Below are 57671 nucleotides of genomic sequence, written 5' to 3'. Positions count from 1 at the left end.
ATTACAGGCGGATTGACAATTATGCTAGCAGCGATCGCAAGTATATCGCTGTTTGTCGGCGGCATTGGCATCATGAATATTATGCTTGTCTCCGTCACCGAGCGCACCCAAGAAATCGGATTGAGAAAAGCGATCGGTGCAACTGAACAAGATATTTTGCTACAGTTCATCATTGAGGCAGTAATAGTTTCAGCAGCTGGCGGTCTAGTTGGGACTGCGGTTGGCGTCAGTGGCATTCTATTAGTGGCAGCTTTGACTCCCTTAGAAGCGGCACTTTCTCCAACAGCGATTATGATGGCAGTTGGTGTTTCTGGTGGTATTGGTTTATTCTTTGGCGTTGTTCCTGCACGTCGCGCTGCTAAACTCGACCCGATTGTGGCGTTAAGAAGTGCTTAGTGATGGGGATTAGACATCTCCAGAAATTAAGGAATTAAGGAATGCGTTACCTGAAAGCCTTGTAGAAACGTTACATGTAACGTCTCTATAAAAGTTTTCCCTCCTATGTCTAAGGCGATCGCATTCCCCCATAACTAGCAACTTGGGTTACCAGTGTAAAACTAGTACATCGGAGCAAAAATTTTCCACCACAACTTCCTGTACTAGATTCCTAATCATGGAAACAAATTTGTCAAGGTCAAATGGTTTAAGTAAATATTCATCAAACTCTACATCGGGAATTTGGTCATGAGTACCTGTGGTAGATGTTGAAGTCACAATGATTTGGATACGGTTGCCATTGTCTGCTTTCATAGCATTTAATCTATTTAGCAATGTATAAATACTTTCACCTAAGAACCTAATTTCAGTGACAATGATGTTGGGCGTGAACCAATTCAGGATTTCTAAGGCTTCTTTTACTGAACCAACAGTAATCACATTTGCGCTCAGGTCTGTGAGTAAAAATGCGTATAAATCTCTACTATCGCGATCGTTGTCTACAACGAGTACTTGTACACCTTTGAGTATCCCAACTCTCAAGCAAAAGCCATTGATTAAATTCATAACAAGACCTGCAATTAGGGATTCAAGTGCAAAGTGGGCTGAAAAATCTTTAGTCTTAGGTGTCAGCAGTAGGGTAGGCTCAGAGAAAACTACCAAAAGAAGGATTTTTGCAAGAAATTAAATGAAAAGTTCTTTTCTTCTAATATCACAAAGCGTTGTTTGATTTTCTCATTTATTTGATTAGCTACGACATAAAACGTAATAATAGACCAATTTGGCAACCCAAAACCTAGTCTGAGTAAAATTTACTGAAATTGGTACTCCAATTCAGTCAGGGAGATGTCACAGACGACGGGTGGCGTCAAAATGCGATTTGGCTACTTTTACCGCAAGGGGCAGTGCGGGACGCAATCACCTTTTACCGATTATCTGTGTGTAACAAAGCTCAAATTTGATATCAAACACCCCTCAGTAAGGGACTGACAAAAAATAAATTATCCAAAATTATTTGTACATTTGTAGGGGCGTAAGCATTGGTGTCAACTTAAGGTGAAAGCCTCTCATGAACTTGCTTTTAGAGATTGTCTCGTTTGTCTCGTTAAGAGTCTCCGACTGGGAATGCCTACTCTTAGGCTCCGCCTTCCTTACTCGCGGCAGAGCCGCAATGAACAGCATTTCCAACCTCTGGCTGGAAACGAGGTTTGAAAAGGGTTTTGCGCTTAAGTTGACACCAATGCAAGGCCTTGCGCCCCTACGATAAGATGTTTTTTTTAACTTGAAGTCCCTAAGAAAATCCATTGCCTTAAAACTTAGTGACATCTGCGGTTGTGCTGTCTTGTGGGGATGTTTAAGAGCCAATACTGAGATCCGCTATTGCGAGGTTGTAGTCTAAATGCCTTTATTTGTACCAATATTTAGTGTATTTTTGCTCTTGTCCAACTGTTTATAAAGCGCCTCAATTTGCTTATAAGCTTTTTCAGGAGTAACTTTCCCACCTATTTGTAAGCTAGTGATGTAATCAATTTTTTGAGTAAATTCCTGGAGATTGGCGTTAAAAATTAAGTTCTCTATCCGGAATTCTCCGTAATATCTACTGTCAGGGGAAAGGAAGCTGTCTTCATCTTACTTATTAGACTCTACCATGAGTTTGTTCCCGTAATTTTATTTAGTGCTCAAATACTGCAACCTGATATCCAAAAATTTTTGACAGTCTAGTCTTGTCGAACTTCAAACCAAAAATCAAGTCTTTTCAGTCCTATTTCTATTTTCGTTCTGATCTCCGCTCAATCTCAATCTCGCTCAGAAACTTAAGCTGTATATTAACTTCTCTCCCGCATTTCATCCTTACCCTCACCTGCTCGAAGCTATAAGAATATATTTCGGTAATTAATAGCAAGCCCAAATCTCTGTGGAGTACTAGGGAGCCAGAAAGGTGGTGGTTGAGAGCGGCCAATATGTCCATATATACTACCTGAAATACAGGAGAGAAGTACCTGATTTCTGCACTATAAGTTGGTGTTGTTTGATTTCCCGAATGAGTTGATTAACTACGACACAAAACGTAGTCAAGACCATTTTGGCAACCCAACCCGATTTGAGGAATTAATCAACTAAATTATTGCCATTCCCTGTCCTCAAGTTCCTTGATCGGCAACAATAAGGTGGCTTCAATTTCCTGTCTGATAGCAGGCGTCACTTCACAATTGCTATGCAAGCAATCGAGTAGTAACTGATTGGCATCGTAGTAGTGTTGTAGCACTTGCTGTTGTTCAGGGCTAAACCGCCACTGGTGGTTAATGTTGCGATAATTAATGATCGTTATGTTTAACTGTTTAGCCCAGGCTGAATAGCTCGTGTGCCACCATAGCTCAAACCGTTTTTGATTTTGATGAGAATTTGGAAATTGGTCAGAGAGTTGTTGCAGGGATTTATAGAGTCCAATATCCAAAACAATGCCCAGAATGCTCGAGAAAGCATCTCCACAGGCGTGGATGTGGGCAAAGTCCTGGCTCCCATCAATTGCACACTCCACCAGTAGGTCATCTAATGCCGCATCCAGAAATATCCCTTGGTCGAGGCTGCTAGCTAGGGCAAAGTGAGGAGTTATGTGAGGAGTCCGACTCAAGGCAAGGTAAAATGCTCGAATTGTTGCATCTTTTGGTTGGGTGGGAATACTGCGGGATTTTTGGCTAGCCCACGTCAAAAACTCTTGTAAATAAGGGTCTTGGGAAACCAGTGTATCAATCTGTTGCTTCATCAACTGTACCAGAGAGTCTGCACTCCGGAGCATGGTAGCGGTTAACAAGAAGATTTCGCGCCAGTGCGGGTCGGTGATATGACTGACCAGACCTTCTAGAGCTTGCTCAAATGCCTGTAGGTTATGGCTGGCAACGATTTTTCTGGCTGTGAAATATTCTTGAAACGCCAGATAGGAGAAGGAAAAAATTCCCCGCGCCCGTTCTGCCAGTAGCCCATGTTGAGCCTCGATCGCTTTCAGTGCCGCTTCGCTTTCTATTTGCAGTTCCTCTGCATCCATTGGCACGTTGGTCAAATTCTGAATATAGTCACTAATATATTGCTCAACGATGCGTTGCTCAAAAAAGTACTGACCTTTCTCAAATGTCGCTGCCGCAATCTGACTCAATAACTTGAGCTTTTGTGGTAATAAAAACCCTCGGTAAACATCATCCCGTTCAATACCTCTAGCTTCATCCCATTTGCCCAACAGAAGATCCAGCCCTTGCTTATAAAAGTCAGTCCGCTTAGTCGGAAATTTTTCTTGACCGTGGAACACCCAGCAGGCAAGATGCAGAAATAGGGGTGTGATCACGAGTTGGCGAAATTGCCAGTTTTCAGGTAAGTCCAGTTTCTGCATAAACTCAACAGACTGCGCTTGACCATCTTGAGTATTCGTCTTGGGAAAGGCCACAAACCATTTTTCAGCGAAGGCTCGGATTTGTTGTGAGGTAAATGGCGCAATCTCAACATCAGTAAAGCCTCGGAGTCTAAGTCTTTGAGCTGCTGTTCGACAGGTTGCCACAAACTGATTTTTGTGATACTTATCTGTAAACCTGCGAATTTCGCTTAAGATAGAATTGCTCTGTTGGTTAAGAACTTCATCCATGCCATCAAGCAGCAGTAACACTCTGCCTGCATTAAGCAAGGTTTCTATGACTGACGGATCGGAAATTCCAGATGTGAGAAACTCCTGCTGGATGTATTTTAATAGGCTGAACTCGTTGGTGACTTTAAACTCTTCAGCAAAATTTCTCAGTGTGATGAAGATTGGAACTTGGTTCGCCGCAAATGCACCTTGGTTACACTGAATAGCGAGATGTTGCAAAAAGGTGGTTTTACCTACCCCAGGTTTGCCTAACACCCTGAGCTTGGGGTAGGTTTCCACTGCCTGTATACCAGGTATTTGTTTTTGGTCAACCTCACCTAAGCCAAAGCGGTCAAATTCTTCTGAATTAAACTTTTCTAGTTGCGAGATATCTAGCCACTGAAGGCTTTCAATTTCCTTCAAAATATTCACATCAATATATATGTCATCGATCGCAACGGGATGGCTAATATCCAATAACTGCAAAATACCACACTGGTCTTGAATTTTGTCAAAGCGTTGCGATCGCACTTTTTGCACCAATGTATCAATATCCAGGACAGAAAACTGTGTGTATTCTTCTCGTTCTAAGAATTCTGCCGGCGGATTAATAGCAATCTCCCGCCAATTCAGTTCCAATACCAAACAAATTTCAATAAAAGTATGACGCTCAATCGAACGACCACTAAAAAACCGCCAAATTGGTTGTCTAGTTTTGAGGTTAACTTCCGCTGCTAGATTGTCTTGCGTCCACCCCTTGCGAGCAAATGCTCTTTTAGCCTCTTGAATACCGGTGAGTGATGCTTGGAGCGAGCGCTTGACCATAGGACAACACCTTGATCATCAAATCATGAACTTCGACTTTTCTTAATATTTACAATTTTATAGATTTCTCTATACTCGCACAATTCTTTCGCTTAAACTTATACAAAATATCATAGTTTACTCTAACACTTTTTAACTTTTGTGACAAAACAAAACATTATGTACTTATTTTATACATTTCAATCTTTTGACAATACATCAACTCAAACACTTCTTTGTAATGCTTAAGTAGAGATTGGACAGTTACTTAATGCTTATTTGCTTGATTGTCGATCATAGTCCAATACTATTTAGTTAAGCCTGAAATCCTTGGTAGAGATGCGAAATTGTACTTCTCCCGCTACGCTAACGCGTCTTTACAGGTCTAAAATCACTACCCAAAATCCTTAACTGAACCGTATTGAATCATAGTTGCATTAAATAAGTATCATCAGATATTTTGTCTTCAGAAAGTTGAAAAACCTCTTTTAGCAAAATATCTGCGAGACGGGCTTCAAAAACTAAATATGTTTCTTTCGGCTTCTGCTTCATCCTGAAAAACTGTGAGGAGATCAGGCTGACATTGCTTGATTACTGCAACAATGCCTCTGGCTTCTTCCTGATATAAGTCTTCAACGTAGCCAGTTCTAGAAAGTTGTGCCTCTTTTTTACTATCAAAAGGGCCAAAGTAATAAGTACAGTGGGGAACGGTGGTGTTAATTTCTACCCACCAAAATAACTCTGATTGATTAGATGAAAATAAATTCATGGAGATACCTACACTTTCTTAAACTTGATTAAAGATAATCTTTGCTTCGAGGTTCTTGTAGTTTATTGTTGAGTGTTAGATGAGTAAATTTGCTAATATCCACGGATGCGATCGCAAGCAAGTTTAACTAACGCTCTCCTCAGAAATGTTTCTTTACATCTATCACGAATGATTTTTATTTGATGAGAATAATCCAAAAGGGCTAAAGTAGCTAGCATCATCAGATCAATCTCTAGCTGTTCCGGTTGCGTTTTCTAAACTGGCATTTCCTCATAACAGTGGCTACAACGCCAGTAAAGTCTTTTTAAACCCATATGACGGAGTAAAGTGTTAGAACAGCAAGGGCAAGTATGCCTCCTGAGCATAACTGGATTGATTTCTGTAGATATAAAACCTTGACTGTAATCCCTACTCAGATTAGTTAGATTCATTAATAAAGCTTCCATCTGAGAACCTTGAATTTTTAAAGCAATTTAACTGATGTTTTCTTGACTCCTCAGACCCATTTTCAGAATAATCATATCGCTGTCTAAAGTATTTACTAACATATATCTAGACAAACGTGAGGTAGTGACTAGACCTATTGCAAAAATCAAAAAATCAGGAATGTCATTCTGAGCAGAACGCAATCAAGAGAAGAATCTCACTACCCTGTTTCGCTCCGCTCAACATGACAATTTGAGCATTTATGCAAGAGGTCTACTATAAATAGTTTCAAGCCTACACACCTTATTAGCTATCTATACGTTTGTTGAGTGAGGAATCAATAATGATGTGGATGACACCGTTATCATCAACAGCATTGGGTTTTGAGGCTGGAGGTCATAATCTACATTGACACTATTGAAAGGGTCAATTTTGAAAATTGAACCTTCAATCGGCTTTATGGGCATCACCTTGCCGGAAACGATGTGATACGTCAGGAGTTGCTGGAGCTTATCAATATTCTTAAGCAATGTCTCTATAGTACCTGCTGGAAGCTTTGCAAAAGCTTGATCTGTGGATGCAGAGGCGATAAACGAGTCAACACCTTTGAGAGTATCTATCAGATTCGCAGCCTTGATTGCATCAACTAGGGTGCTAAAAGAACCAGCGGTAACGGCAGTATCGGTAGTATCAGCCATTTATTTCACTTGGTTTTATGATAATTTGGGAATTATTATTTAGCATCACATCCTAGTGTTATAAATCATGTTTGAGCAAGCGTTTGAGTAGCGTATAAGTTGTAAGATATGAGCTAAAAAATTGAAATAATTAAAATACAGCAGAATTTAGGAGTCAATCAATTTTGGACTTCGGCTTACTTCGACTCCCTTCGGCTACGCTCAGGGCGAGTCGCTCAGGGCGAGTCGCTCAGTACAAGTCGCTCAGTCGAACGATTTTGGACTTCGGCTCCTTTACCTCGGCAACTCTTAGAGACGCTGCGCGAACGCTCGGCACAAGTCGGCAACTCTTAGAGACGCTGCGCGTAGCTTGCTTCCCCGCAGGGGTACACTCAAGGCAAGTCGCTCAGTCGAAAGATTTTGGATTTTGGATTTTCTTCGTTCATACCCACACCCATATTGAGCTTGCGATCGCTGTTCTGCACACTATCGGGAAATGGTGTTAGTTATGGGATTGGGTTGAAAAATCGTCCTATTCCTTTCCCCTCAAGCTATTAATTCCTCTTGCCATCTCAAAATCAGCAAACGTACAGTCATTAGTTGCAACTGTTGGAGTGGTCAAATGATGTTGGAAATCTGGAAAGAATTAAATTCTGGTAAAGGGCCAGTCCAACTGAAAATGACCCACCTTGATGAAAATACCATGCGATCGCGCTTTTGCTGGCTCTTCTGTCCCTAGAAAAATCCTCGCTTCGGTAGTGGTGTACCATTGATCTCGTAGTCCCCAATGGCACGAGCCTTGAAGTGAGCGGGATTATGCGATGCCAGGGTGCGTGCATTTCGCCAATGACGATCAAAGTTAGAGCTTTTCTTAGTTGTAGAAGCCCCACCAACTTCAAATAACAGATTGGCCGAACGGAGAACCAAGTCATCAACAATCAATTTAGCCTTGGCTGCACTCAGAGAAGCTGTCAGCGCCGCCGCCGTCTCAGCTTCTTCACCCTGAGCTTGGGCAGCAGGAAGGCGATCAAGAGCATCGGCGGCAGCGAGAACGATCGCTTCAGCAGCGAAAGCATTGCTGGCAATCTGACCAACAGTCTGCTGTAATAGGGGGTCATCTACTGCTTGTTCAGATGCAGCATGGTAGAAAGTTCGGGGTCTGGTTTGGACGAGCGCCGTCGCGTCGCGCAGAACGCTACGAATAATACCAGCATTGATCGCAGTCAAGAACAATTGCGGGACAATGTTGTAGGGTAGATTATCTTTGTCTGTATCTGTATCAAGAATCACTTCATCAGCTTCTACACGGACATTCGTGAACGTAGTCGTTCCCGTGCCGGTCAGCCTTTGCCCGAAGCCGTCCCAGTCGTCCACCAGCTCAATCCCCTCGCGTTTGGTCGGGAAGAGTGCCGTAACTACGGTGTCATCAGGTGACAACAGACGCACGAAGATCAAGTCTGCATAAAGGCTGCCAGTGCTGTAATATTTCTTCCCGTTGAGACGATAACCGCCGTCATCCGGTATCAATTTTGTATTCACAACTTGACCGCCACCGGCTCGCTTGACCTCTAGTTCGGTGGAGGCGAGTCCGATGATTGCACCATCAACGACAGCTTTCAACCAGCGACGATTCCTTTCACTGCGCCCAGAACGCAAAATTCGTTCCGTCACGGAGAAATGATTCCGCACAATGTGAGCAACGTTAGGGTCAGCATCCCCCAGCCGAATCACGACCTCGAACAGTTCGCGGGCTGAACTACCACCGCCACCTTCAGCAATCGGGATTCGCAATGCACCCAGCCTTGATTGGCGGATTAGTTCGATGACATCATAAGGCAGGATGCGATCGCGATCAGTTGCCCCCAAAGCGATGAAATCGAAAAGCTGCTGGAGTTCTGGAGAATTAGCTGTGACAGGAGTTGAGAACTCAGTTGTAGAATCTAGAACTTTTTCTGCAATCTTGTTCATTGTTTTTCTCTGTGAATATTTTGGAAATGGGGAAGAATATCACACTATTGCGGGCTGGAAGAAGCGGTTAGCAGGGCGGGCAAGTCCCAGATTTTCGCGCAAAGTCTTGCCCTCATACTCCCGGCGAAAGATCCCACGCCGTTGGAGTTCTGGGATAACCTTGTCTACGAAATCGTTCAGCCCTTCAGGCAGGAAAGAGAACATGACATTGAAGCCGTCAGACCCTTGCTCAATCAGCCATTGCTCCATGTCATCGGCGATAGTTTGGGGTGTGCCGACAAACGCAAGGCCCCCGTAACTGCCGATGCGTTGAGCCAGCTGTCGAATGGTCAGGTGATCGCGTTGCGCCATCGCTATCACTTCTTCTCGCGAACTCTGTCCGGCTTTAGTCTGCGGGATTTCAGGCAATAGTCCATCCGGATCGAACCCCGAAACGTCGTAGCCAAGTGCGCTATTCAGGCTAGCGATCCCGCTTTCATAATGCACTAGGCTGTCCAAATGTTCACGCTTGGCGATCGCCTCTGCAACAGTTTCGCCCACGATCACCAAGACACCTGGAAGAATTTTGATGCTTTCTGGGTCACGTCCGATCGCCCGGGCGCGACCTTTAATGTCAGCAAACAGGATCTTGCCTGCCTCCAGATTACCAGCAGGTGCAAACACGACCTCGGCGGTTTCGGCGGCCAGTTGACGACCCGCTTCGGAAGCTCCCGCCTGAACGATCACCGGCCAACCCTGGACAGGTCTAGCGATATTCAATGGCCCCCGCACCGAGAGATGTTTTCCCTGATGACCCAGAACGTGAATTTTTGCGGGATCGAAATAAATCCCTGATTCCACGTCCCGGATGAACGCATCGTCAGCAAAGGAATCCCAAAGACCCGTTACAACATCATAGAATTCCCTAGCCCGCGCGTAGCGTTCGTCATGCTCTACCTCCTCTGACAAGCCAAAGTTGAGTGATGCGTCCGGATTGGATGTGGTGACGATGTTCCAGCCGGCGCGGCCGCCACTGATATGGTCGAGAGACGCGAAGCGGCGAGCGATGTGGTAAGGCTCGTCATAGGTTGTGGAAGCGGTGGCTACCAGCCCGATGTGTTCGGTGACGCTGGCGAGGGCAGAGAGTAGGGTGAAAGGCTCAAAGGAGGTGACAGTGTGGCTGCGCTTCAGCGCATTAAGCGGCATATTCAGCACCGCTAAGTGATCGGCCATGAAGAATGCGTCAAACTTGCCCTGCTCTAGTTTCTCGATGAATCGTTTCAGCGCCGGGAAGTTGAAATTGGCATCGGGTAAAGCCCCTGGATAGCGCCAAGCACCAGTATGTATACTTACAGGGCGCATGAAAGCACCCAATTTCAATTGCTTTGATCCGCTCATTAGTCCTCCGTAACAATCATAAAATTATTACCCGCCTCTTGGAATAAACCTAAATCAGTCTGGGGATGTCGCCACAGAGAGCCAGAGTGAACCACCTGGAAAGCAATCATGAACTCAGCTTCCCCAGAATAACGTGATCAACTCTGCGGTCGCCTGGGCTGATTCTGATTCACCTCCTAAATACACACAAGGATGAGGATGTGCTACAGGTCGCGGGTGAAAGCTCAAGTAACTGATCTGAAATTTAGATAATTTACGTGTTTTGTTTCAAATACGGCAAATCAATCGTATTAGTGTAGTATTGTCTTGATAAGATTTGCATAAATTGAGTTAAAAAACAAGTATTAATTCATAATATCTTCTCTAAAAGCCTATGCCCTATAAGGAGAAAGGGTTTTGCTAATTAGCAAAGATAGTGGTGTATATACATATTTATTTAAATAATCTAAAAACTTAGATGTCTTGGATGCAGAATTTCTCACACGAGAGCGCCTCCTCCAGCTTCAGGTAATCTTGATGCTGCCGACTGGTGTAAGTTCTTCTGTCGGTATCTTTGGCAATGAGCGATCGCTTTTTTTGAGAAGTGGTTTTATCGTTACAATTCATCTGTAGCAGCTTCAAAAGTTAGGCGATAGCTGCAAAAATAATTTCTAGTCAGGAAAGTGTCAATATTCAAGTTAATTAGATTCTAGATATGAGTGACTCAAAAACCTCAAACCATCAACCAGGATTAATTTTCATGCCAGGCTCTGAAGGTTGGTGGGATTCCGAACGAGTATCTTCGCCACAGGTTTTGTGTTGTGCCGATGGAACTTGGAGGATGTGGTATTACGGTCGGGATGCGTCCTTTGATCGGCAAATAAATTTGCCCACAGGTCGATGTGGTTTAGCGATTTCTGCTGATGGAATTGATTGGCAACGCGTCCAGGGATTATTAACTAGGGGGGCTGTCTTTGAGCCTCATCCAGATCCAAATCGGTTCGACTCAGCCCATGTTGGTGTGAGCAATGTATACGAACAGGATGGTCTTTATTGGATGTGGTATTTTGGTGGCGATAACACAGTTGTTGATCGGGGAGGATTTAAAGCCAAAGGGTTAAATATGCGCCCTGGTTGTGCTATATCGCGTGATGGGATAAATTGGGTACGGTTGGAAAGTACTTACCAAGGAGCCTTTCTAGATTTAGGCAAGGCAGGGGAGTTTGATGCCTTGTTTTGTGCCTGGCCACAAGTTTTACCTGATGATGGAATGTGGAAATTATACTACCATACCTTAAATCCTGAGAAAGGATTCTTAGTGGGTTTAGCTGTGTCTAAGGATGGTTTTCATTGGCAAAAAGTCGGTCAGATTTTAGAACCAGGTAAATCTGGAAGTTTTGATGAGAGAGGCATTGGTACTCGCCATGTTCTAAAAATAAACGGAGAGTACGTAATGTTCTACGAAGGTGTTAACAGCAGCGGTTATCACTCCATCGGTCTAGCTGTTTCTGAGGACGGGATTCATTGGCAAAAAGTTGAGGGAGAGCAACTTGGAGGTTCAGTATTTTCCCATGCTCAAAAGGGTTCTGGTCGTTGGGATGCACGAGCAGTAGGCACACCTTGTGTAGTCGCAATGGATGATGGCAGTTTCCGTATGTACTATGTTGGCGCAAACGAAGGTGGCTATGATGAACTATCCTCACAGCACCAAATTGGTTTAGCTGTGAGTGCCGGAACTAATTTTCGCCAGTGGGATCGCTGGGGTGAACATTGAACCAATATTTTGACGACAAGCTCAGGGGTCACGTCAATTTCGTAGCGACGAGACAATTTAGCCTTGCGCTGCTGTTGTCGTTCCGTTTTCGTTTTCGCACGCTTATCTTGCAGCTTTTTGAGTTTGATGAACCTCTCCCTGACTTGAACTAAAGTTCAAGTCTATCCCTCTTTGACGGGCGAGAGGGACAGTTTTGCGTAGTCAAACCTCTTAAAGGTCTTTTGATTAAGTTATTTCACTTTTTCAAAACTACATGGAAGGAATTTAAATATCCCGTAATGGTTTTAGCTAATGTCTTCTGCTGTTTTTTTGTAGTTATTGCCATTACTTGATATAGTCTTCCTTCGGCAACATACATTCTACTTTTAGTGATTTTCCCTCCAGAATTGATGTACTCAATTTCTTTGCCAGGATGATTATTGGAACTCCGAATGTTTCGTTGACTGATTAAATTACTTTTCGTAGTCTTTAAAGCCATATCCCGTGCATTATTAAGTACAGCTTGGGGGTCAGTCATTTGACCGTAACTATAAGGAAAATCATTATAAGCGACTACATATGCTACTTGCTGTTTTGGTGGTTGAGCGACAAATATTTTTAAGGTAATTTCCCCCATATAAGTTTTTTGGTATTCGGTATTTCTGTTAGGGCTTCCCGGCATCAAAATAGAAAAGCGCCCATCTGGAGCGGTGAATAACTTCCATTGTGGCTGTGTGGGTTGAGAAACGGTTGGTTTGACAACAGCCGCCGGAGGTTTGGGTTGACGTGCTTCCACCAGAACACATCCACCACAGACAAAGGTGGCAGCGATTAATGGCAACAGACTTTTAACTGTCATATTTTTTGCCTTTCGAGATGCTGATATCACTGATGATGCTAGCTGTTATAACCCAGCAGCACGTAAAGCAGCACCAATTAGTCCCACTTGCGGGTTGAGGATAATATACACGGGTATCTCTTCAAGGAGACGGCGCATCCTGCCTTTTTGGGTAAAATTTAATAAGAAACTGCTGTCTTGCATTAAGGGCAGGATTTTGGGTGCAATTCCACCAGCGACGTATAAGCCACCGTAAGGTAAGAGTTTAAGGGCAAGATTTCCGGCTTCTGCACCATAAGCCTCTATAAATAATTGCAAAGTTTGTTCACAGAGGCGATCGCGTTTTTCTAGTGCAGCTGTACCAATGACAGCACCAGCATCGATTTTCTCTTCCTGTCCGGCTTGTTGTTCCCAAGTTCTGACGGTTTGGGCGATGTCTGGTGATTCGTGGGCAAATTTGCGATCGCGCAAAAATTGGTAAATTGAGACAATTCCCATTCCAGAAACTACGCGTTCTACAGAAATGCGCTGGATATCATGTTTATTCAGCAGGTATTTTAACAATTGAAACTCGATCTCGTTTCGGGGAGCAAAATCAGTGTGTCCACCTTCTGAGGAAAAGACTTGATAGTAGTTTCCCTGTTTAATTAAAAATCCTTGCCCTAAGCCGGTACCAGCACCAATAATGGCAATGGGGGCTTCGGGTTGAGATTTGCCAACCTGCAACGTCAGCAAGTCTTGTTTTTGTAAACCTAAAATGCCATAGCCAACGGCGGCGAAGTCGTTAATCAAAGAAATTTGTGGGATACCCAATTCTTGTTCTAGACGCTCGGTATCCAAAAACCAGGCTAAATTGGTCAGCTTGGCAGTATTTTTGACAATCGGGCCTGCGATCGCAAAACAAGCCTTTTGTGGTATAGGTGTGTTAGCTTTAACCAAAAACTGTTGCACTATCGGTACTAAATCGGGAAAATCGCCACTGTGGAAACTTTCCTGATAAATAGGATCTGAACTTGGTGAGTCTGATGTTTCAACCAATCGCAGAATAGTTTTTGTCCCGCCGATGTCTCCTGCTAGTAACAAAGTCATAAAACTTATTCGTGAATTAATTACTTTTTTTGTAGGATATACCCAACCTCGCAGAAGCCATGAACGCAAATCCCGATCAGAGATTTAAGCAAATCGAATAACTTCTTCTATGTGGGTTAAATGGGAAGTATCTCCCTTTAGTTCTAATAACCATTCTGGATCTTCGCGTACCACTTTTACCAGGGAACATAAAGAAGCTTTAACTTCTGTTATGGCAATTTCCCCCACTAGCCCCATTGCTCCCCCCAACACAGATGCACCATGTGCTACAAGCAGGATATTGTCTGGGAGGAATTCAGTAGCTAAACATCTAGCAGTTTGCCCAGAACGTTCTCGCACTTTTTCGCGAGTTTCAGGATAATTGGCGGCGATGCGCGAAGTATAGCTAATGTCAATCCTGGGGAATAACTCTGCTAATGCTGGAGTTGAGAGTCTTTCGGGTTCTTCTGTCATCCAAACTGGATTTAGCCATTCACTCAAACCTGTTTCCAATTTGAGCGGTAAGTTAAGCACTTCTGCAACTGCGTTTGCCGTTTGTACGGTTCGCAGGAAAGGAGAAGCGAAAATATGGGCAATATTTTCTCCTTTAAATCGTTTAGCTAACTGCTGTGCCTGCACCATACCATCATCAGACAAAGGTGGATCGTAGCGTCGTTCGGCGGTGAGAAACCAATCAGGGTTTACGAAGTCGAGGCGGTTAGCGTGTCTTGCTATCCAGACTATTTGACTCATGGGTTTAATTATTCCGGTGAATAGAATTCGCCGCTAAACAAATATAGATATCTGCAAGGAGGGCTATAAATATTAATATATGATAAAAATCGTAATATTTTTTAATGATAATAATTATTAGAAAAACTTATCAGTGGTATCAATGTAGCTTTTATTAAAGCTTTTTTAGGCAACTATTTAAAGCAATATCGACTATACTAATCTACTGAAATATTTAAGATTGCAATAGTGATACTTTGGCTATAGCCTTTTTCGCCATTTTTCTAAAGCTACCTCAACTAATCCATTTAGAGAATCATAGTGGTCAAATTTATATGTATTAAGTTTTCCACCCCCGATAACAAGAGTAAATTCATTTGCATCAATTTCTAGTAATTGCCTTTCTTCATATGTTAAAGGTTCGGAGTTATTAAGTTTCCTAGTTATTCTGTTTCTATCCTTAGAATATTGGCTAAAATATTTATGTGTTCGATAAGTTGAATTTTTATCTGCTACTATTTCATTCATTATTTTTACTCTATTTGAAAGTGTCTTTTTGGATAAATTAATCTTTGCACCAATTCCACTTTGTACATATCCCTCTAACAAAGCATTGCCTTGCCAATCTGTCCAAATCCTTGCTCTACTTATACGATCGCTACTATTATTTTTTAAACCTAACCATAAAAATATAATTGGTATTCCTTTACTATCAAAGTAAAATTCAGCGCATAATTTACTTGTTTTACTATTACCATTTCCATATCGAAAACTAACAGCAGAAGACATTTATTCCATCCGTTTATCAAAGCTAAGAACCTTTTGACGAATTTTTAATATTCCTTCTTGTTGTTCAGAAGAACATTTAGCTAGACGGTTCATCAGCCCTCTAGAAGGTGGAGGTATATCTTTATTTCTCTCTCTGTCCTGATGAGGAATTTCTATTTTTGAAACTTTCTCATTATCTACATCTAAATTTTTTATCTGTAAATAATAGTTAAAATCATCTGCTAAAACGGCAAATTCAAAAAAATCAATAGATAAATTATGATATTTTTTATCTGTAAAATTGTCTCTATGAAAATTAGGCTTGATTGCTATTAAGCTAATAGGTTGCTGATAGTCTATTTCGTCTTGTAAAGGTTTTACTTCCTGTAAAGCGTCATAATATCGAGTTAGCTGCTGAACAATATATCTGTCTTCCCCGTTTTTCAATTCCAATACCACTAACTGTTTATTTTCCCTCAATGCTAAAATATCGCAAATTTGACCTTTAACATAATATTGTCGCTTTAGCGGAATTAACCCGAAAAGTTCCTTTAAATTCGCCCAGACAAAATCTTCTAAATCAGCTTCAGTCGCAAATTGCCAACTATTACCCGTTTTTCTTAAATTCACGAAATCCATTATCTCGCTCTGACTTCAGTAAATTACTACCTTTAGTATTCCCAAAGCCAGATATGAATTTATACAGATGCTTATAACTTCAGCCATCCAAATAGTTGCCCTACAGTTAACTGAAAGCTGCTAACTAAATCTGGAACTGGTAATATTTCCTGTTCTTCTTGTAAAAGTTCTGGTTGCTGCTTTGGTGGATAGACTAAAACAGAACGCTCATCTGGATCAATCAGCCAACCGAAGCGACTACCATGTTTTAGACAATGTAAAATATTTCCGGTTACTTTAGTCTGGCTTTGATCTGGCGAAAGAATCTCAATTGTCCAGTCTGGATACGTCTTGAAGACATTAGCGACATCTCCACGCTCATCTAAGGGAATCCGTTCCCAAGCAAACACCGCTACATCTGGCACAATTGAACGTCCGCCAAAAGTACACCGCAATTCTGGAAATGCAAGGGCAACTCTTTGAGGTTTAGCTACAGAATTGATATTACTGACTAGTTCACCCTGAAGAATACTATGTTTTCCCTGTGGCATTGGCTTTTGAATAAATTGACCGTTGATGTATTCTGAGCTAGGCTTTGTTTCTGGTAGTTTCAAAAATTCTTCTAAAGTTAGGGGTTTAGTTGGTGATTTTACCATGTGCTTGTACCTTCCTAGTTTTCATTTAATTAATCACCCTAAATAAGCTTTTTTAACTCGCTCATCACTAATTAATTCTGATGCTGCGCCTGTTAAAGTTATAGAACCAGCTTCTAGAACATAACCGCGATCGGCGATTTGCAGCGCCAGATTAGCGTTTTGTTCAACTAACAGAATAGTAACGCCTGTAGCCCGGAGATTTTCAATAATAGAGAAGATTTCCCGGACGATCGCAGGTGCTAAACCTAAGCTAGGCTCGTCTAAAAGTAAGAGTTGTGGTTTACTCATTACAGCGCGAGCGATCGCTAACATTTGTTGTTCACCACCGCTGAGGGTTCCTGCTAGTTGATCACGTCTTTGTGACAATCGCGGAAATAGCTCAAATTGGTGCTGAATATCTGCTTTTATCTCTGTTTGATTAGAGCGAATATAAGCACCCAAAAGTAAGTTATCAAACACTGTTTGCCGTGCTAATACTCTGCGTCCTTCTGGACAGTGAGCAATACCAAGTTGTACAACTTCGTGAGTTTGTCGGCGGGTAATATTATGTCCATTATAGATAATCACGCCACTCTTAGGATGAACTATTTTAGATATGGTGCGGAGTGTAGTAGTTTTACCAGCACCATTAGCACCAATTAGAGTCACTACCTCACCTTTTTTAATAATTAAATTAATCTTTTTTAGAGCTTGAATACCGCCATAATTAACATCAAGTTCTTGAACTTCTAGAATTGTATAATTAGGTCTAATATCGGCGTTCATTGGCGGTTTATATCCAGAAATGTTGATTCAAAACCTAACATACATCAATCATACATTTCCTAAAACAGTGCGACGCCGAGTAGCCCGTTGTAGTCGAGAGCATCTCACCTTTGCAAATATACCCGGCGATTAGAAATGGCGGCGACACAAACTTTCGTCCGCCTACGCAAACTCCAAGAATTTGAAACCCACAGAGGTGGGTTTTGTCTTGTATAGCCAAAGTCTTTTCTCTACAGCCCTTCTTGCGTTCGGGCATCCTACGGCAGGCGCTAGCCTCTGGCAATGATCAGAAGGGGGAGTCCGCGAACGCAAGAGCGTCTTGTAGAGAGCGTCTGAGGTCTCCCCAGAGAAGCCGGGCGGGTCTGGCGACTTGAGCGGACTGGCGTCAAGTAGCGCGCGAATTCCATTCGCCAGGACAGGCGTGTTTTTCCACTCATTGAGATGCTCCCCTTATAGTCATTGCTTCAACTTAAAAAATAACGCCAGAATACTGCAATCATTGTGATATACCATTAATTACTGATAAGCATATCAAGCGTCTTGTGACAAAAGCAGCAGATATTGGTAGCAAGCGACTAATTAATTTAGCTCCTGATGCATGGGTACAGTGGGTGACACAGCGTCCTGAAGTTGTGGCGAAAGAAATTCTCGGCTCTGAGTTTCAGTGGATTAGCCGCGAAACAGATGTGTTGGTGAAGGCATACAGCACTACCCACGGGGATTTTTTGGTACTTAACGAACTACAATTGCGTTACACAGCCCATATGCCTCTACGCATGAGAGCCAATGCTGCCTTAGCACAACAGCGCTACCAACTACCAACTTACCCAGTACTGATCAACATTTTACCGCCTCCATCCACCTTAACTATTGTCAATAGCTACGAGCAGGAATTTTTGGGATTACGTGCCATCCAAGATTATCACGTGATTAATTTGTGGGAAATCGATGCTGAGATAGTGTTTCAGCAACCACTACCATCGTTGTTACCCTTTGTGCCAATCCTGCGAGGAGGAGGAGAGATATCAGTTGTGCAACGCGCACTACAGGCGCTACGAGCAGATGCAGAGTTGAACCAGTTAGAATCCCTGCTGGCATTTTTTGCTAGCTTTGTGTTAGACACGCCTTTAGTGGAACAAATCATGAGGTGGGATATGGTAGAATTGCGAGAATCGCCTTGGTATCATGAAATTGAGCAAAGAGGTATTCAAGAGGGTGCGCGACGGCAGCTAATCCGCGTATTGGAACAACGCTTTGGTGAAATTCCCCATGAGGCAGAAATAAGGCTTGAGGGCAAGAATGTGGATCAATTAGAAACTTTAATGGATAGCGCGATCGCTGTGAGTTCTTTAGAAGAATTTCTCACAATTATATCTGCCTAAATTATTCAAATCTTCAAGGGAATTGGACATGCGATCGCTCTGGTAAGCTGCGCTAACGCTCAATTCAAAAACTGATTACCCTCTAGCGGGACTTAAAACTGGACTGAAAGTGTTCCCAAAACTGTAAATGGTGCGGCAGGATACACACTGTCTATACTATCGGCACTTTCAAAATAGTAAACATCAAATAAGTTCTTGATATTCAGCCCAACTCGCCAGTTGTCACGGCGGTAATAAATCGCTGCATCAGTTCGCACATAGCTAGGCAACGTGAATGTATTCTCTAAGTCTCCTTGTCTGTCGCCCACAAAAAATAAGCGTAAGCCCTTTGTGCCTACCCGAATTCAATCAACAACTGTCCAAATTCAATTAACGACTATCCAAATTCAATTAACGACTGCCCGAATTCAATTAACGACTGCCCGAATTCAATCAACGACTGCCCGAATTCAATCAACGACTGCCCGAATTCAATATAGGAACTTAGCAAATTTGCTTTTATGAAACACGAAAGCGATGGCTTTGCCAACGCCTGCCGTAGGATGCCCAAAGGGCTGTAGGGCGAACGCAAGAGTTGAAATGATCCAAAGCGTAGACGCAAAGCGGTGAGGCAGTGCGTTGGGCGGGTTCCCCGACTTGTTCGCGCAGCGTCTCCCCTTGAGAGAAGCAACTGCCGTTAGCGCAGCGTTAGCGATGCAGGAGCGTCACCCGGAGGGCTTGTCAAGAGACATCGCCTAAAAGTGTATGAAGAACAAGCGCGATTAACCATCGCTGAATTTTCACAAATTTTTTCCTCACACTCCAGTAACCAAAACTTTCTTTGTTAAGAAGATTTAAAAATAAATACAATTTTTAGCTTAGTAGCCTTTTCAAGGGACTAGTACCGCAAGGCAAAAGTCAAAAGTCAAAAGTCAAAAGTATTATGGAATAAGCTCTTTAGGACTTTTCAATGGTCTGCTTATTTACGCCGTGCTGTACTAGGGAAGATCAAAACTCCCACGAAATCGTGCCCTGCTCTGCTTCATCAGGCTAATGATTAAGAGGCTTGCAGACCCTTCCTAAGATGTCAAATGGATTCTATAGCAGTTTTCAGTGACCACACAAGCCACGTGTAGGCGTAGCCAGCCGTAGGCATCACCCAAATTTTTTCGTAACTCATTCTTAATAACTTGCGATCGCATAACCCCATCACTAGCCGTTACCAACATTGCAGACGAATAAAGCAGCTAAAAGCTTACTTGATAAATATTCTTTAGAAGTAATACCACACTTCAAGTTACGATAAATCTCACTTATTGAGAGCATTTACACCCCGATGGCAAAACCTGCCGATGTCAGTACCAAAAAATTAATCAGTCTCGCACCCGACAACTGGGTAAGATGGGTAACGCAGATTCCAAATCTCGTTGCTGGGGAAATTCTCACCAGTGAATTTCAGTGGATTAGCCGAGAAAGTGATGTATTAATCCGTGTCACAAGTCCCCAACACGGAGATTTTCTGGTTCTCAACGAATTGCAATTACGCTATCAATCCAAAATGCCACGTCGGATGCGTGCATACGCTGCACTTGCAGAAGAAAAATATAACTTACCAACATACCCCGTTCTCATCAACATTCTTAAAACCGGTAACAACGAAATACCCACAAGCTTTACATCAAATATTGCTGGATTACGGGCAATACAAGATTATCGGGTAATTAACCTGTGGGAAGTCGATGTCAACATTGCTTTTGAACAACCTTTACCTTCCTTACTACCGTTTGTACCCATTCTTAAAGGTGGTGAAAATGAATCTACTATTAGAGAAGCATTGCAAATTCTCCGTGCTGATGAACAACTAAACCAACTGGAAACGGTCTTAGCTTTTTTTGCTACGTTTGTTTTAGAGAGTGCCCTAATTCAAGAAATCATGAGGTGGGATATGACTGTATTACGTGAGTCGCCTTGGTATCAGGAAATTTTACGTGAAGGAGAAGCACGCGGGGAAGCACGGGGGGAACTGCGAGGAATACTTTCTAGTATTGAAATTAATTTAGAGTTGAAATTCAGTGATAACGGGTTACAGTTAATGCCACAAATCAACCAAATTAATGATTTAGAGCGTTTGAAGACAATTTTACGGAATGTTGTAACTGCAAATAATATTGAGGAATTGCAACAGGTTTTGTAAATTGAGACAGATAGTCATTCATTGCCTAAATAAGCCTCAATCACCGCTGGATTATTTCTGACTAAAGATGGTTCACCCAAAGCAATTAATTGACCGAAATCTAATACCGCAATGCGATCGCACAAACCCATAACCAAAGGTACATGGTGTTCAATGAGGATGATCGTCAAATTGAAGCGATCGCGCAGGCTGCGAATAAATGCACTGAGTTGCTGCTTTTCGTTGGGGTTCATCCCCGCTGCCGGTTCGTCGAGAAGTAAGATTTGCGGTTTTAATGCTAAAGCGCGGGCAATTTCTAAGCGACGCTGATCACCGTAGGCAAAGTTTTTGGCTTTTTCGTCAGCGCGATCGCTCAATCCCACCAAATCCAATAAATCTAAAGCTTTTTGCTTAGTTTTCAATTCTTCACTAGACGCTGGTGGTAATCCTAAAACTCCTGTAATCATATTACTTTTAGTGTGTAAATGTCGGGCAATGATCACATTTTCTAATGCCGATAATTCCCCAAACAAGCGAATATTTTGGAAAGTACGGGCAATACCTAAAGCAGCAATTTGATGAGGACGCAGTTGGGAAATTTCTGCACCTTGATAAATTAATTGGCCGCTAGAAGGTGGAATGAAAGCGGTAATCAAATTAAACAGTGTTGTTTTGCCAGCACCATTAGGGCCAATCAGTCCAAAAATCTCATATTTATTTACACTAAAAGATACATTATTAACTGCTACTAGACCACCAAACCGACGAGTCAATGCTCGTGCTTCTAAGAGAATACTGCTGTTAGCTGCTGGAATACTATGTGACATTTTTGCATATTATTATGAATAGTTCACTTTGGGATTTTGCGTCTTTGGAAAATATCTGGAGTAATTAGCCCTTGGGGGAAAAATATTGTACCTATTACTATTAGTAAGCCAAAAATAATTAATCTCCCATCGCGCAAAAATTGTGCTAACCAATTAGGTAAACCACCAGTATCAGCTAGGCTTCGCAGAATCTCTGGTAAGGCTGTAAATACTATACCTCCGACTACCGGTCCTAAAAAAGTTCTCGAACCACCAATCAAAACAAAAGTTAAATATATAATACTGGCATCAAAAGTACCTTGACGAGCATTCCAAGTATTCAGGAAGTGGGCGCTAATTGCACCTACAACCCCTGCAAGCATAGCCCCTAGTGTAAATGCCAAAACTTTGTAATAAGTGGGATTGATTCCCATTGCACCCGCTGCTAATTCATCTTCACGGATAGCTATAAATGCCCTTCCTACTCGGATGCGTTCTAAACGGTAAAGTAACACCATACTAATTAATAGTAAGGGCAAAACAATCCATAAATATTCAAGTTGTGTTTGGAAAGGTTGAGGAATACCAAAAATCCCGACAGCACCGCCTGTAATATCCAGATTGAGAGAGATGACGCGCAGAACTTCTACAAAAGCAATAGTAGCGATCGCTAAATAAATTCCTCGCAACCTCAACGCTGGAATTCCCACTACTACACCCAATAAACCAGAAATTACACCAGCAATTAACATCTCCAATAACAATAAAGGAATGGGATATAAACTACTACTAGATGTCAAAACTTTTGTGGAGAGAATTGCTGCAATATACCCACCTAAAGCATAAAATCCTGGACTAGCTAAAGACAATTGCCCTGTCATTAGCGGTAAGTAAAGTGATAATCCTAATAGCGCCCCCAATACCATAGAGACAATTAAAGAACCGTAAGTAGTGAAAAAATCCGCCATTTTAAAACATTTTGATTAAGCTTAATAAAACTATCACTTACATCAACTATAGCGCTCCTAAATCAGTTGTAAAAATTTCTCTATTCTCTTTCTCCGTGTACCCTGTGGTAAGCCACTTTGCATCTACGTTTATTCAAGATTTATTTTCACAAATCAGATAGGACTGCTATATTAAGCTGTTAATATTTGCTCTGCTGTCAGCGTCAGTTCAGGAAAAGTTTGTGACACAATTCGTTCTGAACCTCTAAACTGTGTGCGTTGATATTTTCCCTCAGCATCTAATAGAAAAACAAACACAGTCGGAACTTTTGGATTTCCTAAATCCTGTCTTGAACCAATTGCCAAATAATCTACAATCCAATATTCTGTAATACCTAAACGTTGATATTCGTCTAATTTATCTATATAGTCATCTTCCCAATTAGTTGATGTCACCTCTATAGCTAACTGGATGGGTTGTTCAAGTGCAGAATAAGCAGAACGATTTGATCGCGATACATCTTTATCTATGACACTTACATCAGGCTTGCGCCCTTGTTCTGTGCCATCAGCAGTTATAGTTTTAAAGACTGCTGTGTTGTTAACCACATAATTTAGGTTAAACCGCCTAATTTCATCATTGTAAGCAAACAATATAAAATTAGCGGCATCATCATGATTTCTGGTTGCACGCACTTCTACAATTTCTCCATCCACAAGTTCATATAAACCTTCCTCTAGACACTGTTTCAAAAATTGATCAAAAGTTAATTTTTGTTTGGTGTATGTTTTCATAGTGCTATGTCTCCTTAAACTTTCTGAATAAACCGCCGTCCTAGTAAACCTTGGGGTCTAACTAATAGCATGATAAACAAAATTCCAAAGGCTACTGCGTCTTTATATCCAGAGAATTCAGCAGGAACAAACGCCTCCACTAATCCAATTACCAAGCCTCCCAACACTGCACCAGGAATACTACCCAAACCACCTAAGACAATTACCGCTAAACCCCGCAATCCAAAAGCAATGCCGAAATATGGCCCAGCAATACTAACACTAGAGGCGACTAAAGTTCCTGCTAATCCTGCTAAAAAACTGCTGATGAAGAATGTTAGGATGATAAACCGATCACTATTAATTCCTAACAAACTAGCTGTAGTTGCATCTTCTGCGATCGCCTGCATTGCCTTACCATATTTAGTTCGATTGATAAAATAGGTAAGAATTGCCACAATCACAACTGATACAGTAAAAATTACCACCTGAACGCTGCGAATAGGAATTGGGTTTTCTGAACTACCAAAGTTAATAGCAGGCGGCAAATTTCCGTAAGTATTTGCGGGGTATGTGTAACTTTCTGCGCCTACTAAATACTGAATTAAATTCACAATTACCACTGCTACCCCTAAACTGGAAACAACAGTTAGTAAAGGGTCAGATCTTTGACGGCGCAAAGGTTGAAAGGCAACACGTTCCATTACTACCCCTATCAATCCCGCCAAGGTACTTCCTAAAATCAAGGATATAGCAAATGGTAATTTTATCGGCAGGGCTGCATTAGCCAACAAGCCGTTAAATCCAAAGTTACCACCCATGAGTGCAAAAGTGAAATATGCACCCAAGGTAAAAATCGCACCATGAGCTAAATTAATGATGCCCAAAATAGAATAAACCAAGGTATATCCTAAAGCAAAAATTGCATAGACACTGCCAATGGATAAACCATTTAATAATTGCTGTAAAAATAGATTGATATTCATGTAGCAACTATTTTAGGAATGTGAATTTACCTTGACTCCCGTCTTTTGCCATTTTTATTTGGGCGACATAGAAATCTTTTTGAACAACTTCACCTAGAGGAGTAAAACCAATTTCACCCAGTGGTGTATTGTATGTTCCGACAAGTATCTGTTTATTTAATTCTGTTCGCAATTCTGGTAGTTGTAATTTGTTAACTTTGCTCTTTTTATCTAAAGCTTGGAGTGCTTCGACATAAACCTGCACTGCTGCAAAAGCTTGGGCGCTAAATTGGGGTGGCTCTTTTTTATATTCGTCAGTATAGGCTTTACGAAACGCCGCGTTAATTTCACCTGGATGTTCTGGACTGTAGGCTTGAGCAATCAACACACCATCACAAAGTGCCTTACAAACTGGCAATATATTCGATGTGTTTAGACCATTTCCACCAACAATTAAGCCTTTATAACCCAGTTCCCGCAATTGTCGCACTAAATTACCACCATCAGCAGCCAAACCAGAAATAATGATCAAATCTGGTTTGAGATTAATTGCATTGGTAGCTTGGCTTTGAAAATCTGTATCACTGGTTTGGAACTTTTGGACTGTTACCAATTCCAGCCCTTGATCCTTAACTGTTTGCTGAAAAATTTCTGTTTCTGACTTGCTAAATGCATCATTTTGAGCATAGAAGACTGCGACTTTTTTAAGTTGGGGGTTTTGCTTAAGTGCAGCCTTCACCGAATTAGGCGCGACGATGGAAACTGGTGCAGAAACACGAGCAATATAATCTCCAATTTCGGGAATGTTTTTAGCAGTATTCGATGGCCCAATAATTGGTACTTTTGCCCGTTCGCCAATAGGATCAGCACTAAAAGCTTGCTGTGACAAAGTTGGCCCCACAATCCCAATAACTTTATCTTTGTTAATTAAAGTTTGAAAAGCGTTAATTGCCCCTGCTTCATCACCGCTAGTATCTTGAAACACTAATTTAATTGGAGTGCCATTAACACCACCTTTACTATTGAAATACTTCTCGGCAAGTTTGGCTCCAGCAACTTGCTCTTGACCTAGTAATGCTACATTGCTAGTTTGGGCAACGGCAATACCGATGGGAATAGCAGCGGACAATGTACCCGTTGTCGCTGCCGTACCGGTTGCAGTGTTATTTGGGGTACTATTTGGACTATTATTTGGAGAATTTGTCACAGTGCTAGTGCCACTACCACAGCCTGTTAGTAGCAAAGCGCAAGTTGATAATAATGCTGTTGTCCGAGCGATCGCCTTGTTCATCGTTAAATAATCATGTAGTTATTAGATATTCGGCAAAAGCTAATAGTAAATTTCATAATCTGCAAACAGAATGACGCAGATTTACACTTTTGCACGAATTCTATTAAATCATTCTTATTTGACCATGCAAAGGCAAATTTTCAAAGTGTTTGTCAATACAAATTATAATCAGCCGTGATTTTACCATCCCAGGTAAAACAAATTTTTACCTAAATTTTACCTAAAATTTACTTTGGTAGAGTTGAATTCAACCAGTGTTCATCCAACGGCTGATAGTAGTAGTTCTATCGGACAAAGGTTCTGAGCTTTAACTAGATAATGTAAAGGTTTGTAACTAATTTCCGTAACTATAGAACTGAAATTGAATCCGAAATAGGTGCGTGGTTTCATCGTACAATACCAGTCAAGCTGAAAGGAAAATTTAGGAATTACAACTTTACAGCTGTCCAAATGTTTGCAACAAAACACAGACCAGTATTAAGGAGAAAGACATTAGATTTTATGAAAAGGAAATTTACAATTTTAGCAGGCACAACATCGGTAATTTTATCCCTGGTAAGCCAACCAGCTCTTGCAGTTTGGAGTGGGCCTCAGGGTCTGGGAGGTACATACGTATCAAATCCAAGTTGTGCTTCCTTAGGGACAAATCAGGTTATCTGTGCTGGTCTAGGAACCAATAATGCACTTTTTGTTAATCGGTTTAATGGCAGTTCGTGGAGTGGGCCTCAGGGTCTGGGAGGTACATACGTATCAAATCCAAGTTGTGCTTCCTTAGGGACAAATCAGGTTATCTGTGCCGGTCGAGGAACCGATAATTCACTCTTTGTTAATCGGTTTAATGGGAGTTCGTGGAGTGGACCTCAGGGTCTAGGAGGTACATACGTATCAAATCCAAGTTGTGCTTCCTTAGGGACAAATCAGGTTATCTGTGCTGGTCTAGGAACCGATAATTCACTTTTTGTCAATCGGTTTAATGGCAGTTCGTGGAGTGGATCTCAGGGTCTGGGAGGTACATACACCTCAGATCCAAGTTGTGCTTCATTAGGGACAAATCAGGTTATCTGTGCCGGTCGAGGAACCGATAATTCACTTTTTGTTAATCGGTTTAATGGCAGTTCGTGGAGTGGATCTCAGGGTCTGGGAGGTACATACGCCTCAAATCCAAGTTGTGCTTCATTAGGCACAAATCAGGTTATCTGTGCTGGTCTAGGAACCAATAATGCACTTTTTGTTAATCGGTTTAATGGCAGTTCGTGGAGTGGACCTCAGGGTCTGGGAGGTACATACGCCTCAAATCCAAGTTGTGCTTCATTAGGCACAAATCAGGTTATCTGTGCCGGTCTAGGAACCAATAATGCACTTTTTGTTAATCGGTTTAATGGCATTTCGTGGAGTGGACCTCAGGGTCTGGGAGGTACATACGCCTCAGATCCTAGTTGTGCTTCATTAGGCACAAGTAAGGTTATCTGTGCCGGTCTAGGAACCGATAATTCACTTTTTGTTAATACTGGTCCATAGTTACAACAGTTTTCTCTTGGGTGAAGGGTAGGCTTAGTTTAGGGCATCGGTTAACGGACGTTTTGATAAATTGTTCTGTCCCCAGTTCTTCCCTAAATTTATAAGCGAAAACACATCTAATTTACATATTTAAATTTAATCAGATGCTTGTATGATGGGTATCTGACCCGCCCTAATTATGCAATTTAAATGTGGAATAGCTTACCATTTTGGATTTTAGATAATGGAATTGGGAATCGCCTTGGTGCGTCTGGCTTAGTGTGAATTCATCTGTCACAATCATTTTTCAAATTGGTATTAGATGCGCTAGGACGCTTTCAGGAAAACAAAGATACTATACTGTTCAGTAACTCTCTTGCTTCGCCAGCCTCCCTTTGTCCTTCTTCGGTAATTTGAGATTGATTAAGTATTAGTCAGGTAAAACGTTATTAAGTCCTTTTTTCACTACCAGCTAATCCCTTAGGTTCGTAGTGACGGCAAACGTTACATGGTCCGTCGGGATTGACAGCACAGCGGATATAGCCAGATCGGGCATTAAATTTGCAGCTGATATCGCCAATCAGATAACCCACCCCTTCTAAATAATAGCGATCGCCTTCAACAGGTCTAATGTTGTACCGTCCCTGCACCATTGGAAAATTCATCGCTGCTTGCCTCATCCGTAAGCGCGATCGCACAAAGTTTTTGCGGATCATCCACAGGGAAAACAGGGACGGTAAAAAACCAACGGCAATCACTAAAAGTGTCTTTAACACCTTTTTTTACCTCTTCTGTGCGCTGATTGATTATCCCTGATGTTGCACCTGGTTTTACGGAAGTGCAAATATTAGGGCAGCTTTGCCTATTTGCCACCAACTGTGGCTGCAATTAGCAATGGCAGTATGGTATATAGCAATTTTGAAAAAGAAGTTCCTTCTGCCACTCCAATCAGCATAACTGTTAAATCTCATGGGTCAGCTGCCGTTGAATGTTGATAATTATTAAGATTTGTTGACTAATACCTTTTTAAGGAAGCGTTTTGTGTCAGCCTCAGCCCCACTCTTGTTTTTTCTGTGTCGCTGCGATGCTAATCTTTTTTTGGTTTGCTGACGAAGTTGCTGTGCTAGTAGCGTTGCTTCTCTTTCTGGTCGGAATAAATCAACTCTTCGCGTCGTCAGAATAAATGATTCGTCTGGCTTTCGTTTCACCCAAGGGACGCTAATTGACTGCCAAATAAAAATATTTTTGCATTTTAGAACTGGGTAACGTTTTTGAGTATTAAGTGTGTTGGCGATCGCTTTCAACTCTAATATCGCTGTTTCTAACTCTCCCGCCATCTGATTGATGCGTTCGACTTGTGCTATAAAACGCTCCCGTTCACTGATGATTTTTTTATTTTGGGGTTGCAGTGGCACTATAGCAGTAGTTATAGATGTAGGTTGCAACAGCGAAACTTTGAGCAAAATGGGCTTTTTGTCTGTATATTCGATTTTTTTCATCCTACCTCAAGCAAGGCTAGCTGACTTGTAAGGCATTTTAGCAGCAAAATAGTATATTTGTACTAAGTAAAAATATATTTACCTTTAACATCAGCGATGTCTACGATGAGCTTCTCTAGCTGACGCTAAGTGCTGTATTGTATCCTCTGAAATGCTTGTTTTAAAGGAAATCTCTGAGTCAATACTTCTCGGTTAAGTTCTAAGCGGTGCTGAGAAAGGAGAATTTAAGTTGTTGACTATAATTTCCAGTTCCTCTATAGAAAAAGTGAATGCTCTACGCTTCATCCTGAGGGATAGAAGCGTAGGATGCCCAGGGGGTTTGCTCAAAACTGCCAGGAAATTGTGCCCTGGATTGTCAGGGGATCGCCAGGTATAATCCGATTCAGGTTTTGTGCAGAGACAAAATAATCAGTGTCGAACAAATTCTTGATATTGATCGCAGCTCGGTAATTGTCCCGCTTGTAATAAATAGCTGCATCTGTGCGTACATAACTTTTATTCGTCAATATACATTCGTTAAAATTTAACTAAGATGATGAGCAGTTTGTCAAGAAGTTTTGATCATGAAATTTTTCTGTGGTTAAGCCAAAAATCAGTTAGATTAACTGTTATTCCCTAACAGGCGATCGCAATTTTTTGGATATGGCTGATATTAGAAATTTGGGATGAACTTGCTTCTAGAGCATCAGAGCAGAACTAATCCCATTGTCAAAAAAACTCGTTCAAAGTTTCCATCCAAAAAACCACTTCAGAGAGTAACTGAAAATTACTCTCAACAACTTAAATTTTATGTTATTAGCACTGCTTAGAGTTGAAATGAGAAGTCTTCATATCTGAGTAAGAAGTAAGCGACGTATTTGCATATTGACTGCCAATCTTGCAGCGTGACAATATTTAACATTATGTATATATTTAACTTTCCAGAAATATATATTAAGTTAAATTTCCTATCTGAGAAATTATGATGAAGCTAAAATAGCGCCGCAGATCAGTCTGGGTTTCACTGTGGGAATACTCAGACTCACCAAGGCTGATCATATTTTTGGGAGCATCTCAAATGGATATTGACGTTTGGATTAAAGGTTTAGGAAGTAAGTTTACTTATGTAGCAGAGGAGCAGGGCAAAATTATTGGTTTTGGGGAATTAGAGGCTAATGGTCATATTGGCCGTTTTTACTGTCATAAAGATTTTCAAAGAAAAGGGATTGGTAAGAAAATCTTAGAACAACTTGAATCAAAAGCAAAGGCTTTAGGGATTGAAAAGTTATTTACAGAAGCGAGTAGTACAGCTAAACCTTTTTTTGGAAGCCAGAACTTTATTGTTGTGAAACAGCAAGAAGTAGAACGTAGAGGGCAAAAACTGATAAATTTTATCATAGAAAAAAAAATTTAATAATTACTAAATTGGTTTGATTAAAAATAGTCTTTTCGACAGGTTTAATCCGCTCAAGAGCATTTTAGCTGCATATAATGAGGGCTAAAGCCGCTGACTAAAAGTGAATTATTCTAGAAAAATGAATTACAGCTTATTCAGCCATTAGTTGTCAAAAAAAATTAAGTATTTTAAACAAAAACGACCTTTTTTCTCTCGCTGTAATCTTGATTTTTTTGTTTATGAATAAACAAAATACTGAATCTAGTGGAATTAGTCTTGTATACCCTAAGAAATAAAGCTTAGTTATTCCATTAGAAAGAAGCCACTGTAGCTCTTACTATCTAAAGTAAACTTAGGGATATTGAAAGAAATCTCTGAACAAGTGTTTAGTTGGATTTGTGTCTGCTTCTGGTTAAAAAAGACACTATTCATCACCAAGTCAAATTCAAAAAGAATAATCTTTTCTTTTACCTAGAGCGTATTAGCATTTTTTTCGGTAAAATAGCCAAGTCTAGCCAAAACACGAGTGATAAAACAAAGGATTCGCTACAATACCCTTGATTTTCATTTAGGAATATTACTATGACCACACAGGAGCAACTAGACCAATGGCATGAACTAGCACAACAGTTGCGTATCGATAGTATTCGCGCCACAACCGTTGCCGGTTCAGGTCATCCTACCTCGTCCATGTCAGCCGCTGATCTGATGGCGGTTTTACTCTCCAAATATCTCCGCTACGACTTTGATAATCCACATAATCCTAATAGCGATCACTTCCTTCTCTCTAAAGGACACGCTGCACCTCTACTCTATGCCATGTATAAAGCAGCGGGGGCAATTACTGATGAGGAGTTATTGTCGCTACGGCAATTTGGCAGCCGTTTAGAAGGACATCCCACACCAGTTTTACCTTGGGTTGATGTGGCAACTGGCTCATTGGGACAAGGATTACCAATTGGTGTGGGGGTGGCTTTAGCAGGTAAATATCTAGATCAACTTCCATACCATGTCTGGGTATTGCTGGGTGATAGCGAAACAGCTGAGGGGTCAGTATGGGAGGCTTTTGATCATGCCTCACACTCCAAACTAGACAATCTGATCGCCATTATCGATGTCAATCGACTAGGGCAACGCGGTGAGACTGAACTGGGTTGGAACACACAAGCCTATGCTGCGCGTGCTAGAGGCTTTGGCTGGCACGCAATTGAAATTGATGGTCACGACTTGACAGAGATTGACCAAGCCTTTACCACTGCTTTGAGCATCAACGATCGCCCCACGGTAATTATCGCCCGCACAAAGAAAGGCAAAGGTGTGGCTTCTGTGGAAGATATTGGTGGTTGGCATGGTAAAGCATTCAAACCCGACCAAGAGAAAGAGGCGATCGCGGAGTTAGGTGGTGAACGCCACATGATAATTGAAGTCAACAAACCCGAAGCCCAAAGCCAACCTGCTGCAACAGGGAATGCTCAATCCCTGCAACTTCCCACTTATGAAAAAGGTGCAAAGGTCGCAACACGTAAAGCATATGGTGACGCTTTAGTGGCATTGGGAGCCGCTCAACCCGATGTAGTTGTCCTTGATGGCGAGGTGAGTAATTCCACTTACGCCGAAGATTTTGCCAAAGCCTATCCTGAGCGCTACTTTGAGATGTACATTGCTGAACAACAACTGATCGCAGCAGCGGTGGGTTTGCAGGTGCGAAAATACAAACCCTTTGCTTCCAGCTTCGCAGCCTTCTTGAGTAGAGGTTACGACTTTGTAAGGATGGCGGCTATCTCTCGTGCCAACATTAAATTAGTGGGTTCCCATGCTGGGATATCCATTGGTCAGGATGGGCCTTCACAGATGGCACTGGAGGACTTAGCAGCCTTCCGGGCGGTGTGGAGTAGTACTGTACTTTATCCCAGTGATGGCAATCAGACGGCTAAACTAGTGGCGCAAATGAGCGATCGCAATGGAATTGTCTACCTCCGTACCACCAGGGAAAGCACACCTGTAATCTATGGCTCTGATGAAGAATTCCCCATTGGTGGTAGCAAAGTAATCCGTAGTTCTGAGCAAGATCAAGCCACAGTGATTGCGGCTGGTATTACTTTACATGAAGCACTTAAGGCTGGGGATCGTTTAAAAAACGAAGGGATCACGGTGCGGATCATAGATGCCTACTCCGTCAAACCTATTGATGTAGAAACACTTCATCAAGCTGCACGCGATACCAAGGGGAATTTAGTCGTGGTTGAAGACCACTGGATGGAAGGCGGATTAGGTGCGGCTGTGCTTGATGCCTTTGCTGGTACTAGTAGTATTCCTACTTACAATGGGCCTCAACTGCGGTTAATTAAGTTGGCAGTGCTTGATATGCCAAGTTCCGGCACCCCAGAAGAACTGCTCCATACTGCCAAAATTGACGCCGATGCCATTGTTGAAGCGGTGAAATCGCAAGTCAGACAGCCAGTAGGGGTATAAGACGATACAGTTAATTAAAGGATGATTGTAGGTTGGGTTGAACTAAGTGAAACCCAACAAATGCCCAACAAATGTTGGGTTTTGTTCCTTAACCCAACCTACGCAATATATTTTTTGATTGATAGTGAGGCGAAATGGTAACGAAGCGGAAAATTTAAAAAATATTGGTAATTACAAGGTTTTTAAGGGAGGAACGTCTAAAGTCCCCTTTTAAAAGATTGACTTGAATCCACTCGTAGGATTAAATTTCTCTCAATAACTGATTAATTTTATTTTGTAGTTTTTCGCATAACTGTTGTGCCTGCCGATAAGCTACTGTACGCTCTTTATTTGAATAGTTGTGCAATTCTGCTGGTTCTGTAGGCTGAATAAAGTAACGTAGACGAGTTCTCATTACCCAAATTCCCATTGAAGGAAACAGAATTAAGACAAACATTAAAGGCGAGAAAGGCAAGAATGGTAATTTGACTAGTCGTTGCAATTTCTCTAAATTAACAGTCCAAGGATGTAAAGATTCACTGCCGATGCAAACTACTGGGAGAATGGGAATTTGATAGCGATCGCTCAACTTAATAAAACTTACATCAAACTTTTCTAGTTGATAGCGTCTTTTCCAACCTTTCAGAGGACCGCGGATACCTTCGGGTGCATATAAGATAATTTTATCTTGGGCCATCGCTGCCTCAAAATCATCTAATTCGGCTCGCACACCACCCAAAACCTGTGACCATTTAGGTGGTAGCCACCAAATCACCCAAGGATGCTCAAATAATACTGGACTTGCTACGGGTTGTACCACCCATCCTCTAGCTTCACTTAATAAATAACCCAAAGTCAAAAAATCCCAAGGAAAACACATCCCTGCGTGATTCATTGCCACAATCAATGGCCCTGTTTGCGGCAAGTTTTCCACTTGTTGCAATTCTCCCCGAAAATAGTATTTAACGATCGGGCCAAGAACTTCTTCACCAAAAGCTTGTTGATATTTGGGATCAAATTCCCCAACTTCTTTTTGGGGTGAACGAAAACCAAGACGTAACCAACGACTTAGCAACGCCAGATAAAATCCGCCAGGAATTAAAAATAATCCATATTCCAGCCAATTCCAACCGTCTGAATCAGTGTGATAGTGTTGCCAATGGCGGTTGAATAAAATTAGCCAGCCTGGAGGATACCAAAGACAAAACCAATCAAACCAGCTAAATATATAGCCTTCACCTGGTGTATTTTCCAGTTGACTGTTGAGGAGGTTTTCGGAGTGTTGATTAATCAAAACAGTTAAAGTTCAGGCACCAATTTTATTAAATATATATTATAGCTTTATAGTTTTGCCATTGGCAATCTTACTATATTTAAAATTAATTACAGGTTTGAAAATATATTTAAAATTTGGTTACCAAAATTAACGATAATTTGGAAAAATTTATATATGCAAACTATTAGAGAAAACTTATGTATCAAGGCTATCTATAGCAATCATAAATCAAACGCGCAAAAACAAGATCCCCGACTTGGTAAAAGTTATCGTGGATCTGCGGATTACAATTCTCACAAATCAAATAGGATTGCTATATAGCATTCCTAAATGATTCGTAAACTTCTTTCCTTCTTCTTTTGGCGCTCTTCTCTAATGAGACGCTGCGCGTTCACGTAGTGTCTCGTAGACAAGGCGGCAACTCTTGGAGACGCTGCGCGTTAGCGGAAGCCTCTGGCAGAATTGGCGGTTCGATAATTTTTACAACTAAAATAGGATTGCTATATATAAAATATTAAGTAGGGTACGAACCGTAACAATGTAATCCACTACCCATAGATTTTTGGCACTGCGTAATGCTTGAAAGTCATCAAATCACTTAAAATAATACTATTTTATCTTCACACACCTGACAAAATTTAATGTTTATATAGATACTTTCTCCAGTTAACAGTAACCAATGAAGACTGAGAACTGATATCAGTATTTCGCCAAAAGATGAAATTGATAACGACTAATGACTGTTCAAATTCTTCCTCAAGTTCGAGAGAAATTGCGAGACAACTGTCCTAATCTTCCTATTATGGAACTAGAAAAGCTACTAAAAATTTCAGATTTAATCCGTGAACTTCGGCAGCAACTCAATCTCTCTCAGGAAAAGTTTGCAGCTAAGTTGGGAGTTTCCCTGCGAACAGTCAATCGCTGGGAGAACGGATCTACAGTGCCTTCACAGATGGGACTAAAACTAATTGAAGAAATGTTACAGAAGATGGGCGAATCAGGCAAAAGACTACTGAACGAGTATCTCTTAATAGCAGAGCAGCGAGAGGACTCCTAAGATGGTGAAAGTACCGGAAAAGATTTTGATGATGCGCTCTTGGTTGCTAAACTATAGTGTGATGATTCTGGCAGTCATTGCGGCGCTGCTGCTAACGCGACTGTTGGTGCCAGTCTTCGATCCGAGCGTATTTACATTATTTTATGCTGCTGTGGCAATCAGTGCCTGGTATGGCGGCATGGGACTTGGCGTAGTGGCGATCGCTCTATCTATTACAACTGTTGTTTATTTTTTGATTGAGCCAGTCTACTCGTTCGATTTCCTCAGCCTGAACATCTTGGTACGATTAACCACATTCTCACTAGTGTCCTTCTTAATTACTGCCCTCTCTTCAGAGTTGCGAACTGCTAGATTTTCGGCAGAGATAAGCCTGAAATTGTTGCAAAATAGCGAAATGCGGTTTAGCCGACTAGCAGAATCCAACATCATTGGAGTCATTCTAACTGAGATAAAAAATGGCTCGATCATCGAAGCCAATGATGCTTTTCTGAAGATGGTGGGCTATACGCGAGAAGATTTGTCCACTAACCAAATGAAATGGCGTGAGATGACTCCACCTGAGTATCTTCAATTGAGTGAGCGTACAGTGGAAGAACTTAGAACGACCGGAGTATGTAAGCCCTTTGAAAAGGAATACATTCGTAAAGATGGCGATCGCATTCCCGTTTTGCTCGGTTCTGTGCTTGTGGGAGATACTCAAGAAACAGTCATTGGCTTCGTTGTTGATTTGAGCGAACGCAAACAAGCAGAAGCGGCATTACAGCAAGCCAATCAGCGGAATACACGCACTCTGGAAAACATGAGTGATGCATTTATTACTTTAGACCGGGACTGGCGAATCATCTACCAAAATGCCGAAGCAGAGCGAATTAACGGCAAACTCCGCACAGAGGTTATCGGTAAGTCCCACTGGGAGGAGTGGTCTGCATCAGTAGGCACTAATGTAGAACGCCAATACCGACGGGCGATGGCAGAACAGATTCCGATTCACTTCCAGCATCACTACTACTTACCGTCCAAGTATGACCTGTGGCTGGAGATTCACGTCTACCCTTGTGAGGATGGTCTTAACATTTTCTTCCGTGACATCAGCGAACGCAAGCAAGCAGAGAAGGCAGTCCAAGCAAGTGATGAACGCCTCAGGAGTTTTGTCAAAGCGAATATAGTTGGCATTCTTTTTGGTGATGTGAATGGTAGCATCACTGAAGCCAATGACGAGTTCTTGCGAATTGTGGGCTATACCCAGGAAGATATCCAGGCTGGCAGACTATGCTGGACTGATATCACGCCCCCTGAGTACCAATATTTAGATAAACTGGCTATTGCCGAAGCAACAGCGAAAGGAACCTGTACTCCCTATGAGAAAGAGTGCATTCACAAGGATGGTTCGAGTGTCCCAGTTGTAGTTGGCTACTCCCTTTTAGGAGAATCTCGGCACAAATCAGTTGCATTCATTCTCGATATTAGTGATCTCAAACAAGCTAAAAAAGCGCTGAGTCAGAGTCAAGAGCAATTTCAAGCTTTTATGGACAATATTCCAGCCGCCGCATGGATAACGAATGCAGACGGACGTGTACTTTACCTCAGTCCAACTTATCTGAACACATTTGATTTAGCAACAAATAAGGCGATTAATAAAAATATTTTTGACCTATACCCAGCCCAAATCGCTCAACCTCTGCTTGATAACATTAGAATGGTTGCCGAGACGAATCAGGTTGTTGAAACGATTGAGTCTACGCCACGCACAGATGGCACTCTCGGCGAATTTTTAGTATATAAGTTTCCGATTGCCAATGCATCTGGGCAACGCCTGATAGGAGGGGTTGCAGTTGACATCACCGAACGCGAACGCGCCCTTCGTGAACGCCAGCTTGCAGAACAAGCCCTGCAAGAGCGCAGTGAGCGACTCAAACTGCTTTCTGAAACAACCAGCGATTTGCTTTCAACCGAGCGCCCCTTGGATCTAATGAACAGCTTGTTCAGCAAACTCTCGGCGCAGATGGATTTGCATTTTTACTTCCACTATCTAATCGATACACATGAAAATAAGCAGAAATTTCGGTTAGTAGCTTGTAACGGTATTACTGATGAAGTATTTCAAACAATTGAATACCTGGAATTTAATCAAGGGATGTGCGGACTAGTGGCGCAAGAACGCCATCAAATTGTCGTCAATGATGTGCTGCACTCTAGCCATCCAAATGCCCAAATCCTTCATCCTTTTGGAATCACAGCCTATGCTGGTCAACCGTTAATTGCTCAAGGAAAGCTGCTTGGTGTCCTCTCCTTTGCCAGCCGCACCCGTACCCACTTCACTTCTGGGGAAATTGCCCTGCTGCAAGCAACCTCCGATCAGGTGGCGGTTGCTCTGGAACGCGCTCAGTTGATGGCTTCGTTACAGCAGCAAAAAGAGCAGTTAGTCCAAGCTAACCGGATCAAAGATGAATTTTTGGCGGTTCTTTCCCACGAACTTCGCACGCCGCTAAACCCGATTCTGGGATGGTCGAAGTTACTGCAAACTAAAAAGTATGATCAAGCAACCACCACTCGCGCCCTGGAAACCATTGAGCGCAATGCCAAGCTTCAAACCCAATTAATTGAAGATTTGCTGGATGTCTCTCGAATTTTGCAAGGTAAGCTCAGCCTGAATATTGCTCCTGTGAATCTGGAAAGTGCGATCGCAGCAGCAATAGAAACTGTACGTCTAGCGGCTGAAGCCAAATCGATTCAGATTAACACTGTCCTTGAACCAAAGATCGGCCAAGTAACTGGTGATTCAGCTCGCTTGCAGCAAGTTATCTGGAATCTACTTTCCAATGCGATTAAGTTTACACCCCAAGGTGGACAGGTAGAAATCAGTTTACAGTCACTTGGTTCTCAGGCTCAACTTCGAGTCAGTGATACAGGTAAGGGGATTAGCCCAGATTTTTTACCCTATGTATTTGACTACTTTCGACAAGCTGATGGTGCAACTACCAGGAAATTCGGCGGACTGGGATTAGGATTAGCTATTGTTCGTCACATTGTAGAGCTACATGGCGGTACAGTTCAGGCAGAAAGTTTGGGCGAAGAACAGGGAGCAACCTTTACAGTCGTGCTACCGCTGATCAAGATTTATTTAAATAGCCACGACAGTGAGCAACAACCTAATGATTTGCCTGATCTAAATGGGGTAAAAGTTCTGCTTGTGGATGATGAGCGTGATACGCGAGAGTTAATTGCTTTCATTCTGGAGCAGTCTGGCGCGGTAATAACTCAGGCAGCATCGGCTGTAGAAGCACTACGAGTCATGCCTCAGTTCCAGCCAAATCTGCTGTTAAGCGACATTGGAATGCCGGAAGTAGACGGCTATATGCTGATACGTCAAATCAGAGCCATGTCACCAGAGATGGGAGGGACAATTCCAGCGATCGCTCTCACAGCTTACGCATCTGAGGTTGATTATCAACAGGCAATTGCTGCCGGATTTGAGCAGCATATCACCAAACCAGTAGAGCCTGCTAAATTAATTCGAGCGATCGCAAACCTGATTTGTAGTTGTAGCAATCTGCAAACTAACTTACAACCCTTGGAAGCTCGAAAAAGACATAATTAACTCAGAGACGAATGGCACGCTTGAAAAGCCAAAACACTTGTTGTTTAAGCAGTTTGTAATTGCTTATGTAATTTATGCCTGGGTTTTGTCATTAAGGCGTGAGCTTTTGGACGTGACTTATGAGGGGTGAAGTTTTTGACTAATGACTAATTTTGAGAATTTACTTCAATTTTGCTTAACCAAATCACTAGGTCATCTGCATGAATTTCTATCTCATTTCCTAAAGTTTTGATATACAGAAGTCCATCACTAATGGTTAAATCTCTGATTGGATACCATGAATCTCTTGTCTGGATTAAAAGATCCGATAGAATTCCTAGTTGTAAAATATTCTTACGATATTTCCACCAAGCTCGCCATAAAACGACAGATTTAGTACATTGCAACCTATAGTCTTTAGGGATTTGGCAGTGTTGATAGTGATAGAAACCACAACTATCTATGTTTCCTTTAAGGAGATAATTGCATTCTGATAAAGCCTGATTCAGTAATTCCCAATGGGATGAGTTAGACCGAATTAAGAATTCAGTTGGTGTAGTATTTAGTTGGGCAGTGGCAATTATGCCTTCAGCCTTTGTTGACAGATGGTTAATATTATAAACTGTTTGTGCTGTTAAAGAACGATTTGCCAATAAAATATCTTTTTTCTGGATAGAGTTGTATACAAACTCTCGAACTAAATCTAAATCAGACAACATAAAATTATTTATACTAAATCAACTAATGTTGTAATTTTTATCACATTTTATATTTAGTAATTACACTGATTAGTCCGTCAATCCGGATAATTCTCAACTTGATTTATACTGACTTCGTTGTTGGATCAAAGCTTTGTCGGCGTAGCAAATATACCTGGCGATTAGAAATCGCAGCTACACAAACTTCTCCCTACAGTCCTTCGGGCATCCTACGGCAGGCGCTAGCCTCTGGCAATGTGAGAAGGGGAGACGATGCCGCGCATAACGCACTGGCTGGCGTGCGAATTCTATTCGCCAGGGCTAGGGGTATTTTTACAAAAGTGAGATGCCCCCCAGTGCTATTCAACTCAGAGACTCTATTAACTTTACAACTCGTTCCTTAATTTCATCTCGAACGCGGCGAAAAGTTTCAATTGATTGCCCTGCTGGATCATTAAGTTGCCAATCTTCAAACACATCTCTTAACACCCACTCTTCGGGTAAATTAACACCACAACCACATAATGAAATCACAGCATTATAATCATCAGTATTGAAATCACTTAAAGGCTTAGAAGTTTGATTGCTAATATCAATGCCAATTTCTGCCATCACTTCAACAGTGACGGGATCTACCTTACTTGCTGTCAAACCTGAACTAGCAACAGCAACTTTACCTTCTCCTAATATTCGCGTAAATCCCTCTGCCATTTGCGAACGGCGGGAATTATGCTTACAAACAAACATTATTTTTTTCATGATGTTGTTAGTTATTGATATGTTGACACGAGAAAAATCTTATAAACTTCGATTGGCTTTAATTTTCAGGGCACTATTCGCTACCTTAATGGTTTCTTGTGCCGCTTTTTCTTTACGTTCGCTGTGGCGGTCTGTTAGGTAATCAAGCTGATCACGCAATAGCAGCGTAAATTTGTAAAGTTCTTCCATAACATCGATGACGCGATCGCGGTAAGGTGAATCCTTCATTGTTCCATCTTCGTTAAACTCTTGGTAAGCTTTCGCCACTGAAGACTGATTGGGAATCGTAAACATTCGCATCCACCGCCCCAAAATTCGTAGCGTATTAACAGCATTAAAAGACTGAGAACCACCGCTAACTTGCATGATTGCTAAGGTTTTGCCTTGAGTTGGTCTGACTGCTCCTAAACTTAAAGGAATCCAATCAATTTGGTTTTTTATAATGCCAGTAATATTACCGTGCATCTCAGGAGAAGACCACACTTGCCCCTCAGACCAGATGCTCAATTCCCGTAATTCCTGTACCTTGGGATGAGTCTCTGGCACACTGCCATAAATGGGTAATTCACAAGGATTGAAAAACCGCACTTCTGCACCAAATTCTTGAATAATCCTTGCAGCTTCTTCAGCCAGCAGTCGGCTGTATGAATGCTCTCGTAGAGAACCGTATAGAAATAGAATTCTCAGTTTGTGATCAAAGGTCATAAATTTATAGCATTCTCGATTTAGATGGCGAGAAATAACGTTTCTGGAACCAAAAGGCAACATTAACAAGACTAATCAGCACAGGCACCTCCACTAGGGGGCCAACGACGGCAGCAAAAGCTGCACCCGAATTAATGCCGAACACAGCAATTGCCACTGCGATCGCTAATTCAAAATTATTTCCTGCTGCTGTAAATGCTACACTTGCGGCTCTGGAATAGTCTGTCTTAATTCGCCATGCCATATAAAAACTTACCAAAAACATCACGACGAAGTAGATGATCAACGGGATTGCAATCCGAACCACGTCCAAGGGAATCTGAACGATCAAATTTCCTTTCAAGCTGAACATGACCAAAATTGTAAATAGCAGAGCAATCAGCGTGATGGGACTGATTTTGGGAACAAATTCCTCGTGATACCACAGCTTGCTTTTTGCCTTCACTAAGAAGTAACGAGTGAAAAATCCAGCTAAAAAGGGAATACCGAGATAGATGAACACACTTTGGGCAATCTCGGCGATACTCACGTTAACAACACTGCCTTGCAACCCAAATAGTGGTGGCAGCACGCTAATAAAGAACCATGCATAAGGGCTATAGAAAATGACCTGAAAGATGCTGTTGAAAGCAACTAATCCAGCTGTGTACTCTGCATTACCTCGTGCCAAGTCACTCCACACAACTACCATTGCAATACAGCGGGCTAATCCAATCAGAATCAATCCCGTCATATATTGTGGGTAACTATGTAAGAAGATACTTGCTAGAGCAAACATCAGTATTGGCCCGATGATCCAATTCTGAATTAGCGACAGACCGAGAATTTTCTTATTGCGAAATACATCTCCTAACTCTTCGTATCGCACCTTAGCTAAGGGTGGGTACATCATCAGAATTAAGCCGATTGCGATCGGTATATTAGTGGTTCCCACCTGGAACTGGTTAATAAACGCCTCTACTCCGGGAAGAAAATAGCCCAAGCCGACCCCGACGGTCATTGCTAGAAAAATCCACAGAGTCAAGAAGCGGTCAAGAAAAGACAGTTGTTTTGAAATCCGTTGATTTCTCATTACTTACCTAGCTAGAACCATCTATTTTGATCGTTGTCACTTTTGCCGAATCAGCGACTTGTGTTACTTTTTGCGATGGCTGAGTTTGAGTTTATGAATTGGATGTGGATGTGCCTGTGCAACTAGTCGCAAATGCCAACATTCAAAGTGCGAGAGCCAATTTTCTTGGTATTGCCTTCATTGACCTCATCTGTATGGCTGATCTCAAAGATATATTTATATCATTTCAAAAAAAGTTGATGTGTCAAGGTGAATAAGACTGTTATATACAAAAATTCATCAAAAAAACTTGATATATAATTACAAAGTTGCAGGTTCTTCAGGTAAACCGCAGACGCAACCGCAGGCAGGAGTATAAATTTCCGGCGTTGCTGAATTAAAGTATGAGATTCAAAAATTCAATGCTTAAAACCTTTATCTTTGCGTCTTTGCACGAAACTAAATTCATCCTCTCAATCAGCAACGCCAAATTTCCTAATCACAGCAAGCATTTGCAGATGAAATTACCCTAGTCTTGCGAAAATCTGCCAAATATTCTTCTAAAACACTAAATTGAAAAATATTTAAACTGTAATAAATCCAGCGTCCTTCCTGACGTGAGTTAACTAAGCCAGCTTCCTTGAGGGTTTTCAAGTGAAAAGATAATTTCGACTGACTTACCCCCAAAGCCTCACACAAATCACACACACATAGTTCTCCCTGTTGTAACAATTCCAGCACACCAATCCTGAGTGGATCAGAAAGGGCATGAAAGCCAGCAGCAATTAAATGAGGAATAGTAGCAGCGGGGGTTTGCATGAATCAGATTTTGATAAGGTTATGCTTAACTCTATTGTGAAGCAGAGACTACAGCTTCAGGTTGATAGCGGATACCAGCTTGCTTGAAGCGATGCAAAGCTTCACCCAAGCGATCGCAGTCGGCAATTAAACTTATCCTTACATATCCTTCACCTGCAACCCCAAAGGCATTACCTGGGGTAAGAACAACGCCTGTTTGCTGCAACACATTCAGGGCAAAATCTGTGGAACCAACGCCAACGGGACACTTCACCCAAAGATACATCGTCGCCTTGGTTTTGGGGATATCCCAACCCAATTCTCCTAATCCTTGAATGAGGAAATCGCGGCGGGTGCGGTAGCGTTGTTGTACCTCGTGCAAATACACATCTGGCAGTTGCAAGGCGGTTTCAGCTGCTGTTTGTAATGCTGCAAAAATGCCATAATCCAAGTTAGTTTTTAGCGTCCGTAAACCTTGAATTACATGGCGATTACCCACCACAAACCCGACGCGCCAACCGGCCATATTGTAGGTTTTGGATAAGGTGTGAAATTCTACACCAATATCTTTAGCACCAGGAATTTCTAGCAAGCTAGTGGGTTGATAACCATCAAAAGCTAACTCGGCATAACACAAGTCATGTACCAGCAAAATTTCATATTTGCGGGCGAAGGCGACGATTTCTTCAAAAAATTCGCGGGGGGCGGTGGCGGCGGTGGGATTGCTGGGATAATTGAAATAGAGAATTTTAGCCTGTCTTGCAACCTCGTCAGGAATTGCAGCTAAATCGATTAACCAGTCATTCTCTGGTTTAAGAATCAAGCTGTGGATTTTCCCGCCTGCGATCGCTGGGCCGCGGAAATGGGCGGGATAAGCTGGGGAAGGAACCAGAACAACATCACCAGGGTTAACGTAGGCGATCGCTAGATGGGTTAATCCTTCTTTAGAACCCAGCAGTGGTAAAGCTTCGCTATCGGGATCGAGAACCACACCATAACGGCGATGATACCAATTGGTGATTGCCCGGCGGAAACTAGCAGTCCCCTCAAAAGGAGGATAACCGTGATTGGCGGGATCTTTTAAAGCAGCGATCGCTGCTTCTACAACTGGTGCTGGCGTTGCACCATCCGGGTTTCCCATACCCAAATCAATTAAATCCAGCCCTTGTTCGCGTGCTTTAGCTTTCAGTTCATCTAAACGGGCAAATACATAAGGTGGCAGTTTTTGTATACGTTCTGCTGGGACAATCCAATTTAAACTCATTCTTCAACCTCGTCACTCATTCCCTTGGGCGAAACTCGATTCATGTCTCTACTATCTATGGGTGCAGTGGTGGAAACCATTGCCGCCATCAACTGTTCTGGCGCGACTTTAAATGGTAGTCGATGGATGTCAGAATTAGGAACCAGAGCAATTTCAGCGGCTGTTTGCAACTCGCCTAATGTAATATTGCCCAATCCCAAATCACTTAATTTTTGGGGTAGTCCAATTTCTGTGTAGAACTTTAATAACTGTTGTCGTGCCGATGCAGCTAGTTGATTGCCTTGTAGCATTTCTTCTAAACGCAGTTGCACCAAAATCCCAAAAGCAACTTTTTCGCCATGAATACTGCCATGTCCTGAAATATGAGTTAAACCATTATGCACGGCATGGGCAGCAACTGTGCGACACTGCGCCCCTCCAAGTCCCCCAACTACCCCGGCGAGTAAAACAGTGGCGTCTACAACTTCTCGCCAAACCTCACTACCTGGTTCTTTCAGGGCGGCGGCTGACTTTTGCAAAAGGATATCTCGCAAAACTCGTGCTTGTTGCACCGCAGCAATAATTAAAGTGTCTTGCAAATGCCCACTGCTAACTGAGGCTTCATACCACTTAGCGATCGCATCACCAATTCCAGCTACTAAAGTCCGTTGGGGTGCAGTATTAATCAAGTCATAATCAAGTATCAGTAAATCGGGACAACGAGACAGCCCCACATCGTAGAGAAATGCCCCGTCTTTTGAATAAACATTCGACAAGGCACTCCAAGCTGCACAGGTAGCCGCTGATGTCGGAATTGTCACCACTGGCAACTGTAACTGCTGCGCGACTAATTTAGCTGTATCTAGGGCTTTACCGCCACCAACACCGATAATTAGATCAGCTTTATGTTCTTTTGCCGTCTTCTGTAAAGATTTCAGGCTAGCTTCGCAGCAATCTGCACCATAGGTAGCTTGGGCAGTATGTAACTGTTGCGTTTCTAAAACTGGCTGCAAATTCTTTCGGCTAATAGCGAGAGTAGATTCACCTGCCACAATTAAGGGACGACTTCCCAAACAGGCGATCTCTGCTGCTGCTGCTTGTAACACCTCAGAACCACGGATTATTTTTGCTGGGGCAACTGTGAGCGGAAATAATGAACTAGAGGTTTGAGTAGACAGAGAACGTTGAGTAGAAAGTTGATTAGACATATAATCTAGTTTGCCAAAACCTTGATATTTCTTAATCTAATAGACTTGCAGTCAGAAATACTTGTTGCCACGCTGTTTTCAGAATGGCTACAAACAAAGCATCTGACTTAACTAAGTTTTAACCGATGTAATGAAAAAGACAAAGCTCATCGCCAATTGGTTAAGCAATTTAACGACGTTGCTTGAATCTGTGATGTCCATTAGCCTGAAATTCCGAACTATCAAAGTTTTGAATAACCGTATAATTAATTAACATTACCACTCTCAGATTCTCAGGAAAAGTTATTGAGAACTGAATAATCTGTCGATGGTCATTCCAGCTATGGATAGGTGCAAAGAGGCATACATCTATCTGTACGCTCCCACAGCCGATTCATTTGCCACAAAGACTGTGAACTAATCGCAACAGTGGTAATGAGGATAACAAATGACAAATCACAACTCTCAGTACCCATTACCTGCACGCTGATTGACCTTTTCTTACAGTGGAAGCACTAAAGTGTGAATATCTTAATCTAAAAACAACTATTAATGTATCAGTAAATACAAAATAAATTTTGTCGTTCTGATAGCAGGTAAATTATTTTGTCCTCTGGGAGAATGAGGGCTGAAGAAAAAAATTGTCCAATTCCCCCCTGCCCCTCTGCTCCCCTGGTTACTGAGCTTGTCCTGAGCGTAGCCGTAAAGCCTGCGGCATAGCTACGCTTAGGGCGCAGCCTCTCCAAGAGTTGTATGCCCCCGTGCTCTTCTTAAGCAGTAGGTTTTGGCAATTGGGCGAATTTGTCTGTGTAAATTTCGACTGTGACTGGGGAATTTTGATGCGAAACGAGCGATCGCTTCACCTCACCCAAGTAAACTGGTACAGAAGCCCCTTGTTCCGGGTGGATAATGGTACGGGCGCGAACTGTTAACTTGTCGTCTTCGCGTGTACCTGAGCGACCATAAGAGAAGAGATTACTAGCTGCTTGACGTAAAGTTGCTTCTAATTGTGTGGGTGTAATTTGGGGTGATGTGGCAATCACTGCTTGTGTTGACCCATTGTCATAAACTAAAGTGTACCGGACTGCTCCGGGAATCACAGTCCGACTCAAGGGGACTATCGAGAGTGCAAATAAACCAGCTGTCAGCACCAGCATAAAGCCAGTCGTACCTACCAGCCGAAAGCGGATGCCCCATTTGAGAATAAAAGCCAAAACTGCTAAGGCAGCAAATACCAAGGTGGCTATACCCGACCATTGGGTGTACTGAAGAAAGTCAGCTGTTGTAAGCATAAGATTGGTTATGGAGGCGTCTTTTTTCGTTACCGACACACCCATTTTACCGAGAGCTTACACCAAAAAGGTTATTGCTATCCAGTTCAGTTAGAGAAAGTTAAGTAAGTAGGCGTGAATAATTAAAGGTTTATAGTAAGCGGCTAAAGCCGCTTACTATAAACCTTTAATTAATTTTAGATTGCGTAATATTGTTTAATTCATTCTTGCCCACTTACTTATTTGTCTGAGTGGTTATTGGTCATTTGTTGTTCTCCCTCTGCCTCACTTCCTCAGCCTCGCCAATCTTTCAGAACAGTATTGGTTCACCAGAGACGATATGGGAATTTTTAGATGTCTGCAACTTAGTTTGAACACTATCAATGATTGCCAGCCAATCAGCATCTCTGTTCCATTCAGAGCGAATCCTGGTTTTAGTCGCCGCGTCATAGAGGTTACAAAAAACCACATTCTCTTTTCCAGCAATTGCAGCGATAATCAGGGGCTTAGAAAAGTCCTCGACTAGTGATACAGCTAAAAGGAAAGTTTTCGCAAAGTTCGTTTCTATCCCAGTCCTCACAACATAAATTTCATCTGCTCTCACAACGATGTCTAATTTATTGTTGACATTTCCCTTAAATTCTCCCGGTTTTAATTTTAGTTCAGATATATACCCAGTTAGCCCTGTTTTGTGGACAGGAATAGTTTGATCATTATTGATATCGTAGTTATACCACAGGTAGGATTCCCCGTTTAATTCTCCGTTTCTTACATGCAAATAAATAGGTTCTGGCGGGTTACAAAGACCTAGTACCGCAAGGCGGAAGTCAAAAATCAAAAGTCAAAAGTCAAAAGTATTATGGAATAAGCTCTTTAGGGATTTTAAATGGTTGCTCTATTTACGCCGTAGCGTACTAGTTTAATTTCAGTAATCATGTTTTATTTTCCTTAATGAAAGATAAAAATTTTCAGATATTCTGTCAAATTAAATACTTTTTAAAGAATAAAATAATAAATATACAAAAGGGCATCTACAAGAGATGCCCGTCATGCAGGAAAACCGCAAAGGATTGTCCCTACACCTTCCCAACAATCAGCAACAGCGACTAATACCTAATTAGTCACTCTCACAGTCACAGACGTGAATATAGTAATATTATTAATTTAAAACTCTAAATGTCTCCAGTGCATACACGGAAATTGATGGCAATTTTAAGTTACTGATCGCTATTTCCTAACTGACTAATTTGGATGAGATGCAAACCTATCTTCTTGGTTATAACGATGTACTACTCCACAAATGGCAGCCAAAATTAACCAAGAGAGCGCATTCAAACGAATATCGAAGAGGGTTACATCTACTGTATTAAATAGAACCCACGCAATAAAAGCCAGAAGATAACTGAAAAATATCAATCTGTCTTCTGTATTTATATATTTTGACTTTCGCAATAATTGCACGCCTGTAATCAAAATCCAAGCAAGTAAGCCACAAAATAAAAAAGTACTGGGAAAACCAGTTTCAGCAGATAACATCAAAAAAAAGTTATGAGGATGACCCAAGGGAATCTGCATCTGGGCTTTGTAGAGTCTACTAAAACTGCGTAACCCCCAGCCAGTCCAAGGATGTTCCTGAGCTAAAGACCAGGCAAAATTCCACTGAGTTTTTCGCATTAAAGCGACTGGTCTACCTGGATACATATCGTCATTTAACCTTGCCCAAAAGAAAGCAGGAACGTACTGACGAAAAAATTGAGCGATTGGTGAGGGAGCAAAAGCTGCCAAAAGCACACTAGAGACGATCGCAGCAATGCTACCTACAATAATGCGCCAACCTTGGTAGAGTGCATAAGCTAAACAGGCAAAAATAGCGATCGCCCAGCCATTGCGCGAACTGGTAAAAACCAAAGCAATGAAATTTGTAATCATCGCCACGGTTAAAAAGAGAAAGGGGACTGGGGACTGGGAACTGGGGACTGAATTCTTCCCAATACCCAATCTTCGATACCTAATCCCCAATCGCCATTGTTCGAGCCACAACCCTAAGCCCAAGATAAAAACTATCGCTAGATAAGCAGCGAAGGTGTTAGCGTGCAAGAAGAGTGAGGCTATGCGACCTGGTGGATTTCCTCCTGGTCTGATCGTCCAAGCTAAGACAATCCACAAAATCTCGAACTTCAAACTCCAGCCTAAAAATAACTGTCCCAAACCGATAATTATCACTGGCATGGAACCGATCACCAAAATCCAAGCCATTTGCCGCAATTGGGCAAATGTTTGAATCAGAGTGCTATGGGCAGCGAAAACTAAAAAGAATGGTAATAAATTAAATAAGCCGAGGAAAGCTGCGGTCTTGTCATCGGCAAACCCAGCACTTATGATCAGCAACACACTCAAAAGGGCAAATCCCCAGTTGAGGGGGCGGCGACTAATTTTCTGGTATTGTTTCAGTAAAGTTATTAATGATACAACAACTATAGTCACAGCCCCCAAGAAAGGACTCAATGGGAAGATTAACAGTGCCCATAGAGAATAGTTCCAGCAAGATTGCCAACGAGACTTGAAATAGTAAAAAGCTTTGTTCAAGCTGGCTCCCAACATTCCTCACGAGTGAGGCGAATTTGAGCTAAGGCAAAGATGGTAGGGATGATCCGACCATAGTTAGTGGCGATCGCTCTCCACCCTAAATCCGCAAAAAACCAAGCCCACATCATCGGCCCAATCACAGCAAACATACTGCGGGTTGCCCCATAACGAGCTGCACTCACAGTCATACCCCGTCGAGCCATTTGCATAGTTACATAGCTTTGGAATTGGGTTGTAGCTGCTTCTGAACCTGTAATTACCGCTTGTTTGGCTACTTCATAGGTAGCAAAGTGGATGGCAAATTGACGGGCAATTTGCTTAAGTACAAGTGGCTGGAGCATAGAAGTAACAGCGATCGCACTACCGCCTTTGAAAAGTAACCCCAAGGGGTCACGTTGTAATAAAAGTGGTAGCGGTTGTTTTAGTTCTGATTTGAACAGCTGATGCTGCACCCGTACAGTCAATTTTTGCTTTTCCTGTTCAGGTAATTTTTTCCACACCTGTCCTAGCAGATGCAAAAATACTTCTGCTTCTAAATCAATAGTTGCCAGCTGATTAGAATAGGAAATTTTTAGATACTTACATACTTGAACTAGAGCTTGTCGGTAAGTTACCTGCCCTGTGCGTCCCCGTAATACTGTCATTCCATCTGCCGCCAAAAAGCGAAAGCGACCCTCTAGTGCGTCTAACCAAGCTTTACGGTCTTGGCTTTGTACTTTGATGGGTTCGGGTGTGTGTACATAGTCTAGGGGATTGAACTTACGACTAAATAGAATTGCCGTTAAGTCTTGCAATTCTTCTTCGGTCGCTAACTCTAGCGCCGCCCTCATTTCATCCAATTTCCCTTCCTCCGTTCCGTGCAGCTTTGTGTACCTTATTCTACTATTAGCTTTCAGCAGTCATTAGTAGTAATTTTGTCCTTTGATAATAACTAATAACTAATGACCAATGACTAATAACCAACGACTAAGGACTATTGACTCATGACTGATATTGCAGTGATTGGTGCCGGAATAGCTGGTTTAGTCTGCGCCCAGCAGTTAAGTCAAGCTGGATATTCGGTGCTAGTGGTGGAAAAATCCCGTGGCTTGGGAGGAAGACTGGCTACACGTCGCTTGCATGGAACTTGGGCGGATCATGGGGCTTGTTACCTGAAGCCAAAGGGTGAATTGTTGGGACGTTTTGTGGAAATATTGCGATTGCGCCATATCCTCGAAGTTTGGACAGAGGAAGTTTACGAACTCACAGCAGATGCTTTTTTATCTGAACCTAAAAACCGTAGTCCGCGTTATGTTGCACCTGAGGGAATGAGTGCGATCGCTAAATTTCTCGCCCCAGGTTTAGAAATATTACTGAATCAGCGTGTCATTGCTATTACCCCAACTCCCGAAAATAGCTGGCGTCTGACTCTCGAATCTAGCAACGAAGAATTATCTGCAAAAGCTTTAGTCGTCGCCATTCCTGCACCCCAAGCTGTGATGTTGTTGTCACCTTTGGGTGAAAGTGTATTGGATGCAGTCTTTCTTGACAATCTGCGTTCTGTAGAATTCTATCCCTCGATTAGTGCGATCGCTGGATATCTTCCCACATCCCAACCACTCCCTGAGTGGAAAGCTCTAAGTTTTGTGGATGATGCTGATTTAGCATGGATTGGTTTGGACAGTAGCAAGCGTCCTAACCCTCAACAACCACATTTTGTGGTGCAAAGTAGCGCTGATTTTGCTCAACGTCATCTAGAATCACAGGATTTACAACCTGCCGCACAGTATATGTTGCAACGAGCAGCTGAATCTCTGTCCCTTCCTTGGCTGAATACTCCTGAATGGATGCAAGTACATCGTTGGCGTTATGCCTTTCCTAGCCGTCCTTGGCACGAAGCATTTTTGTCTGCCGCAACTCCCCTACCTTTAATTTGTTGTGGTGATTGGTGTGGCGGCAATCTTGTGGAAGGTGCGATGCTTTCTGGATTAGCTGCCGCTGATGAAATTAATCATCAATTGCATGATCTACCTTTAGATAATGTGAACTTTCTAAACGTTTTTACCAGTTCAGTTCATCTGTCGCTAGACTGATTTTGCACTATAGGGAGTTGTTATTTTTATGACTTACTAAACGAACGTGCAACAAATAAGTTTTTTAGATGAAACAGTGAATTTTGCAGCAAACCTTAAAAAGTGATGTAAATTACCAAAAAAGCTTAACTTCATTAAAAACTTGTTCCTAATTCAAGTTTTTTTATTGCCGTTAATCTTGATCCCCTAGCCTTGATGCTGCGTTTCATGTAGATTTCTGCCTTTTTGGCAGAAGTTTGAAATAATTAGGATTATAAATATAAAATGTCGGTAACTTACCAGCTTATTGGATGCTGTTTTAAGAAGTCATACTGTGAACCAGTATAAAGCTTAACAAAAATAAGCAAAGCCAAATGTCTGATATTTTACCAAGATAAAAGGCTAGTTTCAGAGTCTATTGCATATATCAGTTGAATTACTTCTAACTGATTGTCATGACGACGTTGGCATCTAAAAAAGTTGTTTTCTCCACCAACCATTGACTAGATTAAAAAAGGAGTTTAAAAATCATGAAAACGGTAGTCAATTTAACACAGCAATCAGTAGTAGGAGAGATTGAAAGCGTTTTGGATACATATCCATCCCATCCATATCAACAAGCCCTTGCGATTCCTGACTTACGCCAAGAGCTAATTGCTTTCGTCCTCAACCGCCTACCCTCCTTTTACAACGTGATGTCTGACGGACAGATTCCGCTAGCAGAGGCTAAACAAGGAAGCTTGGCTTATTACAAGTTGCCTCGTAAACCCTTTGAACAGCAAATACATTTACAAAATTTGATTCACCAAGGCATTTGTTTAATTATTCAAGAAAAGTCAGATTGGATTAGCAATCATCTTTGTGAAACAGTTGAACCAGCTTGTGAACCTTCTCACTGGTTTGGTTAATAGTTCTAACAAGATTTGGCTCTCTGCTGATCTGACTTTTCACGTTGTATGGAAAGGCCCATGAAAAACCTAACCCCCTTCCTGCATGGGGAAGGGGGAAAATTCAAAGTCTCTCTCCTAGAAGGAGTGAGATTTTCCTGATAGCGTAAACAGTCAGATAAGAGATCCCCTAACCCCCTTAAAAAGTTGGCTCTTGAGATCCCCCTTTTTTTAGTGGGATTAGGGGGGATTGCGCTTCGCGCACGCGACGCGAACGAGGTTTCAGGTTTTGAGTGCGTAAGTCCTGAATTATTTGGATAAAGGATTCAGTATATTGCTCTTGAGGTGTAAACTTTGACAATTACTAAGTTCAAAGGATATTCCCAGGACATGAGAAAATTAACTGCTCTAATGCTAAGTATTTCCGTGACTGTCGGGGTGGGAGCGTTAACACCCAAAGTCACTAATGCTCAATTATTTTACCCGCCAGCAAGCGATCGCCATTCATTAATGGTAATCGGTCAAGGAGTGGTGAGAGTGCCAGCAGATACAGCGGATATTGAATTGGTATTCAGTAGCGGAGGTAGCAATAATCAGTTAGAAACGCAACCGTCATCTCTAGGGTCAGTCCACCGCATATCTTCACCAATTCTGCTCTTAAATTACAAAACAGCAGCAGAATCTTTACCAAGCAAAAAATCATTAACTAAAGCAACTCTCCAGCCTGTAGTTAATAGCCTAGTTGCCAAAGGGATTAGTGCTGATAAAATTCAAGTGCAACTTAACACTAATTCCAGTGAAAATAACGCCAAAATATTGGTGAGACTGGAAAAACCAACACGCGATCGCGTCCAGGAAATTGTTGCTACAGCGAACAAGTCCACGAGCGAAATTGAAAATCTTTCCGTCAAGAGTGTGGGCGTTGAATACGCAGTCAATGACTGTCAAGCTTTGCAGAGTTCAGTTTACCAATCAGCGATGAAAGACGCTCAAAGTCGTGCTCAGGCTTTAGCAACTGCTATGGGTGTTAAACTTGGGACTCCTTCTGTAGCCGAGCCATTTTACACATTATTTTATCCCTCATGTAGTTCCAAAGCTGGAGTTACTTTACCGTCTTTTGCAGGTTTTTTATTATCACCGACTTATAATCCAGACGCTACGGCGGAAGTAGAGATGAAAAAGGATATTTTTGTGACATATATAACAAAATAAACATTTACATTCAGTGCATAGACGCGCAGCGCCTTGTCGTCAGACATCGCACTTTGCTTTAGTCAAGATTAAGAGTGCGCTCGCTTAACTATGTAACCTTGAAGAAGCTGATTTACAGAGTGCTACAGAAGAGTTTCTTAAAGCTAAAGAGGTGATTAATCAATATATCCGAAAGCATCCAGATTTGATTAATAAATATCCTCAGCTGAGGGAAATTAGTAAATTAACAAATATAGGTCAACAAAGGTCTGAGGAGATATATGAAGACAAGCAATTTTACGGATAAATCTTTGTATATCCAACACCACGCAGTTGCAAAATATCCACAGCAGAAGTTTTTGTTAAACTATTTGCACTGTCTGGTTCAATTTTAAAGTGCCAAATATTATCAGCATAATGTTCTTTCCAGTCTGTGATTGGTGCAATCAACTTAATGGGTAGCTTGCCAACACCATCAGAACTTACTACTATAGCCGGACGGACTTTTTTGATTTCTGCTCCCACTGTCGGATCGAAATTAGCAAGCCAAATCTCACCTCCTTTAGGAGCAGGATATCTAATAATCAATCAAGTTTCCTGTCTGTAATTCCTGCCATTCTCTATCTTGCTCGTAATGTAATAACATTAACTCAGCCTGTGCTGCCAATATGCATCGCCGTTCTTCTAATGACAATTTCATGAACTCACGACGGCTGATGGTTTTAGCTTGTAAAAGTGTTTCCGAAGATTGTAGCTGTGAGTTTTCTCTCTGAGGAGTAGAATTGGAGATTTCCATACTTTCTCAGTAATTTTTATAACAATTCCTAATTTATATTAATTTTACCGCACAGCTAAAGTATGCGTGTTCATAATTCTTTTATTCAGGAGCGATCGCTTTTTATATTTATCCTAGCGTCAGTATTCCTGCTGCAAAATTTACAGCCAGTGGCAACATTTTTAACCATTGCAAACCCAGCAGAGGTTCGCGAATGTTTTTTTATTCTATCAATCTATAGAAAAGTAAAATATTCACTGGAGTTTAGACTAAATGGGTAATTTTTAAACTCCAATAATGAAAAAACTCCAGAAATATTTGTGACAAATCTGGAGCTAGGAAAGATACGCATTTACCTATATCAAATTTTCACCGTGATAGCATCCTCCGTCATCAGGGTATACACTCAAATAAAGTTTAGGATGTCTAAGGATCAACTACTGTGCTTCTCGTTTACACATCTTTTCTGTTGAAAGTAACGCAAAACAGCCCCAGTTTATCTGAGGCTGCTTTGCGAGAGTTGTTTGGTAGGAGGGGTACATCAACAGTGATGCCCTGTATTAGATATTAAATAATTCAGTATGTATCCCTATTCAGCCATGTTCTGGCACATCCGGTTTAGAAAATTTTGATCGCTTTTTCCAAAAAGAAACTCCAGACGCCCTTAAGGCATTCTGGAGCAGTAACAGGTTTCTAACATCAATCAATTTTTACCTATGCGATCGCCAGATGTCGTTGGGGTATATACTCAAATGTATTTTATGTCTGATCATCCGCCAATTGAACAGCAGGTTACTTTCTTTTATACTGATGATCTCGATGCATCCACAGAATTCTACCAACAAAAGCTGGGCTTGGAATTGTGGCTTGATCAAGGAACCTGTCGAATTTATACTGTTAGTGGTTCTGGATATTTGGGATTGTGTCAAGCAACCAAAACATCACATCCTCCAGCCGACAAGCAATCAAGTGTCATTTTTACCTTGGTAACACAGCAGGTGGATGAGTGGTTTGAATATCTCAAAGAACGCGGCATCAAATTTGAAAAGCCACCTACACTAAATGAAAAGTACAACATTTACCACTGTTTTTTCCGTGATCCCAGTGGTTATTTGATTGAAATTCAACGTTTTGAGACTAACTACAAAAAAAAGACATAACTTATTTAGTTATGTCTAAACATTCAATTTACAGGGCAGGATTTGTACAGGTTAGAACTTTTTAATTTACTGGCATACATGATAGAGACTAATGTTGTATAACCATCATCGATAGCCATGTACCTTTTGTTCTATCGATTTATCGGGGTGAGGCACGGGATTTATGCAGCCACCGAGAAATCTTTACATTTCTTTACAATTGCTGCGTAGGCGTAGCCAGCACTTCTCTACGAGACGCTCTTGCTAGCAAGATCCCTGTAGGGGTACGACAGTTCGACTACTTCGGCTGCGCTCCATCGAGCGTTCGCGTAGCGTCTCGTAGAGAAGCCGAGATGCTCAGTACAAGTGCGCTCAGTACAAGTCAGTGACCACCGTAGGCATCGCTTTTGACTTTTATATAATAATCCTTCCCCTGCCTCACGGCAGTTGCTACAACGCGGGGAACCCGCGCAGCGCACTACCCCTGCTCCCTCTTTCGACCTCAGTGGATTGTCACAGAAGGTAGGATACAGTCATTGCCGCCAGCATATACTGTGATCTTCCCAACACTACTTATTACAGTATCCTCTTTACCAATTGTGCTATTTCTATAGTTATTATTTTTAAAGTATCGATGTTTAATCTATCGGTTCACTAAATATTCTCTTAGGGTGACTGCATGACAGCCGAAAAATTCACATGGCTACGCACTAAATTACAACTTAAAGGTTCGGTGATGAAAGCAATTTACAAACATATTTTATGGTGCGGAGCTTTCGGATTTTTGATTTCTCTACTTGACCATTTTGAGATGCCTGTATCCCAACCTATTTTAGGAAGTGTTATTCCTAGTATTGTTTTAGGTTTGTTACTTGTATTTCGCACAAATACTGCTTATGAGCGATTTTGGGAAGGGAGAAAATGCTGGGGATCTCTAGTAAATAACATCCGAAATCTGGCCCGGCAGATTTGGGTATCAATTGATGAAATCTTACCAGAAGATAAAGACAATAAAATTACAGCATTAAATTTATTAGTAGCTTTTGCTGTGACAACCAAATTACATTTGCGGGGAGAAGCAGTCAATAGCGAGTTAGAAGATTTAATGCCATCTACTAAGTATATAAAACTGAAGATTATGAATAATCCCCCCATAGAGGTAGCCTTTTGGATAGGAGATTATTTACAAGGAGCAGTATCATCGCAATTGCCTTAATAGCTACCAGTTAACATCTATGCAAGAATTATTGAATAATCTAGTTGATAATTTAGGTGCTTGTGAACGGATTTTAAAAACACCTATGCCATTAGCTTATGCCATTCATCTTAAGCAATTATTATTGTATTGTTTCCTATTACCTTTTCAAATAGTGGATAGTTTGGGTTGGTGGACAGGTTTAATTGCTGCTTTGGTTGGTTTTACAGTATTTGGCATTGAAGCCATCGGCTTGGAGATAGAAAACCCCTTTGGTTATGACCCTAACGATTTACCTCTAGATACGATTTGCGACACAATGAAACGCAATATTGACGATTTAATTACTCTGACTCCAAATGCGCGATCGCATCTAGATAATTTGACCTATGATAAAAGTTGAGATTGGGAAAAATCTTCAAGGCTTGGTTATAGCTTTGGGCGGTACAGCGAAGCCGAACCCCTCTACACCCAAGCCTTGGCAATGTGCGATCGCATTTTAGGGGTTAATCATCCCACTACAGCGACAATTCGAGAAAATCTAGTAATCCTGCAACGTCAGTCTACTTTCCGTGCTATCTAGAAACGTCGGTTAGGTCAGTTTGTCCAAATCTTGTTAGCGATATCTACGATGGTCACTGACTTGTACTGAGCGCAGCCGAAGTAGTCGAACCATGTCGTACCCCTACGGGGATCTTGCTAGCAAGAGCGTCTCGTAGAGAAGTGCGGGCTATTCGGTGTCGCAATTTTACTGCTTTATCTACGTAGCGATCGCTTAAACAAATCTTAACTTTTCTCTTTCGATGGCTTTACTATACTTTGATCGCTTTTCTTGCTGAGTGCGATCGCCCTACTGCGACTCTTAAATATCCCTGATTTAATCCTGGCATATCTCAACGAACTCAACTGCGATCGTTTGGAAATCTAAACTAGATAATCGCACTGCCTAAAGCGATGCCAAGGTTATAGCTTGGCTAATATTTTTTCTGTTTATTTTACGCAACACAGAGCAGGAATCATTGACGAGCTAAGTATATACGCAATATAATTATTGTAGTAGAACCTAACGATAGAGTTAATTAAAATAATTTACCCAGAGAATAAAGACAAGCAATATCAAAGATAATTGGGATAAAACAAATGAACACCAAAATTATTGCTTTGTTGGGAATTACCGTAGCCTTTGCAAGCTTAGGAAGCCAGGTGTACGCTCAGTCACCGACATCAAGCTCAAATTTAGAACAATACAGATTAACTGGTGATTCTCTAGTTGGAATTGATAATAGAACAGCCCAAGATGACTTTGGAAGGTTTTTTGAGCAAACTAATCCAGCAAGCATCTCCAACAGTAATAGAAGAGGTAATAAAACTCCAGTCAAAATCCAGTTTAACGAATCATTATCATTACCAGACACTTCTGTTTTCTTAACACCTGCTCAGTCGGGGAGTGACAATGATGGATTGGAAGTACAGTTAGATATCGACAGAAAATAATCAGGTATCAAGGTTGACGCTGTAATTTTTGGTGGAGATACCCTATGAGTGTAGACGCCTTCTTCAGCTTCTAGTCGCCCATGTGCGGGGCGCACCTTCAGAATGGAACAAAGCTAGTACATTGTGGCGAAAGTTTACCTACCTTTAACAAGGGGCAAAATCCCCTTGTTAATTGAGATGGTAGCTAGATTTACGCCATGCTGTACTAGAGTTAGAGCGAATATTTATGTTTACAGCAGTTTGATATCAAACCCGCCACAAAGCTCATAAACTGTAATAAATGTAAAGAATAGTATTTAAAGATGGCAGCATATTCAATTGACTTACGACAAAAGATATTAAGTGCGTG

Annotated in this window: 55 protein-coding genes and 2 pseudogenes (1 of these 57 running past the window's edge); 18 read left to right on the top strand and 39 right to left on the bottom strand. The window is 41.7% G+C overall.

Translation table 11 applies throughout. The features are described from left to right. Positions 1-396, top strand: the end of a protein-coding gene (locus tag V7K49_RS06715) for an ABC transporter permease (protein ID WP_335204953.1). Its footprint begins 822 nt before the window's first position; 396 of the gene's 1218 nt are visible here — the last part of the coding sequence; the start codon falls outside the window, past its left edge; its stop codon occupies positions 394-396. 147 nt (positions 397-543) lie between these two features. On the opposite strand, the gene V7K49_RS06710 is transcribed toward V7K49_RS06715, so the two are convergent. Next, on the bottom strand, positions 544-1002 hold the full coding sequence (locus V7K49_RS06710; protein ID WP_335204952.1) for a response regulator: 459 nt from the start codon (positions 1000-1002) through the stop codon (positions 544-546). A 254-nt stretch (positions 1003-1256) separates the two neighbouring features. Between V7K49_RS06710 and V7K49_RS06705 the strand changes: the two genes are divergently transcribed. After that, complete coding sequence (locus V7K49_RS06705) at positions 1257-1397, top strand: hypothetical protein (RefSeq protein WP_334869199.1); 141 nt, start codon at positions 1257-1259, stop codon at positions 1395-1397. Between the two features lie 433 nt (positions 1398-1830). Here the strand turns inward: V7K49_RS06705 and V7K49_RS34580 are convergent, their stop codons facing one another. From V7K49_RS34580 to V7K49_RS06690, 4 genes and pseudogenes are all read right to left on the bottom strand, one after another. Then, positions 1831-2013 (bottom strand): DUF7219 family protein, encoded by a 183-nt coding sequence (locus V7K49_RS34580; RefSeq protein WP_442948651.1) that lies wholly within the window; start codon positions 2011-2013, stop codon positions 1831-1833. Between the two features lie 544 nt (positions 2014-2557). Then, on the bottom strand, positions 2558-4870 hold the full coding sequence (locus V7K49_RS06700) for an NACHT domain-containing protein (protein ID WP_335204951.1): 2313 nt from the start codon (positions 4868-4870) through the stop codon (positions 2558-2560). Positions 4871-5363: 493 nt separating this feature from the next. Next, positions 5364-5618 (bottom strand): DUF1816 domain-containing protein, encoded by a 255-nt coding sequence (locus V7K49_RS06695; RefSeq protein ID WP_335204950.1) that lies wholly within the window; start codon positions 5616-5618, stop codon positions 5364-5366. 732 nt (positions 5619-6350) lie between these two features. After that, positions 6351-6742 (bottom strand): annotated as a pseudogene (locus V7K49_RS06690) (fasciclin domain-containing protein). A 164-nt stretch (positions 6743-6906) separates the two neighbouring features. Here V7K49_RS06690 and V7K49_RS06685 point away from each other — a divergent pair. Beyond that, the gene (locus V7K49_RS06685) at positions 6907-7227 is read left to right on the top strand and encodes a hypothetical protein (RefSeq protein ID WP_335204948.1); all 321 of its coding nucleotides are present in this window, start codon (positions 6907-6909) and stop codon (positions 7225-7227) included. 229 nt (positions 7228-7456) lie between these two features. Here the strand turns inward: V7K49_RS06685 and V7K49_RS06680 are convergent, their stop codons facing one another. The 3 genes from V7K49_RS06680 to V7K49_RS06670 form a co-directional block, all read right to left on the bottom strand. After that, positions 7457-8689 carry an acyl-CoA dehydrogenase gene (locus tag V7K49_RS06680; protein WP_335204947.1) on the bottom strand — a complete coding sequence of 411 codons (1233 nt, stop codon included), beginning with the start codon at positions 8687-8689 and terminating at the stop codon, positions 7457-7459. Positions 8690-8728: 39 nt separating this feature from the next. Continuing rightward, positions 8729-10066 (bottom strand): LLM class flavin-dependent oxidoreductase, encoded by a 1338-nt coding sequence (locus tag V7K49_RS06675; RefSeq protein ID WP_335204946.1) that lies wholly within the window; start codon positions 10064-10066, stop codon positions 8729-8731. Between the two features lie 453 nt (positions 10067-10519). Beyond that, positions 10520-10672, bottom strand: coding sequence for a hypothetical protein (locus V7K49_RS06670; protein WP_335204945.1), 153 nt, complete (start codon positions 10670-10672; stop codon positions 10520-10522). 88 nt (positions 10673-10760) lie between these two features. Between V7K49_RS06670 and V7K49_RS06665 the strand changes: the two genes are divergently transcribed. Then, positions 10761-11819: a glycosyl hydrolase gene (locus tag V7K49_RS06665; RefSeq protein ID WP_335204944.1), complete on the top strand. Its 1059-nt coding sequence runs from the start codon at positions 10761-10763 to the stop codon at positions 11817-11819. Positions 11820-12054: 235 nt separating this feature from the next. Here V7K49_RS06665 and V7K49_RS06660 read toward each other — a convergent pair whose 3' ends face one another. From V7K49_RS06660 to V7K49_RS06630, 7 genes are all read right to left on the bottom strand, one after another. Beyond that, entirely contained in the window at positions 12055-12657 is a 603-nt protein-coding gene (locus V7K49_RS06660; protein WP_335070632.1) for a hypothetical protein, read from the bottom strand. A gap of 45 nt (positions 12658-12702) precedes the next feature. Then, positions 12703-13725: a glucokinase gene (locus V7K49_RS06655; RefSeq protein WP_335204943.1), complete on the bottom strand. Its 1023-nt coding sequence runs from the start codon at positions 13723-13725 to the stop codon at positions 12703-12705. An 84-nt stretch (positions 13726-13809) separates the two neighbouring features. Continuing rightward, positions 13810-14457: a histidine phosphatase family protein gene (locus V7K49_RS06650; protein ID WP_334869779.1), complete on the bottom strand. Its 648-nt coding sequence runs from the start codon at positions 14455-14457 to the stop codon at positions 13810-13812. Positions 14458-14697: 240 nt separating this feature from the next. Then, on the bottom strand, positions 14698-15225 hold the full coding sequence (locus V7K49_RS06645; RefSeq protein WP_335204942.1) for a hypothetical protein: 528 nt from the start codon (positions 15223-15225) through the stop codon (positions 14698-14700). Further along, positions 15226-15843, bottom strand: coding sequence for an endonuclease NucS domain-containing protein (locus tag V7K49_RS06640; RefSeq protein WP_335204941.1), 618 nt, complete (start codon positions 15841-15843; stop codon positions 15226-15228). Positions 15844-15914: 71 nt separating this feature from the next. Beyond that, the gene (locus V7K49_RS06635; RefSeq protein ID WP_335204940.1) at positions 15915-16478 is read right to left on the bottom strand and encodes a Uma2 family endonuclease; all 564 of its coding nucleotides are present in this window, start codon (positions 16476-16478) and stop codon (positions 15915-15917) included. Positions 16479-16511: 33 nt separating this feature from the next. Beyond that, on the bottom strand, positions 16512-17243 hold the full coding sequence (locus V7K49_RS06630; RefSeq protein ID WP_335204939.1) for an ABC transporter ATP-binding protein: 732 nt from the start codon (positions 17241-17243) through the stop codon (positions 16512-16514). 542 nt (positions 17244-17785) lie between these two features. On the opposite strand from V7K49_RS06630, the gene V7K49_RS06625 reads away from it, so the two are divergent. Beyond that, entirely contained in the window at positions 17786-18625 is an 840-nt protein-coding gene (locus tag V7K49_RS06625; protein ID WP_335204938.1) for an Rpn family recombination-promoting nuclease/putative transposase, read from the top strand. 92 nt (positions 18626-18717) lie between these two features. Here V7K49_RS06625 and V7K49_RS06620 read toward each other — a convergent pair whose 3' ends face one another. Beyond that, a complete protein-coding gene (locus V7K49_RS06620; RefSeq protein ID WP_335205122.1) occupies positions 18718-18969 on the bottom strand; it encodes a TonB-dependent receptor domain-containing protein in 252 nt (83 codons plus the stop codon). Positions 18970-19683: 714 nt separating this feature from the next. Further along, the gene (locus V7K49_RS06615) at positions 19684-19833 is read right to left on the bottom strand and encodes a hypothetical protein (protein WP_334869768.1); all 150 of its coding nucleotides are present in this window, start codon (positions 19831-19833) and stop codon (positions 19684-19686) included. Between the two features lie 107 nt (positions 19834-19940). Between V7K49_RS06615 and V7K49_RS06610 the strand changes: the two genes are divergently transcribed. Further along, complete coding sequence (locus V7K49_RS06610) at positions 19941-20798, top strand: Rpn family recombination-promoting nuclease/putative transposase (protein ID WP_335204937.1); 858 nt, start codon at positions 19941-19943, stop codon at positions 20796-20798. A 14-nt stretch (positions 20799-20812) separates the two neighbouring features. On the opposite strand, the gene V7K49_RS06605 is transcribed toward V7K49_RS06610, so the two are convergent. The 5 genes from V7K49_RS06605 to V7K49_RS06585 form a co-directional block, all read right to left on the bottom strand. After that, on the bottom strand, positions 20813-21604 hold the full coding sequence (locus tag V7K49_RS06605; protein WP_335204936.1) for an ABC transporter ATP-binding protein: 792 nt from the start codon (positions 21602-21604) through the stop codon (positions 20813-20815). A 23-nt stretch (positions 21605-21627) separates the two neighbouring features. Further along, complete coding sequence (locus V7K49_RS06600; protein WP_335070658.1) at positions 21628-22551, bottom strand: branched-chain amino acid ABC transporter permease; 924 nt, start codon at positions 22549-22551, stop codon at positions 21628-21630. 171 nt (positions 22552-22722) lie between these two features. Further along, positions 22723-23325, bottom strand: a complete 603-nt coding sequence (locus V7K49_RS06595; RefSeq protein ID WP_335204935.1) for a Uma2 family endonuclease — start codon at positions 23323-23325, stop codon at positions 22723-22725. A gap of 14 nt (positions 23326-23339) precedes the next feature. Further along, positions 23340-24290 carry a branched-chain amino acid ABC transporter permease gene (locus V7K49_RS06590; RefSeq protein ID WP_335204934.1) on the bottom strand — a complete coding sequence of 317 codons (951 nt, stop codon included), beginning with the start codon at positions 24288-24290 and terminating at the stop codon, positions 23340-23342. Positions 24291-24297: 7 nt separating this feature from the next. Next, entirely contained in the window at positions 24298-25560 is a 1263-nt protein-coding gene (locus V7K49_RS06585) for an ABC transporter substrate-binding protein (RefSeq protein ID WP_335204933.1), read from the bottom strand. Positions 25561-26061: 501 nt separating this feature from the next. Between V7K49_RS06585 and V7K49_RS06580 the strand changes: the two genes are divergently transcribed. Continuing rightward, positions 26062-27078 (top strand): hypothetical protein, encoded by a 1017-nt coding sequence (locus tag V7K49_RS06580; protein WP_335204932.1) that lies wholly within the window; start codon positions 26062-26064, stop codon positions 27076-27078. Positions 27079-27506: 428 nt separating this feature from the next. On the opposite strand, the gene V7K49_RS06575 is transcribed toward V7K49_RS06580, so the two are convergent. The 3 genes from V7K49_RS06575 to V7K49_RS06565 form a co-directional block, all read right to left on the bottom strand. Beyond that, positions 27507-27833 (bottom strand): DUF6464 family protein, encoded by a 327-nt coding sequence (locus V7K49_RS06575; RefSeq protein WP_334869752.1) that lies wholly within the window; start codon positions 27831-27833, stop codon positions 27507-27509. A gap of 225 nt (positions 27834-28058) precedes the next feature. Beyond that, the gene (locus V7K49_RS06570) at positions 28059-28556 is read right to left on the bottom strand and encodes a hypothetical protein (protein ID WP_335204931.1); all 498 of its coding nucleotides are present in this window, start codon (positions 28554-28556) and stop codon (positions 28059-28061) included. A 323-nt stretch (positions 28557-28879) separates the two neighbouring features. Continuing rightward, complete coding sequence (locus V7K49_RS06565) at positions 28880-29062, bottom strand: hypothetical protein (protein ID WP_334869787.1); 183 nt, start codon at positions 29060-29062, stop codon at positions 28880-28882. 551 nt (positions 29063-29613) lie between these two features. Between V7K49_RS06565 and V7K49_RS06560 the strand changes: the two genes are divergently transcribed. Then, complete coding sequence (locus V7K49_RS06560) at positions 29614-29949, top strand: GNAT family N-acetyltransferase (protein ID WP_335204930.1); 336 nt, start codon at positions 29614-29616, stop codon at positions 29947-29949. 564 nt (positions 29950-30513) lie between these two features. Beyond that, on the top strand, positions 30514-32403 hold the full coding sequence (locus tag V7K49_RS06555; protein ID WP_334869746.1) for a transketolase: 1890 nt from the start codon (positions 30514-30516) through the stop codon (positions 32401-32403). Positions 32404-32644: 241 nt separating this feature from the next. Here V7K49_RS06555 and V7K49_RS06550 read toward each other — a convergent pair whose 3' ends face one another. Next, a complete protein-coding gene (locus V7K49_RS06550; protein WP_335204929.1) occupies positions 32645-33676 on the bottom strand; it encodes a 1-acyl-sn-glycerol-3-phosphate acyltransferase in 1032 nt (343 codons plus the stop codon). A gap of 718 nt (positions 33677-34394) precedes the next feature. On the opposite strand from V7K49_RS06550, the gene V7K49_RS06545 reads away from it, so the two are divergent. Further along, positions 34395-34715 (top strand): helix-turn-helix domain-containing protein, encoded by a 321-nt coding sequence (locus V7K49_RS06545; protein ID WP_335204928.1) that lies wholly within the window; start codon positions 34395-34397, stop codon positions 34713-34715. A gap of 1 nt (position 34716) precedes the next feature. Further along, positions 34717-38313, top strand: a complete 3597-nt coding sequence (locus V7K49_RS06540) for a hybrid sensor histidine kinase/response regulator (protein ID WP_335204927.1) — start codon at positions 34717-34719, stop codon at positions 38311-38313. A 146-nt stretch (positions 38314-38459) separates the two neighbouring features. Here V7K49_RS06540 and V7K49_RS06535 read toward each other — a convergent pair whose 3' ends face one another. The 11 genes from V7K49_RS06535 to V7K49_RS06485 all read right to left on the bottom strand — a co-directional run bounded on the left by V7K49_RS06535 (position 38460) and on the right by V7K49_RS06485 (position 49429). Beyond that, entirely contained in the window at positions 38460-39011 is a 552-nt protein-coding gene (locus V7K49_RS06535) for a hypothetical protein (protein ID WP_335204926.1), read from the bottom strand. Positions 39012-39353: 342 nt separating this feature from the next. After that, a complete protein-coding gene (gene arsC / locus V7K49_RS06530) occupies positions 39354-39749 on the bottom strand; it encodes an arsenate reductase, glutathione/glutaredoxin type (RefSeq protein WP_335204925.1) in 396 nt (131 codons plus the stop codon). 39 nt (positions 39750-39788) lie between these two features. Continuing rightward, positions 39789-40454 (bottom strand): arsenical resistance protein ArsH, encoded by a 666-nt coding sequence (arsH, locus tag V7K49_RS06525; RefSeq protein WP_335070683.1) that lies wholly within the window; start codon positions 40452-40454, stop codon positions 39789-39791. Between the two features lie 4 nt (positions 40455-40458). Continuing rightward, positions 40459-41526 carry an ACR3 family arsenite efflux transporter gene (gene arsB / locus V7K49_RS06520; protein WP_335204924.1) on the bottom strand — a complete coding sequence of 356 codons (1068 nt, stop codon included), beginning with the start codon at positions 41524-41526 and terminating at the stop codon, positions 40459-40461. A 474-nt stretch (positions 41527-42000) separates the two neighbouring features. Beyond that, complete coding sequence (locus tag V7K49_RS06515; protein ID WP_335204923.1) at positions 42001-42324, bottom strand: ArsR/SmtB family transcription factor; 324 nt, start codon at positions 42322-42324, stop codon at positions 42001-42003. Positions 42325-42355: 31 nt separating this feature from the next. After that, complete coding sequence (locus V7K49_RS06510; protein WP_335204922.1) at positions 42356-43567, bottom strand: aspartate aminotransferase; 1212 nt, start codon at positions 43565-43567, stop codon at positions 42356-42358. Beyond that, positions 43564-44754, bottom strand: coding sequence for an iron-containing alcohol dehydrogenase family protein (locus V7K49_RS06505; protein ID WP_335204921.1), 1191 nt, complete (start codon positions 44752-44754; stop codon positions 43564-43566). Before V7K49_RS06505 ends, V7K49_RS06510 begins: the two co-directional genes overlap by 4 nt. Positions 44755-45503: 749 nt before the next feature. Beyond that, positions 45504-46025 (bottom strand): Ycf51 family protein, encoded by a 522-nt coding sequence (locus tag V7K49_RS06500; RefSeq protein WP_298904038.1) that lies wholly within the window; start codon positions 46023-46025, stop codon positions 45504-45506. A gap of 289 nt (positions 46026-46314) precedes the next feature. Next, the gene (locus V7K49_RS06495; protein ID WP_335204920.1) at positions 46315-46782 is read right to left on the bottom strand and encodes a hypothetical protein; all 468 of its coding nucleotides are present in this window, start codon (positions 46780-46782) and stop codon (positions 46315-46317) included. Positions 46783-47246: 464 nt separating this feature from the next. Continuing rightward, positions 47247-48605: an O-antigen ligase family protein gene (locus tag V7K49_RS06490; protein WP_335204919.1), complete on the bottom strand. Its 1359-nt coding sequence runs from the start codon at positions 48603-48605 to the stop codon at positions 47247-47249. After that, a complete protein-coding gene (locus V7K49_RS06485) occupies positions 48587-49429 on the bottom strand; it encodes a YaaW family protein (protein WP_334869727.1) in 843 nt (280 codons plus the stop codon). The genes V7K49_RS06490 and V7K49_RS06485 overlap by 19 nt, the downstream gene beginning before the upstream one ends. Positions 49430-49573: 144 nt before the next feature. Here V7K49_RS06485 and V7K49_RS06480 point away from each other — a divergent pair, with 144 nt between their 5' ends. The 3 genes from V7K49_RS06480 to V7K49_RS06470 all read left to right on the top strand — a co-directional run bounded on the left by V7K49_RS06480 (position 49574) and on the right by V7K49_RS06470 (position 52740). Then, positions 49574-50662: an NAD(P)/FAD-dependent oxidoreductase gene (locus V7K49_RS06480; RefSeq protein ID WP_335204918.1), complete on the top strand. Its 1089-nt coding sequence runs from the start codon at positions 49574-49576 to the stop codon at positions 50660-50662. 509 nt (positions 50663-51171) lie between these two features. Then, entirely contained in the window at positions 51172-51549 is a 378-nt protein-coding gene (locus V7K49_RS06475; RefSeq protein ID WP_335204917.1) for a late competence development ComFB family protein, read from the top strand. Positions 51550-51882: 333 nt separating this feature from the next. After that, positions 51883-52740 (top strand): SIMPL domain-containing protein, encoded by an 858-nt coding sequence (locus V7K49_RS06470; RefSeq protein WP_335204916.1) that lies wholly within the window; start codon positions 51883-51885, stop codon positions 52738-52740. Positions 52741-53016: 276 nt separating this feature from the next. Here the strand turns inward: V7K49_RS06470 and V7K49_RS06465 are convergent, their stop codons facing one another. Further along, on the bottom strand, positions 53017-53307 hold the full coding sequence (locus V7K49_RS06465; protein ID WP_335204915.1) for a type II toxin-antitoxin system PemK/MazF family toxin: 291 nt from the start codon (positions 53305-53307) through the stop codon (positions 53017-53019). Continuing rightward, positions 53297-53515 (bottom strand): hypothetical protein, encoded by a 219-nt coding sequence (locus tag V7K49_RS06460; RefSeq protein WP_335204914.1) that lies wholly within the window; start codon positions 53513-53515, stop codon positions 53297-53299. The genes V7K49_RS06465 and V7K49_RS06460 overlap by 11 nt, the downstream gene beginning before the upstream one ends. Positions 53516-54210: 695 nt before the next feature. On the opposite strand from V7K49_RS06460, the gene V7K49_RS06455 reads away from it, so the two are divergent. The 4 genes and pseudogenes from V7K49_RS06455 (at position 54211) to V7K49_RS06445 (ending at position 57322) form a co-directional block, all read left to right on the top strand. Beyond that, on the top strand, positions 54211-54654 hold the full coding sequence (locus V7K49_RS06455; RefSeq protein ID WP_335204913.1) for a VOC family protein: 444 nt from the start codon (positions 54211-54213) through the stop codon (positions 54652-54654). A gap of 658 nt (positions 54655-55312) precedes the next feature. Beyond that, positions 55313-56231: pseudogene (locus tag V7K49_RS06450) on the top strand (bestrophin family protein). Between the two features lie 81 nt (positions 56232-56312). Beyond that, positions 56313-56411 (top strand): hypothetical protein, encoded by a 99-nt coding sequence (locus V7K49_RS34575; RefSeq protein WP_442942280.1) that lies wholly within the window; start codon positions 56313-56315, stop codon positions 56409-56411. A 557-nt stretch (positions 56412-56968) separates the two neighbouring features. Next, a complete protein-coding gene (locus V7K49_RS06445; RefSeq protein WP_334869715.1) occupies positions 56969-57322 on the top strand; it encodes a hypothetical protein in 354 nt (117 codons plus the stop codon). Positions 57323-57671: the final 349 nt, after the last annotated feature.

It is taken from the genome of Nostoc sp., from assembly GCF_036919675.1.
Taxonomy (GTDB): Bacteria; Cyanobacteriota; Cyanobacteriia; order Cyanobacteriales; family Nostocaceae; genus Nostoc.
Note: the sequence above shows the minus strand (reverse complement) of the source record. Positions and strands in the feature narration are given on the sequence as shown.

Coding starts and splice junctions, on each gene's coding strand:
- V7K49_RS06630 (WP_335204939.1), bottom strand. CDS start 17,243: ATGAACGCCGATATTAGACCTAATTATACAATTCTAGAAGTTCAAGAA.
- V7K49_RS06605 (WP_335204936.1), bottom strand. CDS start 21,604: ATGTCACATAGTATTCCAGCAGCTAACAGCAGTATTCTCTTAGAAGCA.
- V7K49_RS34575 (WP_442942280.1), top strand. CDS start 56,313: ATGTGCGATCGCATTTTAGGGGTTAATCATCCCACTACAGCGACAATT.
- V7K49_RS06535 (WP_335204926.1), bottom strand. CDS start 39,011: ATGTTGTCTGATTTAGATTTAGTTCGAGAGTTTGTATACAACTCTATC.
- V7K49_RS06700 (WP_335204951.1), bottom strand. CDS start 4,870: ATGGTCAAGCGCTCGCTCCAAGCATCACTCACCGGTATTCAAGAGGCT.
- V7K49_RS06480 (WP_335204918.1), top strand. CDS start 49,574: ATGACTGATATTGCAGTGATTGGTGCCGGAATAGCTGGTTTAGTCTGC.
- V7K49_RS06585 (WP_335204933.1), bottom strand. CDS start 25,560: ATGAACAAGGCGATCGCTCGGACAACAGCATTATTATCAACTTGCGCT.
- V7K49_RS06595 (WP_335204935.1), bottom strand. CDS start 23,325: ATGAAAACATACACCAAACAAAAATTAACTTTTGATCAATTTTTGAAA.
- V7K49_RS06515 (WP_335204923.1), bottom strand. CDS start 42,324: ATGCAAACCCCCGCTGCTACTATTCCTCATTTAATTGCTGCTGGCTTT.
- V7K49_RS06680 (WP_335204947.1), bottom strand. CDS start 8,689: ATGAACAAGATTGCAGAAAAAGTTCTAGATTCTACAACTGAGTTCTCA.
- arsC (WP_335204925.1), bottom strand. CDS start 39,749: ATGAAAAAAATAATGTTTGTTTGTAAGCATAATTCCCGCCGTTCGCAA.
- V7K49_RS06635 (WP_335204940.1), bottom strand. CDS start 16,478: ATGGTAAAATCACCAACTAAACCCCTAACTTTAGAAGAATTTTTGAAA.
- V7K49_RS06660 (WP_335070632.1), bottom strand. CDS start 12,657: ATGACAGTTAAAAGTCTGTTGCCATTAATCGCTGCCACCTTTGTCTGT.
- V7K49_RS06665 (WP_335204944.1), top strand. CDS start 10,761: ATGAGTGACTCAAAAACCTCAAACCATCAACCAGGATTAATTTTCATG.
- V7K49_RS06600 (WP_335070658.1), bottom strand. CDS start 22,551: ATGGCGGATTTTTTCACTACTTACGGTTCTTTAATTGTCTCTATGGTA.
- V7K49_RS06655 (WP_335204943.1), bottom strand. CDS start 13,725: ATGACTTTGTTACTAGCAGGAGACATCGGCGGGACAAAAACTATTCTG.
- V7K49_RS06540 (WP_335204927.1), top strand. CDS start 34,717: ATGGTGAAAGTACCGGAAAAGATTTTGATGATGCGCTCTTGGTTGCTA.
- V7K49_RS06460 (WP_335204914.1), bottom strand. CDS start 53,515: ATGGAAATCTCCAATTCTACTCCTCAGAGAGAAAACTCACAGCTACAA.
- V7K49_RS06650 (WP_334869779.1), bottom strand. CDS start 14,457: ATGAGTCAAATAGTCTGGATAGCAAGACACGCTAACCGCCTCGACTTC.
- V7K49_RS06555 (WP_334869746.1), top strand. CDS start 30,514: ATGACCACACAGGAGCAACTAGACCAATGGCATGAACTAGCACAACAG.
- arsB (WP_335204924.1), bottom strand. CDS start 41,526: ATGAGAAATCAACGGATTTCAAAACAACTGTCTTTTCTTGACCGCTTC.
- V7K49_RS06570 (WP_335204931.1), bottom strand. CDS start 28,556: ATGAAAAAAATCGAATATACAGACAAAAAGCCCATTTTGCTCAAAGTT.
- V7K49_RS06675 (WP_335204946.1), bottom strand. CDS start 10,066: ATGAGCGGATCAAAGCAATTGAAATTGGGTGCTTTCATGCGCCCTGTA.
- V7K49_RS06455 (WP_335204913.1), top strand. CDS start 54,211: ATGCGATCGCCAGATGTCGTTGGGGTATATACTCAAATGTATTTTATG.
- V7K49_RS06445 (WP_334869715.1), top strand. CDS start 56,969: ATGAACACCAAAATTATTGCTTTGTTGGGAATTACCGTAGCCTTTGCA.
- V7K49_RS06580 (WP_335204932.1), top strand. CDS start 26,062: ATGAAAAGGAAATTTACAATTTTAGCAGGCACAACATCGGTAATTTTA.
- V7K49_RS06615 (WP_334869768.1), bottom strand. CDS start 19,833: ATGTTGGTAACGGCTAGTGATGGGGTTATGCGATCGCAAGTTATTAAG.
- V7K49_RS06695 (WP_335204950.1), bottom strand. CDS start 5,618: ATGAATTTATTTTCATCTAATCAATCAGAGTTATTTTGGTGGGTAGAA.
- V7K49_RS06475 (WP_335204917.1), top strand. CDS start 51,172: ATGAAAACGGTAGTCAATTTAACACAGCAATCAGTAGTAGGAGAGATT.
- V7K49_RS06610 (WP_335204937.1), top strand. CDS start 19,941: ATGGCAAAACCTGCCGATGTCAGTACCAAAAAATTAATCAGTCTCGCA.
- V7K49_RS06640 (WP_335204941.1), bottom strand. CDS start 15,843: ATGGATTTCGTGAATTTAAGAAAAACGGGTAATAGTTGGCAATTTGCG.
- V7K49_RS06545 (WP_335204928.1), top strand. CDS start 34,395: ATGACTGTTCAAATTCTTCCTCAAGTTCGAGAGAAATTGCGAGACAAC.
- V7K49_RS06505 (WP_335204921.1), bottom strand. CDS start 44,754: ATGTCTAATCAACTTTCTACTCAACGTTCTCTGTCTACTCAAACCTCT.
- V7K49_RS06710 (WP_335204952.1), bottom strand. CDS start 1,002: ATGAATTTAATCAATGGCTTTTGCTTGAGAGTTGGGATACTCAAAGGT.
- V7K49_RS06590 (WP_335204934.1), bottom strand. CDS start 24,290: ATGAATATCAATCTATTTTTACAGCAATTATTAAATGGTTTATCCATT.
- arsH (WP_335070683.1), bottom strand. CDS start 40,454: ATGACCTTTGATCACAAACTGAGAATTCTATTTCTATACGGTTCTCTA.
- V7K49_RS06645 (WP_335204942.1), bottom strand. CDS start 15,225: ATGTCTTCTGCTGTTAGTTTTCGATATGGAAATGGTAATAGTAAAACA.
- V7K49_RS06500 (WP_298904038.1), bottom strand. CDS start 46,025: ATGCTTACAACAGCTGACTTTCTTCAGTACACCCAATGGTCGGGTATA.
- V7K49_RS06670 (WP_335204945.1), bottom strand. CDS start 10,672: ATGAATTGTAACGATAAAACCACTTCTCAAAAAAAGCGATCGCTCATT.
- V7K49_RS06510 (WP_335204922.1), bottom strand. CDS start 43,567: ATGAGTTTAAATTGGATTGTCCCAGCAGAACGTATACAAAAACTGCCA.
- V7K49_RS06490 (WP_335204919.1), bottom strand. CDS start 48,605: ATGTTGGGAGCCAGCTTGAACAAAGCTTTTTACTATTTCAAGTCTCGT.
- V7K49_RS06560 (WP_335204930.1), top strand. CDS start 29,614: ATGGATATTGACGTTTGGATTAAAGGTTTAGGAAGTAAGTTTACTTAT.